Raw genomic sequence first — 55771 nt, 5'->3', positions numbered from 1 at the left:
GCTGATCTCCGGATCAGCCGCGATGCTCTCCGAGGCGGCGCACTCGGTCGCCGACACCACCACCGAGGTGCTGCTCTTCCAGGCGCTGCGCCGCGGCGCCCGCCCGGCCGACCAGCGACGCCCCTTCGGGTACGGCAAGGAAAGCTACGTCTGGGCGTTCTTCGCGGCCATGTTCACGTTCGTCGCCGGCGCCGGTTTCGCCGTCACCCACGGCGTCACCACGATCCTGGTGCACGAACACAGCGGCGACTACCTCATCTCGTACATCGTGCTCGGGGTGTCGTTCGTCATCGAGTCGATCTCACTGGCCCGGGCGGTGCGGCAGGTCCGCCGCGAGTCGCAGCGCTGGCGGACCACGCCGCGGCGGTTCCTGCGGCTGACCGCCGACACCACCGTCAAGGCCGTCTTCCTGGAGGACAGCGCGGCGCTGATCGGTCTGGTGCTGGCCGGGCTCGGCGTCGGCCTGTCGCACGCCACCGGCGACGAGGTGTGGGACGGCGTCGCGTCGATCCTGATCGGGCTCCTGCTGCTGGCGGTCGCCGGGGTCCTCGCCGCCAACAACCTGTCGCTGCTGGTCGGCCGGGCCGTCCCGGAGCGGCTGCGCCACGAGATCGAGCAGGATCTGGCCGGGCTGCCCGAGGTGGAGCGCATCGACACCCTGTTGACAATGCAGCTCGGCCCGCAGGACATCCTGGTCGCCGCGAAGGTCGACTTCCGCGACGAGGCCACCGGCGCGCAGATCGAGGCCACCGCCGACGAGGCCGAGCGGCGGCTCACGAACCGGTACCCGGAGATCAGGTTCGTCTTCCTCGACCCGACCCGTTCGATGCCGGGCGCCACCGGCACCGCCCGGCACACCCAGGCCGGGCCGAGCCCGGACGCCGGCGGCCCCGAGCCGACCTGACCCACACCCGGGCGCGGACCGCCACGCCCGCGCGGCTAGCGTGCCCGTCATGGTGCGATGGCGTACGGGGACGGTGGCGACGCTGCGACGGCAGTGGACCGGGGCGGTGGAGCTGGACGTCGACCTGCCCGACGGCACGCGGATGCGGGCGCTGGCCTACCCGGAGCTGGTCGGCACGCCCGAGCCCGGCGACCGGGTGCTGCTCAACGCCGGCGCGCTGCTGATGGGCCTGGGCACCGGCGGGTACGCCCTGGTGGTCGCCCTGCCGGACCGGCTGCCGCCGGACCCGCCGGACGTCGCCGACACCCGCGACGCCGGGCACCTGGTCAAGGCCCGCTACACGCCGTTGCAGCCGATCCTCCTCGGCGTCGACGAGGATGCCTCTCCGCACCGCGACGTGCTGGCCGACGCGGACGACCTCGGCGGCCTGCCGGTGGTCACCGCCGACCTGCACTCGGCGCTCCCGGCGATCCTGGCCGGCATCCGGGCCGACGCCCCGCAGGCGCGGGTGGCGTACCTGCTCACCGACGGCGGGGCGCTGCCCGCCTGGTTCTCCCGCACCCTCGCCGGGCTGCGGGCCGAGCTGGCCGGCACGATCACCGTCGGGCAGGCGTTCGGTGGCGACCTGGAGGCCACCACCCTGCACGGCGGTCTGCTCGCCGCCCGGTACGTGCTGAACGCGGACGTGGCGATCGTGGCGCAAGGACCGGGCAACCTGGGCACCGGCACCCGGTGGGGCTTCTCCGGCGTCGCCGTGGGCGAGGCGGTCAACGCGATCGCCACGCTGGGCGGAAAGCCGGTCGGCTCGTTGCGCATCTCCGACGCCGACCCCCGCCCCCGACACCGGGGCGTGTCCCACCACAGCCTCACCGCGTACGGTCGGGTGGCGCTCGCCCCGGCGGAGCTGGTGGTGCCCGAGGACCTGGCGCCGTCCCTCGCGGCCGAGGTGCACGCGGCGCTGGCGCCCCTGGAGGAACGGCACCGGATCGTCCGGGTGCTCACCGACGGTCTGGACGCCGCGCTGCGGGCCAGCGCCGTACCCCTGTCCACCATGGGCCGTGGCCTCGACGCCGACCGCGCGTACTTCCTGGCGGCAGCCGCCGCCGGCCGCCACGCCGTAACCCTCCTCCCCTGACCCCCGGGCCCCGGCCCCGCACCCGGTTGATCATGAAGTTATTGCCCGTCGCCCCGGCGTGTCATGGCAATAACGTCATGATCAACGCGAGCTGGGGCGGGGCAGGGGGGAGGGGGAAGGGTGGGGGGTTAGGCCAGGAAGATCAGGGCTAGCCAGCCGCCCACGATGAGCACCAGCGCCAGGGCCAGCACCCAGGTCGGCACCGTGTATTCACCGCGCCGGTTACGGTCGATCTCGGCGCGGATCTTCTCCCGCCGGCGTTCGATCCAGTTCTGCCGCTCGGTGCCGCGCTCGGGGCGGTCGGAAGGTCCAGAAGTCGTCATGGCGCGCTCAGCTTAACCGCTCAGCGCGCCGGGCTGACCGGCCCCGTCGGCGCAGCGCACCGACGGGGCCGGCGACCGGTCACATGCTGGCGATCAGCCGCTCCACCCGCTCGTCGTACGCCCGGAACGGGTCCTTGCAGAGCACGGTGCGCTGCGCCTGGTCGTTGAGCTTCAGGTGCACCCAGTCGACGGTGAAGTCCCGGCGCTTCTCCTGGGCGTGCCGGATGAACTCGCCCCGCAGCCGGGCCCGGGTGGTCTGCGGCGGGGTCTCCTTGGCCTCGAAGATCTCCGGGTCGGTGGCCACCCGGTCGACCTCGCCGCGGCGCTCCAGGAGCCCGTAGAGGCCCCGGCCGCGGCGCACGTCGTGGTAGGCCAGATCCATCTGCGCCACCCGGGGGTGCGACAGCGGCAGGTCGTGCTTGCGCTGGTAGCGCTCGATCAGCCGCAGCTTGCTGACCCAGTCGATCTCCCGGGAGACCGGCTCCAGGTCGCCAGTCTCCACCGCGTTGAGCACCCGGCCCCACAGCTCGACGACCCGCTTGGCGGCCTGGTCGCCACCGCGTCGCTCGACGAACTCGGTGGCCTTGGCGAGGTATTCCTGCTGGATGTCCAGGGCGCTGACCTCCTTGCCGTTGGCCAACCGCACCTTGCGCCGGCCGGTGATGTCGTGCGACACCTCCCGGATGGCCCGGATCGGGTTCTCCAGGGACAGGTCGCGCATCACCACCCCGGCCTCGATCATCCGCAGCACGATGTCGGCGGTGCCGACCTTGAGCAGCGTGGTGACCTCGTTCATGTTTGAGTCACCGACGATCACGTGCAGCCGCCGGTAGCGCTCGGCGTCAGCGTGCGGCTCGTCCCGGGTGTTGATGATCGGGCGGCTGCGGGTGGTCGCCGAGGAGACGCCCTCCCAGATGTGCTCGGCCCGCTGCGAAAGGCAGTAGACCGCGCCGCGTGGGGTTTGCAGGACCTTGCCGGCCCCGCAGATCAACTGCCGGGTGACCAGGAACGGGATGAGCACGTCGGCGAGCCGGCCGAACTCGCCGTGCCGGGAGACCAGGTAGTTCTCGTGGCAGCCGTACGAGTTGCCGGCCGAATCGGTGTTGTTCTTGAACAGGTAGATCTCACCCGCGATGCCCTCGTCGTGCAGCCGCTTCTCCGCGTCGACGAGCAGGCCCTCCAGGATCCGCTCGCCGGCCCGGTCGTGGGCGACGAGATCGGTCACCGAGTCGCACTCCGGTGTCGCGTACTCCGGATGCGACCCGACGTCCAGGTAGAGCCGGGCCCCATTGCGCAGGAAGACATTGCTCGACCGACCCCAGGACACCACGCGACGGAACAGATACCGCGCGACCTCGTCCGGGGACAGCCGCCGCTGCCCGCGATAGGTGCAGGTGACGCCGTACTCGGTCTCGAGGCCGAAGATTCGCCGCTCCATGGTGTGACATTAGCCGCCCGGAGGCCCGGTTCGTCACTGTCAGACCACAGGTCGTGCCCCGAGCGCGGTCACATACCGGTTGAGTGCGACATTCCGTCCGGACCGAGGCTCGCCACGAACCGCCGGCAGCTGTCGTACTCCGGAAGCAGGCCCCGCTCGCGCGCCTGCGCCAGAGTCGGCGCCGCGTCGTCGCGTGCGGACAGCTTTGGAACGTCGGCGGGCCACTCGATGCCCAACTCCTCGTCCAGCGGGTGCACAGCGTGCTCGCCGGTCGGGTTGTAGGTGGCCGAGCAGAGATAGCTCAACGTCGCGTCGTCGGTCAACGCGCAGAACCCGTGCCCCAGCCCCTCGCTGAGGTAGACCGCCCGACGGTCGGTGTCGTCCAGTCGGACGCCCTCCCAACGACCGAAGGTCGGCGAGCCCACCCGCAGGTCCACGATCACGTCGAGGACCGCGCCCCGCACACAGGTGACGTACTTGGCCTGGCCGGGCGGGACGTCGGCGAAGTGGACGCCGCGCACCACGCCACGCGCGGAGACCGACAGGTTGGCCTGGGCCAGCCGCAGCGGATGCCCCACCACCTCGGCGAGCTTGTCGAAGCGGTACCACTCCATGAACATGCCGCGCGGGTCACCGTGCTGCTGGGGGGTGATCTCCCAGGCACCCTCGATGCTCAGCTCCCGGATCTTCACCAGGAACCCCCGTCGTCGCCGGCCTTGTCGCTGAGCAGACCGAGCAGGTAGTTGCCATAACCGCTCTTGGTCAGCGGCTCGGCGAGCGCACGCAGCTGCGCGTCGTCGATCAGGCCGGCCCGCCAGGCAACCTCCTCGACGCAACCGATCTTGAGGCCCTGCCGCTCCTCGACCACCCGGACGAACTCGGCGGCCTGCATCATCGAGGTGAACGTGCCGGTGTCCAGCCAGGCGGTGCCCCGATCCAGCACCGTCACCGCCAGCTCCCCGGTCTCCCGGTACACCTCGTTGACCGCCGTGATCTCCAGCTCGCCGCGGGCGCTCGGGGTGAGCTTGCGGGCGATGTCGACCACCCGGTTGTCGTAGAAGTAGAGGCCGGGCACCGCGTAGCGGGACTTCGGGCGGGCCGGCTTCTCCTCGATCGAGAGCACCCGACCGTCGGCGTCGAAGTCGACCACGCCGTACTCCTGCGGGTTGGCCACCTGATAGGCGAAGACCCGCCCGCCGACCGGGTCACCGTGGTCGGCGAGCTGCCGACCCAGACCCACGCCGTGGAAGATGTTGTCGCCGAGGACCAACGCCACCGACTCGGTGCCGATGAAGTCCGCGCCGAGGATGAACGCCTGCGCGATGCCCTCCGGGCGCTCCTGGCTGACGTACTCCAGCCGCAGCCCGAACTGGCTGCCGTCGCCGAGCAGCCGACGGAACTGGTCCTGGTCGTCCGGAGTCGTGATCACCAGGATCTCCCGGACCCCGGACATCACCAGGGTGGAGAGCGGGTAATAGATCATCGGCTTGTCGAAGACCGGCATCAGCTGCTTCGAGACCGCCCGGGTGATCGGCCAGAGCCGGGACCCGGTGCCGCCGGCAAGTAGGATTCCGCGCATCGGGGAAGCCTAACCGCACCCGGACACGTTGTGCGGGGGTCGCATACCAGGAGCCGCGCCGTCCGTCGCGTATACTTCCGGACCCGTGAGGATCCTCGTCACCGGCGGAGCCGGATTCATCGGGTCGGAGTACGTTCGTCTGCTGCTGGGCAAGCCCCTCGGCAGTGCGGACGGCGTGCCGCCACTCGAGCCGGCCGTCGTGACCGTACTGGACAAGCTGACCTACTCGGGCAACCTGGCCAACCTTGAGCCCGTCCGCGACGACCCGCGACTGCGGTTCGTGCAGGGCGACATCTGCGACCCGGTCGTGGTCGACGAGGTGGTGGCCGAGCACGACGTGATCGTGCACTTCGCCGCCGAGTCACACGTCGACCGCTCGATCGCGGGCGCCGCGCCGTTCGTCACCACCAACGTGCTGGGCACCCAGACGCTGCTCGACGCGGCGCTGCGCCACGGCACCGGCCGGTTCGTGCACGTCTCCACCGACGAGGTCTACGGCTCGATCGACGAGGGCTCCTGGACCGAGACCTGGCCCCTCGCCCCCAACTCGCCGTACTCGGCATCCAAGGCCGGCTCCGACCTGCTCGCGCTGTCGTACCACCGCACCCACGGCATGGACGTGGTCGTCACGCGCTGCTCCAACAACTACGGCCCGTACCAGTTCCCCGAGAAGGTCATCCCGCTGTTCGTCAGCAACCTGCTCGACGGCGGCACCGTCCCCCTCTACGGCGACGGCGGCAACATCCGTGACTGGCTGCACGTGCACGACCACTGCCGGGGCATCGCGCTCGTCCAGCAGAAGGGCCGCGCCGGTGAGGTCTACAACATCGGCGGCGGCACCGAGCTGACCAACAAGGAACTCACCGGCCTGCTCCTGGACGCCTGCGGCGCCGGGTGGGACCGGGTCGTCCCGGTCACCGACCGCAAGGGCCACGACCGCCGGTACTCCCTCGACATCACCAAGATCAGCGAAGAGCTCGGCTACCACCCCAGCATCACCCTGGACCAGGGCCTCGCCGACACCGTCCGCTGGTACCGGGACAACCGCAGCTGGTGGGAACCCCTCAAGTCCGCGCCGACCGCATGACCCGAATCCTCGTCACCGGCGCGGGCGGGATGCTCGGCCGGGACCTGATCACCGTGCTGGGTGCACGGCCCGACCTCAAGGTGACCGCCGCCACCCGCACCGACCTGGACGTCACCGACCGCGCGGCGGTCCACGCCGCCGTCGCCGGGCACGACCTAGTGATCAACGCGGCCGCGTGGACCAACGTCGACGCCGCCGAGGCCGACGAGGCCGCGGCGACCGCCATCAACGGCCACGCCGTGGCCAACCTGGCCGCGGCGTGCGCCACCGACGGAACCCGGCTGATCCAGGTCTCCACCGACTACGTCCTCGCCGGCAACGCGGACACCCCGTACCCGGAGGACGCGCCCACCGCGCCGGTCAACGCCTACGGGCGCGGCAAGCTGGTCGGCGAACAGGCCGTCGCGCGGCTGCTGCCCGACACCGGGTACGTCGTGCGCACCGCCTGGCTCTACGGCGCGCACGGCCCGAACTTCGTGGCCACCATGCTCCGACTCGCCACCCAGCGCGAACACCTCGACGTTGTCGACGACCAACACGGCCAACCCACCTGGTCGTACGCGCTCGCCGAGCGGCTCGTCGCGCTCGCCGACGCCGCGCTGGCCGGTCACGCGACGCCCGGCGTCTACCACGGCACCTGCGCCGGGCAGACGACCTGGTACGGGCTTGCCCGCGCCGCGTTCACGCTGGCCGGACTGGACCCGGACCGGATCCGACCCACCACCAGCGACCGGTATCCGCGTCCCGCCCCCCGGCCTGCGTACAGTGTGCTAGGGCACAGCCGCTGGGCAGCCGTGGGTCTGCCCGCGCTTCCAGACTGGCACCGCGCCCTGGTTGACGCGTTCCACTCCCCCGCTCCACCCGCCCCGTGGAAGGTCGCATGAAGCTCACCCTCGTCACCGGCCTGACCGGCCTGCTGCTCCTCGGCACCATCGTCGAGCTGTTGCGCCGCCGTCAGCTGCGCGAGAAGTACGGCATGCTCTGGCTCGCCGTACTGATCATCGTGATTCCGCTGTCCCTTTTCCCCCGGCTGCTCGACAACGTCGCCGAACTCCTCGGCGTCGCCTCCGGTGTCAGCCTGGTGCTCTTCCTCGGCATCGTCTTCCTGCTGCTGGTGTGCGTACACCTGAGCTGGGAGGTCAGTGCCCTGGAAGAAGAGACCCGCACCCTGGCCGAAGACTTCGCCCTGCTGCGCGCTGAAATCGACGCGGACCGGGCAGCCCGAGACGAACTGGTGTCGACCGATGGTTAACGGCAAGCGCACACTGATCATCATCCCGGCTCTCAACGAGTCGGGCTCGATCGCCGACGTCGTCGGCGAGGTCCGTGGCGAACTGCCCGGCGTCGACGTGCTCGTCGTCGACGACGGCTCCACCGATCGCACCGCCGCCGTCGCCGCCGCCGCCGGAGCCCTGGTCGCCAAACTGCCGTACAACCTCGGCGTTGGTGGGGCCATGCGCCTCGGCTACCGCTACGCCCGGGACCACGACTACGACGTCGCCATCCAGATCGACGCCGACGGCCAGCACGACCCCCGGTACGTGCCGAAGCTCGTCGACCTGCTCGACGACAACGACCTCGTCATCGGCGCCCGCTTCGCCGGTGAGGGCGACTACAACGTCCGCGGCCCCCGCCGCTGGGCGATGGTGATGCTCTCCGCCGTGCTGTCCCGGGTCGCCCGCACCAAGCTCACCGACACCACCTCCGGCTTCCGGGCCGCCAACCGGCGGGTCATCGAGATGTTCGCCGGCTGGTACCCGGCCGAGTACCTCGGCGACACGGTGGAGACCCTTGTGCACACCGCCCGCCGCGGCTACCGCATCCGCCAGGTGCCGGTCGCCATGCGCAAGCGGATGGCTGGCACACCCAGCCACTCCCCCGCCAAGGCGATGGTCTACCTCGGCCGCGCGTTCGCCGTTCTCACGCTGGCGCTCATCCGCCGGTGATCCGACGGCTACTGAGCCTGGTCCCGCCCGGCACCGTCGCTGTCGGTGCCGGGCTGGCCCTTCTCGGGCTCGCCTCCTACGTTCACCTCGCAGTCGCCGGCCACAGCCTCAGCCAGGCCGACTACTCGTCCCTGTCGGTGCTCTGGTCGATCGTGTTCACCCTCGGCATCGGCGTGTTCATGCCGATCGAGCAGGAGGTCGCCCGGGTCGTCGCCGCCCGACACAGCCAGGGCCTGCCCCCCGGGCCGGTACTGGCCCGCGGCGTCACCGTCGCCGCCGTGATGCTCGCGGTGCTGGTGTTGGCCGTCACCATCGGCCGTCAACCGCTCGCCGACAAGCTCTTCGCCGGTGACGGCAACCTGGTCACAGTGCTGATCGGCGCGCTCGCCGCGATGGCCGTCGCCTACGCCACCCGAGGCGTCCTCTCCGGCCTGCAACTGTTCCCCTGGTATGGCGCTCAACTCGGGATCGACGGCGGCCTGCGGATCATCATGGTCGCCCTGCTCGGGCTGGCCGGAGTGACGTCACCCGTCTGGTACGGGCTCGTGCTCGTCGCCGCCCCACTGGTCAGCGTCCTGCTCACCCTGCCGCCGGTGCTGCGCGCCATCGGCGGAGGCCCGCCGGTGGCCTGGGCCACCCTGCTACGCGGCCTCGGCCTGCTCACCGCCTCCAGCCTGCTCTCCCAGGTCGTGGTGAACATCGGCGTGATCAACGTGCAGCTACTCGCCCCCTCCGACGCGGCGGCCGCTGGCGCACTGCTCTCCGCCCTCGTGCTGGTCCGCATCCCCCTGTTCGTCTTCGGCTCCCTACAGGCGTCACTGCTGCCCGGCCTGGCCACCACCGCCACCACCGGCGACCAGGCCGGCTTCCACAGCCTGCTGCGCCGGGCGCTCGGCATCGTCACCGCACTCGGCCTCACCGGCGCCCTCGGCGCCGTGCTGCTCGGCCCATGGCTGGTCGGCACCCTCTTCGACGCACCCGGCGTTCTCGGCCACGGCGACTTTGCCTGGTTGGCGGCCGCCACGCTCGCCTACCTGTGGGCGATGGTGCTCGGTCAGGCCCTACTCGCCCTCGACCGGCACCGCGCCCAGGCCCTCGCCTGGACCGCCGGCGTCGCCGCCCTGATCGCCGTGACGCTGATCCCGGCTCCGGTCACCCTGCGAGTCGAACTGGCGTACACCATCGGCTCCGTCATCGTGGCCGCCACCATGGCGATGCTGCTGCGCGGCGGCGTCCGCCGACCCACCACCCCCACCCGGCCGCTCGCCGAGGCCGTCGCCCCTGCCGCATCCGGAGGCATCCGATGACCCGACCCCGGGTGAGCGCCGTCATGCTCGCCTACGGCCCGGAGCCCTACCTCGTCGACGCCGCCCATGCGGTGCTGGCCAGCACCGACGTCGAGATCGACCTCATCGTCGTCGACAACGGCTGCACCGGGGACGGCATCGACATCGTCAAGGGCCTCCCCGGGGTGCGGGTGATCCGACCGGAGGAGAACACCGGCTACTCCGGCGGCTGCCGGGTCGGCGCGGCCGAGGCCACCGGTGACTGGCTCGCGTTCGTCAACTCCGATGCCGTCGTCGCACCCGACGCCCTGGCCAAGACCACCGCCGTAGCCGCCGAAGCGGGCGTCGGCGCGGCCATGGCGTCCATCCGGTTGGCCGACACCCCCGAGCTGATCAACACCAGCGGCAACCCGCTGCACTTCACCGGCCTCTCCTGGGCCGGCGGCAACGGCGAACCGGCCAGCAACCACGCCGAGCGGCGGGCCGTACCCTCCCTCAGCGGCTGCTGCTTCGTGATCAGCCGGCAGCTCTGGCGCGAGCTCGACGGCTTCGCCGCCGAATACTTCGCGTACCACGAGGACACCGAACTCAGCCTGCGACTGTGGCAGCGTGGACTACGCCTGGAGTACGTGCCGGACGCCGTCGTGCGTCACCACTACGAGTTCTCCCGCAACGCCCTGAAGCTCTACCTGGTCGAGCGCAACCGACTGGTCACCCTGCTCACCGCCTACGAGGCGCGGACACTCGTGGTGCTCGCCCCGGCACTGCTACTCACCGAGGCCGCCATGCTCACCGCCGCGGTCGTCGGCGGCTGGTCCCGGCAGAAGCTGCGGGGTTGGGGCTGGTTGTGGCGCAACCGCGACTGGGTTCGCGGCCGTCGACGGCAGCTACAGGCCGAACGCCGGGTGCCGGACGGGGTCATCGCGGAGCTGATGACCGGTCGGGTCACCCCGTCCGGTGTGCCGACCACGCCCGGCCTGGGCGCGTTCAACGCCGTCGCCGGCGGTTACTGGGCCCTGGCCCGGCCCCTGCTGCGCCGAGGATGACCGCTGGTGCCGGGCCCCGGACACGGGCCCGGCACCAGCGGGCGAAACCCTAGCGCTCGCCGCCCTCCGCGGGCCGGTCCTCCAGGTCCGCGGAACCGGCCGAGCTCGTCGGCTTGTGCCCCTCCGTGGTTGGCACGACCGGCTCGGCGGGGCCGCCCGCCGCATCCGCCGCCTGCCCCTCGGCCGCTGCATCCCCGTCCAACAGAGCGGTCAGCGCGGCCCCGGTGATCCGCCGGAACGTCCGTCCGATCCGCTGACGGTCCAGGACCGCCACCTCGAGCTGGTTCGCGGCGATCGTGCGGGCGGCACCGCCCTCACCACCGACGGTGCTCAACGCCTGCACCGCCACCCTGACCGCCTCGCCCAGGGACATGTCCGCCCGATGCTGCGACTTCAACACGCCGGTGATCGCCTCGGCCTGACCACCCATGGCCATCCGCCCCGGCTCGTCGTTGACCGAACCGTCATAGGTCAGCCGGTACAGCTCGTCCGCCTCCGGGGTGGCACCGACCTCCGCCACGCAGATCTCCACCTCGAACGGCTTCGACTGCTCGGTGAAGATCGCACCCAGGGTCTGCGCGAACGCGTTGGCCAGGGCCCGACCAGTGACGTCACGCCGGTCGTAGCTGAGCCCGTTCAGGTCGGCCATCCGGACACCGGCGCGGCGCAGGTTCTCGAACTCGTTGTACCGGCCGACCGCGGCGAACCCGATCCGGTCGTAAATCTCGCTGACCTTGTGCAGGGCGCTGGAGAGGTTCTCCGCGACGAAGAGGACCCCGCCGGAGTAGCTGAGGACCACAGCGCTGCGACCCCGAGCGATGCCCTTGCGGGCCAACTCGGAGCGGTCGCGCATGATCTGTTCGGGAGAGGCGTAGAACTGCATGGCCACGTCGGCGGTTCTCCTTACGGCGCTGTGCTGACGACTGCTGACTGGTGGGGTGCGGGTCTCAACCGCCCGGGTTCTCCATCCGGCCGGCAACAACACCCTCGGCGATCGCCGCCGTCTCGGTGTCGGTCAACCGGCGGGTGCCCTCGGCGGTCGCGGTCATCACCACGGGGTAGATGCGGCGGGTCAGATCCGGCCCACCGGTCGCGGTGTCGTCGTCGGCGGCGTCGTAGAGCGCCTCGACCGCCAGCCGCGTCGCGTCCTCGACGGACAACCCGGCCCGGAACCGCTTCTTCAACGCGGACTTCGCGAACAGCGACCCGGACCCGATTGCGTCGTAGCCGGTCTCCTCGTACGGGCCACCGGTCACGTCGAAGCTGAAGATCCGACCGGCGCGCGCCGGGTCGGCGGCGGCCAGGTCGAACCCGGCGAAGAGCGGCACCACTGCCAACCCCTGCATGGCCGCCCCCAGATTGCCCCGGATCATCGAGGCCAACCGGTTGGCCTTACCGTCCAACGAGAGCATCGCGCCCTCGATCTTCTCGTAGTGCTCCAGCTCCACCTGGAACAGTCGCATCAGCTCGATGCCGATACCGGCGGTGCCCGCGATGCCGACCAACGAGTACGCGTCGGCGGGGTGCACCTTCTCGATGTCGCGCTGAGCGATCAGATTGCCCATGGTGGCCCGTCGGTCGCCCGCCATCACCACACCCTCGGCGGCCGCGATGGCCACGATGGTGGTCGCGTGCGGCGCCAGGTCGGCGGCCATGCCCGGCGGCAGCGGTCGCCGACCGGGCAACATCTCGGGGGCCACCCGACTCAGAAACGTCGTGAAGGAGGACGTCCCCGCGTTGGTGAACACATCTGGAAGACGCCCGGATGGATCAAAGCCCGCTGCCACGTGGTTCCTCTCAGGTACGTGATCGCCCTGGCCAGCCTCATGGGACTGTCACGGAACTGGCCAAGACCACCGTTGCAGTTGAAGCAGAGTATCCCGCGCACCCATCCGGTGCGATGATCGTGGTCCAGATGTTGAGGGTCGGCACCGCCACAGATCGCGCAGACCCCGCCCTGCTCGGCCAGGAGCTCCTGAAACTCTTTCTCACCCACGCCGTACCGCCGCCGCAGGTGGTACTCGCGAGTCCCGCCGTAGAGTCGCTGCGCTGACTCCTTGCCTCGGGCATTATGGCAGGGTTTGCAGTAGCTGTGCCGGCCGCTGGCCTTGGTAGTGGTGGTGGGAAAGTCGTCCAGAGACTTGATCTGCTCGCAGTCCGGACACCACTTGAGACCCTCACCGACGGGCGTGGGCGACTTTCGCTGTGGGGCGATGCCGCGCTTACGCCGGCTGGCCTCGGACCGGACGGCGGCACAGGCTTTGCAGTAAAGGCGAGACCGTCTACCCGTCGGCGGTCACGGTGGAACTCCGTACCGGCCAGCGTTCTCTTGCACTGCGGACACATCTTGTCCGGGTGGCCCGGCAAATCGGACATATGCCTCTATTGACCCCCTTTCTGGACGTAGCCTCTCACAAATTCCTCTGCGTTCTCTTCCAGGACGGAGTCGATCTCGTCGAGGAGGTCGTCGACGTCCTCGGTGATCTCGGCGTGCCGCTCGGCCACCTCGGGGTTTGCCTCGGTGGTGACGTCCTCGATTTCCTCGCCCTGACGGGACTTGCCGGACTGCGACTGGCCGCCGCTGTCATGAGTGGCCATGGCTGTCTCCTCCACGATCGTCTGGGATGAAATCTACCCCGCGCAGGCGACAGAAAGCCCTCACGTCCGCCGTGTTCGGGTCGGGGGCGTTCGATTGCGCCGAAGCGGTCAGCCCCGAGGAGCCGACACGTCGGCCGGGGCCGGGGCCGAGACCGGCACCGGGACCCGCTCCGGCTCGGGCTGCCCCTCCCCCGAGGCCTCCGCCGGTGGCTCCCCGCGCCGCAGGCGCGGCGTCCAGTCCTTGAACCGCAGCGCCTGCTTCTCCACCAGATGCCAGGACAGGAACGCCAGGACGACTGTGAAGACCATGACCACCGCGAAGTAGCCGACGAACCCCCAGGCAGCCGCCCCCAGCCAGGCCAGCATCTGCTGCACGACGAAGGAGTAGATGTAAATGCCGTACGAGTAGTCGTTCTTCTGGCCCACGCGGTGCAGCAGCCGTGGCAACCGGACCGCGAGGTAGAGGATGGCGTACTCGTAGGTGAGCAACGCCGGGCCGAACAGGTGGCCCTCCAGGGTCTGCCAGCCGGTCACCACGATGGCGAGCACGCCGAGGACGTCGCTGATGGGCAGCTTGTCGCTGTACAGGTCCGCCACGGCGCCCACCAGGAACATGAAGCCGAACCGCAGGAACCAGATCTTGCTGAGCGCGCCGAGCAGCGGCAGCGTGCCGACTGAGCCGCTGGTGAAGTACGTCGACCCGCCGAAGCGCAGCGCCTCGTACTGGTTCCAGAGCAGCAGACCGAAGACGAGAACGGCGGCCGCGAGCACCAGCCAGCGGGCACGGCGCAGCACCGCCACCACGGCCAGCGAAGCCACGATCAGGTAGCAGAAGATCTCGTAACTGAGCGTCCAGAGTGAGCCGTCGAGGACGCTCTTACGCACCAGGTCGCCGTACGGCGTGTCCCGGAAGACGTCGACGATCCCCTGCTGGCGGTAGCCACCCCACCAGTTCGCCTGCAGGAAGTTGACCACGCCGGCCGGGTGCCGCCACAGGCCGTCCAGATTGCCCCGATCGGCGTACCAGACGATCGGGGCAACCACGAAGCCGATGAACAGCAGACACACCCAGAGGCCCGGCCAGATCCGCAGGGCCCGGTGCCACAGGTAGCGGGGCAGGCTGGCCCGCCGGGCGCTGCGGGTGATCAGGAAGCCGGAGATGCCGAAGAAGCCGGCCACCCCCAGACCGGCCACGTCGACAACCTCGGTCAACGGTCGGGCATACCCGATCACCGCGGTGTGCGCGAGGACGACCGCTACGGCAAAGCAGAGCCGCAGGAAGCCGAAACTGTTGGCACGCCCGGCGTACGCGTTCGACAGCGGTACGGCGGTCATCGCACGCAGGCCAACCTGCCGGGCAGAGGGGAGCATCGCATCACCGTGTGGGTCGACGGATCGGGGGACGGCCTAGCATGCCACAGAGCGATCCCCGGTGGAGGCACCGGATCTCAGCCCCCGGTCAACGTCTCCAACAGGTCCTTGGCGCTGGCACAGCGGTCGAACAACGCCCCGACGTGCGCACGGGTGCCCCGCTCCGGCTCCATCATCGGAACCCGGACCAACGACTCCCGGCCCACGTCGAAGATCACCGAGTCCCAGCTCGCGGCAACGACCTCGGAGGCGTACTGGGCGAGGCAGCGACCGCGGAAGTAGGCCCGGGTGTCCTCCGGCGGCTCGGTCATCGCGCTGCGCGTCTCGTCGTCGGTGAGCAGCGTCTTCATCGCCCCCCGGCTGACCAGCCGGTGGTAGAGGCCCTTCTCCGGCCGGACGTCGGAATATTGAAGGTCGACGAGCTGGAGCTTGTGCGAACCCCAGCCGAGCTTCTCCCGCTCCCGGTAGCCCTCCAGCAGCCGCAGCTTTGCCACCCAGTCCAACTCGTCGGCGCAGAGCATCGGATCCCGGCCCAGCCGGTCCAGGACGCTCTCCCAGCGGTCGAGCACGTCGATGGTCTGCTCGTCGGCGTCGGTGCCGTACCGGTCGTCGACAAAGGACCGGACCCGCTCCAGGTACGCCCACTGCAGGTCGAGGGCGGTGAGCCGACGGCCGTCGCGCAGTCGCATGCGGTGCGTCAGAGTCGGGTCATGGCTGACGGCGCGCAGCTCGCTGACCGGGTCGGCGATGCCGAGGTCGGCGCCAAGGGCCTTCTCCTCGATCATGGTGAGGATCAGCGCGGTGGTGCCGACCTTGAGGTAGGTGGAGATCTCGGAGAGGTTGGCGTCGCCGATGATGACGTGCAGCCGGCGGTACTTGTCGGCGTCGGCGTGCGGCTCGTCGCGGGTGTTGATGATCGGCCGCTTGAGGGTGGTCTCCAGGCCCACCTCGACCTCGAAGAAGTCGGCACGCTGGGAGATCTGGAAGCCGCTCTGGCCGCCGTCCTGGCCGATGCCGACCCGGCCGGCGCCGCAGACGATCTGCCGGGTGACGAAGAACGGCGTCAGGTACGCCACGATGTCGGCGAACGGCGTCTGCCGGCGCATCAGGTAGTTCTCGTGGGCGCCGTAGCTGGCGCCCTTGTTGTCGGTGTTGTTCTTGTAGAGGTGGATCGGCTGGGTGCCCGGGATGGTGGCGGCCCGGCGCGACGCCTCGGCCATCACCCGCTCGCCGGCCTTGTCCCAGCGCACGATGTCCCTGGGGGTGGTGACCTCGGGGGTGGAGTATTCGGGGTGGGCGTGGTCCACGTAGAGCCGTGCGCCGTTGGTGAGTATCACGTTGGCCAGGCCGAGGTCTTCGTCCGCGAGGGCCTCGGCGGGGTCGTACGCGGCGCCGGAGTAGGTGAAGCCGCGGGCGTCGCGCAGCGGCGACTCTTCCTCGTAGTCCCACCGGGCGCGGCCGCCCCGGTTGAGTTCGGGGCGTGCCCCATAGGCGTTGACCACCTGCGACGAGGTGACCATCGGGTTGGCTCCGGCCTGCCCGGGCACGGAGATGCCGTATTCGACCTCGGTGCCCATGATCCGTCTTACGCTCATCGACCTACCCGCTTCGCTCGCCCGACCCGGTCCCCCGTCAGGTCGAGCGTAGTCCGCCCTGAGCACCTGCACTCTGCAGGTGAGTGCCGGCGGGGCGGAACAGTTCGGTGGATTCGGTGTCGGAACGCTCAATGGTCGGCGTCGGGTCGTCGCTCGCGGTGGAGCGCGTGGTCCAGACGAGCCACCCGAACAGCACCAGGCCGAGGCTGGCGCTCAGCAGCGGGATCACCGAGCCGACCACCGGGTGCCAGTCGCCGGCGAGGGGGTTGAGACTGCTCAACCCGATGTTCGCGGGCAGGCCGTTCTGCCAGCGAACCATCGTGTACGCCAGGCAGAAGAGCTGGATCGGCAGGAGGAGCAGCACGGCGAGTCGGGTGAACGAGCGGGCCCGGGCGATCTCGAAGCCGCGTTGTTCGGCGATCCACGCGGCGTAGAGCAGGACGCCGACCAGCATGGGCAGCATGTAGCGGCCCTGGGTGACGAAGCCGCTCTCGTTGACCAGGGCGATCTGCATGAGGGAGGGGACGGCCACTCCGCCGCCGAGCAGCACGAGCAGCCGCCACCGGTCGAGTGTGCTGCCCCAGACGACACCGATGAGCAGCAGCGCGCCGGCGACGAGCTGCCAGATCAGGTACGGCGGGGCGGGCATCCGGGTGTCCAGCCAGGAGGTGACCCCGACGATCTGGTCGAGGTATCCCCGCCACCGGTCGGCCTCGCGCAGCGCCGCCTGCCCATAGGTGAGCCGGTCGGCGGAGTAGTTGCCGAGGTCGGAGGTCTGTTGGCGGACGGACCAGGCGACCACGACGAGGGTGGCCAGGACGATGCCGCCCGCCCAGAGCTGCGCGGCCCGGTCCCGTAGCAGGCCGAGGAGGTTGCTGCGGCGCAGTGGGAAGGCGAACGCGATGAAGGCGGTCGCCAGCCAGAGCGGGCCGGTCTGGCGCAGCACCGCCAGGAGCAGCGCGCTGATCCCGACGAGGACGATGAGGCCGCGCCGTGGGCCGGGTGGGCCGAGCAGCAGGGGGATGACCGCGCTGAAGAAGGCGATGCCGGCGGCGATCTCCAGGCCGTTCGGGTTGACCGCGCTGGCCATGTGCACGGCCATCGGGGTGGTGACGACGACCAGGGCGCCCATCATGAGGCCGCGACGGGAGCGGTTGCGGATCACGACGTACGCGCAGGCGAGCAGCGCGGCGCAACACAGGGCGCTGATCATGCGGGCGAGCAGGACGCCGGACCAGCCGGGCCAGAGCACTGTCGGCGCGCCGACGAGGGCGTAGTAGGCGGGGAAGTAACGGCCGGCCCCGGTGCCGGCCCGGGTTGGCGTGTCGTCGCTGCCGGGCGGCTGGGCGCAGGCCGCCGAGACTTCCTTCTTGAACTGCCAGCACTGCTCGCGGACGAGACCACCGGGGACGGTCTGGAAGGCTCCGGTGCCCTTCTTCGCGGCGGCCGGCGGGGGTGCGATCTGCCCGGCGGCGACACCGGCTGCCCGGACGATGTGCTCACGCTCGTCCGGGGTGCCGTCATAGGGGGCGGCCATCGACCAGGCGAAGATGATCAGGAAGAACGCGGCGAAGGCGAGGGCCCAGTGTCGTCGGGCGGTGCTCGTGGTGACTGCCGGGCTTGCGCCGGCGGCCGGCGGCGTCACTCTTCCGGGATCAGGCACGTCAACCTCGCGGCTCGCGCGGGCAGGCCCCGCTGGGTGGATGGACAGACGATAGACTCCCTCGTCGTCCTCACCGCTCCGGGTCCCCCCTTGGAGAACTCTTTGCTGTCACCTGTTGCCGATTCCGTCCGCCACCTGTCCCGACACAGTGCTGTGCGGTTCCTGGTTGTCGGTGGTCTGAGCGTTGCCGTGGACACGGGATCACTCTTCGTGTACCACGGAGTTCTCCGGATTGTCCTGCCCGTTGCGGCCGCCATGTCGTTCCTGACCTCGTTCTGGGTCAACTTCGGGCTGAACCGGGCGTGGTCGTTCGGCTCGTCCGCCCAGATGGTGCCGCAGGTGGGGCGCTACTTCGCGCTGGTCCTCGCCAACCTGACCGCCAACGTGGTGCTGGTGTCCGCGTTGACCTGGGCGGGCATGCCGTACCTGCTGGCGAAGCTGCTGGTGACGGCATCGTTGTCGGCGGCGAACTACGTGGTGTCGAAGCGGTGGATCTTCGCGGCCTGACGACGCACTGACATACCCGCAGCGAGGGTGCCCACCGTCAGGTGGGCACCCTCGCTGTTGGGGTCAGAGGTACTGGCCGGTGTTGCTGGCGGTCTCGATGGACCGGCCGGCCTCGGCGCCCTTGCCGCCGGAGACGAGCGTGCGGATGTAGACGATCCGCTCACCCTTCTTGCCGGAGATGCGCGCCCAGTCGTCGGGGTTGGTGGTGTTGGGGAGATCTTCGTTCTCGCGGAACTCGTCGACGCAGGCGTCGAGCAGGTGCTGCAGGCGCAGCCCCTTGCGACCCGAGGTGAGGAACTCCTTGATGGCCATCTTCTTGCTCCGGTCGACGATGTTCTGGATCATCGCGCCGGAGTTGAAGTCCTTGAAGTAGAGGACTTCCTTGTCACCGTTGGCGTAGGTGACCTCGAGGAATCGGTTCTCCTCGGTTTCCGAGTACATCCGCAGCACCACGGCGTCGATCATCGCCGCGACGGTGGCCTGGGGGTCGGTGCCGTGTTCGGCCAGGTCGTCCGGGTGCAGGGGCAGCCCGGAGAGGATGTACTTGGAGAAGATGTCCTTGGCCGCCTCAGCGTCCGGTCGCTCGATCTTGATCTTCACGTCGAGACGACCGGGGCGAAGGATCGCCGGGTCGATCATGTCTTCCCGGTTGGAGGCGCCGATGACGATGACGTTCTCCAGCCCCTCCACGCCGTCGATCTCGCTGAGCAGCTGCGGAACGATGGTGTTCTCCACGTCGGAGGAGACACCGGAGCCGCGGGTCCGGAAGATCGAGTCCATCTCGTCGAAGAACACGATCACCGGCGTGCCCTCGCCGGCCTTCTCCCGGGCGCGCTGGAAGATCAGCCGGATGTGCCGCTCGGTCTCACCGACGTACTTGTTGAGCAGCTCCGGGCCCTTGATGTTGAGGAAGAAGCTGGTGTGCTTCTCCTTGCCCTGCCGCTCGGCGATCTTCTTGGCCAGCGAGTTGGCCACCGCCTTGGCGATGAGCGTCTTGCCACAGCCGGGTGGGCCGTAGAGCAGGATGCCCTTGGGTGGGCGGAGCTGGTGCTCACGGAACAGGTCCGCGTGCAGGAACGGCAACTCCACCGCGTCGCGGATCTGCTCGATCTGCGACTGGAGGCCACCGATGTCGCCGTAGTCGACGTCGGGCACCTCCTCCAGGACCAGCTCCTCGACCTCGCTCTTCGGGATCCGCTCGTACGCGTACGCCGAGCGGGGCTCGATCATGAGCGAGTCGCCGGCCCGGATCGCCGAGCCGATGAGCGTCTCGGCGAGGTGCACGATGCGCTCCTCGTCGGAGTGGGAGACCACCAGCGCCCGGTCGCCCGGCCCGCCGTTCGGTCCCTCCAGGATCTCCTTGAGCATCACCACTTCGCCAACCCGCTCGTAACCGAACGCGTCGACGATGTTGAGCGCGTCGTTGAGCAGGACCTCCTGGCCGCGCCGCAGGTCACCCACGTCGAGCGAGGGCGAGACCGCGACCCGCAGTTTGCGGCCACCGGTGAAGACGTCCACCGTGCCGTCCTCGTGCTTGGCCAGGAAGACTCCGTAACCGCTCGGCGGTTGCGCGAGCCGGTCGATCTCTTCCTTGAGCGTCACGATCTGCGTGCGAGCTTCCTTGAGGGTGCTCACCAGCCGGTCGTTGTTTTCTGTCAGCCGCGCCAACTGTGCCTGGGTGGCCGCCAGCCGCTCTTCGAGCTGCCGGACGTGTCGGGGGCTTTCGGTCAACTTGCGCCGCACCAGGGCGAGTTCCTCTTGCAGGAACGCGACCTGCGTGGAGAGATCGTGGGCTTCCTTCTCCCACCGTGCGGCGCGCGAGTCCGCGTCGTCGCTACGTGCTGCCACGTCCCACCTCCCCGGGGGGCTTGAACGTTCTGCCCTAACACTAGCCGCTATGAGGCCGATTCGGTCCCACGCAACACCCTCGTCACCGAACCTTGATCGCCAAGGGTGGCCTGACGGGCCGTTACCGGCGTTCGGGTACCGTCGGAGCGTGGCACGGGAGAACATGGGGGGTGCACAGGTGGCCGAGGTCGCGACCGACGAACTGCAGGTCTGGGTCGACCAGGACCTCTGCACGGGCGACGGGCTCTGCGTGCAGTACGCGCCGGAGGTGTTCGAGTTCGACATCGACGGTCTGGCCTACGTCAAGGGCGTCGACGGTGAGCTGCGGATGGCACCGGGCAGCCGGGTCGACGTCCCCGCGCACCTGCGACTCGAGGTGATTGACTCCGCGAAGGAGTGCCCGGGCGACTGCATCCACGTGGTGCGCGGCGACGGCGTCGAGGTCGCCGGCCCGGACGCCGAGGAAGACTGACCCACCGGCCGGGCCGCGAAGGCCCGGCCGGGCCCGGTTCGGGGTACGCCTCAGAGCATCGGACGGCCGACGACCGAGGCGACCAACCGCGCGAACTCCTCCAACCGGGCGATCTGCCCGGCCCCGCCGTCGTCGAGGGTCTTGCCGAAGCGCAACGCGTCGTGCCGGGGTGTGCCGGCCATCTCCTCGCTCGGCGGCGCCTCGTCCAACGAGGTGAGCAGCAGGTAGACGTCGATGCTGTCGACCCGGATCTCGCCGCTCTCGGCACGGTTGAGCCGCCGCCGGCAGCCCACCTCGGTGACGGTGGAGACCGGCACCACCCGCAGCGACGAGGTCATCGAGCCCGGCGGGCCCTCCTCCGGCGGTACGTCCTCGCCGTGCCAGAGGATGAGCCGGCTGCCGTCGCAGACCACGACCTCCTGCCACACCCCGTTGACCTCGTTGACGAAGCGTTCCAGGGTGAAGCCGAGCACCGACGCGCCGCGCAGCACGCCGCCGAGCGCCTCCAGGGCGACGTCCGGGTCACGCAGGTAGGCCCGCGCCGCCGACTCCAGGTCCTGGTAGGGCGACCAGTCGGGAAAGACCGCGGGGAGGTCTCCACCGCCGTAGCCCGGTCGGCTCATGCCAGCGTCTCCCCCTGCTCGGCGCTGCCGACACCCAGCTCGATGGTCACGGCCTGTCCATCTCCCCCGCACCGTTGGGCTGCGCGCCTGCGGCCTGCGCGGCGGCGGCCTGTCGGGCCGCCTCCGCCTCGCGCAGGTCCTGGCGGCGCTGCGCGTACGCCTCGGTGCCCTTGCTGGGCTTGCGCCGGCGCGGCGGCGCGGTGACCCCCGGGGCCAGCTTGCGCGCGGACACCAGGAAGGCGGTGTGCGCGATCATCCGGTGGTCCGGACGGACGGCGAGGCCCTCGGCGTGCCAGTCGCGCACCAGGGACTCCCAGGCCCGCGGCTCGGTCCAGCCGCCGCGCTCGCGCAGCGCCTCCACCAGCTCGGAGAGCTGCGGTGTGGTGGCGACGTAGCCGATGAACACCCCACCGGGCACCAGCGCCCGCTCGACCATGTCGAGGGTCTCCCAGGGGGTCAGCATGTCCAGGATGATCCGGTCGAAGCCGGTCTCCCGGCACTGCGCGACGTCGCCGACGTGCAGGTTCCACGAGGGGTGCGGCCCGTTGAAGAACGCCTCGACGTTGCGCTTGGCGATCTGGGCGAAGTCGTCGCGCAGTTCGAACGAGTGCAGCTCGCCCTCGGTGCCGACGGCTCGCAGCAGGGAGCAGCTCAGCGCGCCGGAGCCGGCGCCGGCCTCGAGGACCTTCGCGCCGGGGAAGATGTCGCCCATCGCCACGATCTGCGCCGAGTCCTTGGGGTAGATCACCTGGGCGCCGCGCGGCATGGACAGCACGTAGTCCGACAGGAGCGGCCGCAGGGCCAGGAACGCGGTGCCGCCGCCGGCGGTGGTCACCACGCTGCCGTCGGGGAGCCCGATCAGCGCGTCGTGCGCCAGGATGCCGCGGTGGGTGTGGAACTCCTTGCCGGGCTCCAGCGTCACGGTGTGCATCCGCCCCTTGGGGTCGGTCAGCTGGACCCGGTCGCCGGGCCGGAACGGCCCGCGGTGCACGGGTGTCAGCGCCGGGTTGGCGGGGTCGGCGGCGACGGTGGAGGGAGTTGCGGTCACGGTGTCATCTTCCGGTTGGGTTCGAGGAGCTGTGCCAGGTCCGCGATGTGCAGAATGCCGACGACATCTTCGCCTGACGTCACCACGTACTGTGCGCCCGGGTGGGTCTGTACGGCCTCCATCACCCGCTCGCCGTCCCACCCGACCGACAACGTGGGAAGGGTGCCCAGCGACCGGGCGACGGCGTCGACCGCCAGCCACGGTCGGCGCTCGACCGGCACCGCGTCGGCCGCCGCCGGGTCGACCAGCGCCACCGGTCGACCGGTGGAGTCGGTGACCAGCAGCGCGGCGTCGGGCTGCCCGCTCTCGGCGCGTCGGCGCTGGGCCTCGGCCAGCGGCGTGCCGGTGGCCACCGGCCACACCGGCCGGGCCAGCCGGGCGAGGTCGATCAGCGGGAACCGGCGGCTGACCCGGGCGGCCCGGATCGACTGCCCGGCGCCACGCCAGAGGGTGACGGCGACCAGCAGCATCAGCGGCAGCGCCAGCGGCGCCAGCCGCCGCTCGACGGTGAGCAGCAGGACCAGGGCCGCGGTGCCGACGGCGACGACCCGGCCGGCCCACCCGGCGACCTCGGTGCCGAGGTGCCGGTCGCGGGTCAGCCCCCACACAGCGGCGCGCAGCGCCCGGCCGCCGTCGAGCGGCAGCCCGGGCAGGCTGTTGAACACCGCCACGATGACGTTGCTGACCGCGAGCTGGAAGGCGAGCTGGTGCGCCACGGTCCCCTCGGGCAGTGCGAGCGTGGCGGTGACCGCCAGGACGCCGAGCACCGCGGAGACCGCCGGGCCGGCCAGCGAGACGAACAGGTCGACGCGGGGCGACGGGGCGTCCCGGTCCATCTCGGTGTAACCGCCGAGCAGCTCCAGGGTGATCCCGCGCACACCGATGCCGTACCGCCGGGCGGTGAGGGCGTGGCCCAGCTCGTGCAGCAGCACCGAGCCGAGCAGCGACACGACGAACCCGAAGCCGATCAGGTAGCCGCTGAGCTGCGGCAGGTCCAGTTGACGGCGGGCGAACTCGCCGTACAGCACCGCGATGAGCACCGCGAGCAGGACCATGGAGCCGTTGAGGTGCAGCGGCACCCCGAACACCTTGCCGACGTTCAGGCCGAGGCGTCGGTCCGGTCGGCGCGGCGGCCTGGTTGTCTGCTCCATCGCCACGATGCTACGGACCGTCGCTGTGTGGGGCGGGCGGCGGTCGGTGTCACACCGGTGCCCTAACCTTTGCCGACATGACGGCGGAATCGGTCACCAGCTCCCAGCCCTCCCCCGCGGCGCAGACGCCGCCGACGGTGCGGGCCTCGCTGTCCCCGTCGCGGGCGGCGGATTTCAAGACCTGCCCGCTGCTCTACCGGTTCCGCAGCATCGACCGGCTGCCCGAGCGCACCACCATCGAGCAGGCCCGGGGCACGTTGGTGCACGCGGTGCTGGAGCGCCTGTTCGACCTGCCAGCCACCGGCCGCACGCCGGAGGCGGCCGGCGACCTGGTGGCTCCCCAGTGGGACCGGCTGGTCACCGAGCAGCCGGAGCTGGCCGGGATCTTCGACGGCGCGGAGCCGGCCGGCCCGGTGGAGTTCCTCCGCTCCGCCGCCGGGCTGTTGCAGGGTTACTTCGCGGTGGAGGATCCGACCCGGCTGGAGCCGGCCGAACGCGAGAGCCTGATCTCCGCGGTCGTCGACGAGGAGCTGCTGATCCGGGGCTACCTCGACCGGCTCGACGTCGCTCCGGACGGCGCGCTGCGGGTGGTCGACTACAAGACCGGCGGTGCTCCGCGGGAGGCGTTCGAGGCGCGGGCGCTGTTCCAGCTGAAGTTCTACGCCCTGGTGCTGTGGCGCACCCGGGGGGTCGTGCCCCGGGTGCTGCGGCTGCTCTACCTGCGTGACGCCGAGGTGTTGGACTACACCCCCGACGCCGACGAGCTGGTCCGTTTCGAGCGCACAGTGGTGGCGCTGTGGCGGGCGATCGAGCAGGCCACCGCCCGACAGGATTTCCGGCCCCGGCCGAGCCGGCTCTGCGACTGGTGCAGCCACCAGGCGCTCTGTCCCAGCTTCGGCGGCACCCCGCCGCCGTTCCCGGTGGCCGCGGCGAGCGCCGACCCGCTGCGCGACTCCCGGTCCACCCCGGTGGCGCCGGGCGCCGACGAGTGACGGCCGCCTGAGCGACGCGTACGCCCGGCGCGGCGATTCAGGCCGCCGGGATCGCCTGCCGCACGCCGACGCCGAAGACCCGACCGCAGCGGTGCCGCCTCGGTCGGGACAGGGCGACCGGCCGGCCTCTACGGTGATCCGCGACGCACCGGCTCCGGTACGCGAGGATGACCGGTGCGCGCCACGACGCCGGCGGGACGGGAGACGAGATGAGCGATCAGGCGCCCTCGGCGCGGCCGGTGCGGATCCTGCTCGCCGACGACCAGCCGCTGCTGCGGACCGGGTTCCGGATGGTGCTGGGCGCCGAGAGCGACCTGGACGTGGTGGCGGAGGCCGGTGACGGCGTGGAGGCGGTGGAGTTGTCCCGCCGGCTGCTGCCCGACGTCGTACTGATGGACATCCGGATGCCCCGGATGGACGGGGTGGCGGCGACCCGGGCCATCGTCGACGCCCGACTGCCGGTACGGGTGCTGGTGCTCACCACCTTCGACCTGGACGAGTACGTGGTGGGCGCGTTGCGGGCCGGCGCGAGCGGGTTCCTGGCAAAGGACGTGCCAGCCGAGGATCTGATCGCGGCGATCCGCACTGTCGCCGGCGGGGACGCGGTGGTGGCACCTCGGATCCTGCGGCGACTGCTGGACCGCTTCGCCGAACTGCTGCCCGACCCGGCGGCGACGCCGTCGGCGGCGCTCAACGCGCTCACCGACCGGGAGCGCGAGGTGCTCGTGCAGGTTGCCCGGGGGCTGTCCAACGCCGAGATCGCGACGGTCCTGTCGGTGAGCGAAACCACAATCAAGACGCACGTCGGGCATGTGCTGACCAAGCTGCGGCTGCGCGACCGGGTGCAGGCGGTGGTGCTCGCGTACGAGTCGGGTCTGGTCCGCCCCCGGGCGTAGTCGGACCGGCCCGGGTACCTCACCCGGCGTACTCGAAGATCCCTCCGTGGGGGGACGGCTGCCGTTGCCGTCGTCACCTACCGTGACCGGAGATGGCCCGGTTCGGTTGACCCTCCTGTGGCGTCAGGTGCAAGTGTCGGTGCGGCTGCCCGCCGCCGTGGGGAAAAACGGTCGACCGGCCGTCGACTCAGGGGCAACCCTGATCCGACATGGGGGTGCACCCGCAGCGGGAAATCCGCGCCGGGTCCCCCCAGGGTCGGACGGGACGGGCGTAACCAGCACCGATGATTGAACAGTCGCGCCGGACCATCGGGGGGCGGCGTGCATTTTCGGACAGACGGAAGAGGTAGATGACGTGACCGCGACGGTAGGCCAGCAGGCGCAGGCCGCGGCCCGGGCGAACGACGTGTGGAAGGTGTACGGCAGCGGCGAGGCTCAGGTCGTCGCGCTGCGGGGGGTCAGCGCGGAATTCGAACGTGGCCGCTTCACCGCGATCATGGGCCCGTCGGGTTCCGGTAAGTCGACGCTGATGCACTGCCTGGCCGGCCTGGACTCGGTGACCCGGGGGACGGTGTCGATCGGTGAGACGACGGTCACGGGGCTGGGCGACGCGGGGCTGACGAAGCTGCGGCGCGACAAGGTGGGCTTCATCTTCCAGCAGTTCAACCTGCTGCCGACGTTGACGGCCAAGGAGAACATCCTGCTGCCGCTGTCGATCGCCGGGCGCAAGCCGGACCCGGCCTGGTACGACACGGTGATCGAGACGGTGGGTCTGAAGGACCGGCTGGACCACCGGCCGGCGCAGCTCTCCGGTGGGCAGCAGCAGCGGGTGGCGTGCGCCCGGGCGCTGGTCTCCCGCCCCGAGGTGATCTTCGCGGACGAGCCGACCGGCAACCTGGACTCGCGCTCCGGCGCGGAGGTGCTCAACTTCCTGCGTAACTCGGTCCGGGAGCACGGCCAGACCATCGTGATGGTCACTCACGACCCGACGGCCGCCGCGTACGCCGACCGGGTGGTCTTCCTCGCCGACGGCGAGATCGTCTCGGAGCTGATCGAGCCGACCGCCGAGACGGTGCTGGACACCATGAAGAAGCTGGACACTGCGGCCGAGGTGGGCAACTGATGTTCCGCGCGACGCTGAAGAGTCTGCTGGCCCGTAAGGTCCGGCTGATCCTGTCCGGCCTGGCGGTGGTGCTCGGGGTGATGTTCGTCTCCGGGGCGTTCGTGCTCACCGACACGCTGGGTCGCTCCTTCGACTCGGTCTTCGCCGACGGTTTCTCCGAGATCGACGTGAACGTCGCGGCGAAGCCGAAGGTGCAGGTCAACGAGATGGAGGGCGAGCAGACCGTCGCCCCGCTGCCGGCCGCCCTGGTGGACCGGGTGAAGCAGGTGCCGGGGGCGGCCTCGGCGACCGGTGTGGTCAACGCCGACGGCGCCCGGGTGATCGGCAGCAACGGCAAGGTCGTCACCTCGTTCGGCCCGCCGCAGTTGGGCGAGAACTGGACCGGCGAGAGCGAGCTGCTGAAGCTGCGTGAGGGGCGCGCGCCGCAGGCCGAGGACGAGATCGTCATCAACAAGGCGTTGGCCACGGCCGCGAAGGTGCAGGTCGGCCAGAAGGTCGGCGTGCTGACCGCGTTCGAGTCGAAGAAGCGGGATTTCACACTGGTCGGCGTCTTCGGTTACAGCGGTGACCGGGACTCGATCGGCGGGGTCAACGAGGTCTTCTTCACCACTCCGGTGGCGCAGCGGCTGATGCTGGGCGAGCCGGACGTGTTCAGCAGCATCACCGTGCAGGCCGCCGACGGGGTCTCGGACGAGAAGCTGCGCGACGACGTGGCGCGCACCCTGGGCGCGGACTTCGAGGTGAAGACCGGCGAGCAGGTGGCCGCGGACGCCTCGGCCAGCCTGAAGGAGGGCCTGTCCTTCTTCAACAAGATCCTGCTCGGCTTCGCCGCGGTGGCGCTGCTGGTGGGCACCTTCCTGATCCTCAACACCTTCTCGATCATCGTGGCGCAGCGGACCCGGGAGTTGGCGCTGATGCGCGCCATCGGGGCCAGCGGCCGGCAGATCATCGGTTCGGTGGTGCTGGAGGCCATCGCGGTGGGGTTGATCGCGTCGGTGCTCGGCCTCGCCGCCGGTATCGGGGTGGGCGCGCTGCTGGCGTACCTGTTCGGCAAGCTCGCCGGTGGGCTCACCCTGGCCGGCATCGGCGTGCCGGCGGCTGCGGTGATCGGTTCGTTCGCCGTCGGTCTGGTGATCACCGTGGTGGCGGCGCTGCTGCCGGCGCTGCGGGCGTCCCGGATCCCGCCGATCGCGGCCATGCAGGACGTGGCCACCCCGGACCGGCCGTTGACCAAGATCACCGTGGCCGGGTCGCTGGTCACCGGCATCGGCGCGGTGCTGCTGTTCCTCGGGCTCAGCGGCAACGCCGGTGGTCAGACGCTGTCGACCATCCTCGGTGGGGTGCTGTTCGCCTTCATCGGGGTGGCGCTGCTGACTCCGCTGATCAGCCGGCCGGTGGTGAGCCTGCTCGGGGCGATCTTCTCCTGGTCGGTGCCGGGCAAGCTGGGCCGGCTCAACTCGGGGCGCAACCCCCGTCGTACGGCGATCACGGCCGCCGCGCTGATGGTCGGCATCGCGCTGGTCACCGGTGTCACGGTCATCCTCGACTCGGCCAAGGGCAGCATCAGCGCGCTCGCCCAGGACACCATCAAGGCCGAGCTGGTGATCGCCGGTCAGCAGGGCGGCCCGCGTCCGCCGACCTTCGACCCGGGTGTGCTGGACCAGGCCAAGGCCCTGCCCGGTGTGCGGTTGGTCGACGGCGAGTACGGCGACATGGCGCGCATCGACGGCGAGGGCACCTGGGTCGCGGCGAGCAGCGACGTCGCGTCGCTGCGGCAGATCTTCGGAGCGAAGCCCACCGCCGGTGACATCGACCGGCTCGGGCCGACGCAGATGCTCGCCAGCTCGGACACGGCCACGTCCCGTGGCTGGTCGGTGGGCTCCACTGTCAACGTGCAGCTGACCCGGGGCGAGGCACGCACCTACACGATCAGCGGCATCTACGAGTCGTCGCAGCTGACCAACCCGGTGACGCTGCCGGTGACCGCGGCGAAGGACTTCGCCATCCCGCAGCCCATCCAGGGCTTCATCCAGCTGGACCCGGGCACCCGGGTGTCCGACGTCCAGCCGCAGGTGGAGGCGTTGCTCGCGGACAGCCCCGAGGTGTCGGTGGCCGACCGGGACGCGTTCATCAAGCAGCAGACCAGTTCGCTCGACGGGCTGCTCACGATGATCCAGATCCTGCTCGCGTTGGCCATCGTGATCGCGGTGCTGGGCATCATCAACACCCTGGCCCTGTCGGTGCTGGAGCGGACCCGCGAGCTGGGTCTGCTGCGGGCGATCGGCCTGCGCCGGTCCCAGACCATGGGCATGATCACCGTGGAGGCGGTGGTGATCTCGGTGTTCGGCGCGCTGCTCGGGGTGGTGGTGGGCACCGGCCTCGGCGCCGCGGTGGTCGAGGCCCTCAAGGACGAGGGCATCACCGACCTGATCCTGCCGTGGGGGCAGATGGGTGTCTTCCTCGGTCTCGCCGCCATCATCGGCGTGGTGGCCGCGGTGCTCCCGGCCGTCCGGGCGGCCCGGATCAACGTCCTGGGCGCCATCGCCCACGACTGATCGGCACTGCCGAGGCCCCCGGTCGCCATCCGCGCGACCGGGGGCCTCGGCCTGTCCCATTCCCCCTCGGCCACCCGTACGCGACTGCCAGGCTGGTGCTGCCGGCAGGGCGCCGGCCCGCCCCGCCAACGGGCGGCCGGAGAGCCGGGACTGGTGACATGACCGATCAGGACCCGTACCAGCGGGCACTCGACAACGCCGAGCGGCTACTCGGCCAGCCGTTGGTCCTACCGCTCGGCGAGGGCGAGCCGCCGGTGGGGCACGACTTCCGTCGACTCGCCACAGAGCAGACCTTCGGCGCGGCCTGGCCCCGCGAGGGCCTGGACCTGCGCAGCCGGTGCCTGGTCTCGGTGGCGATCGCCGCCGCCCTCGGCACCCACGAGCCGCTGCGCGGGCAGCTGCGCATCGCGCTAACCTCGGGCGTGACCAGGGAGGAGATCGTCGAGCTGTTCATCCACCTGGCCGCGTACGCGGGGGCCGCTCGGGCCTTCGACAGCTACCAGGTGGTCGCCGCGGTCTTCGCCGAGCGTCGCTGAACGAGGCCGGTCGCGACAGCCGAGCGCCAGCGACCGGCGCCGGGCGGGTCAGCCGGTCGCCGCGGCCCGATCGGTCAGCAGCGCCGCGAGCAGCGCCAGGTCCACGCCGGTCAGGCTCTCCACCTGGTGTACGCCGACAGTGCTCGGCAACGCCACCTCCGCCGGTACGGCCAGCACCGCCGCGCCCGAGGCGAGCGCGCTGGCCACCCCGGTCGGTGAGTCCTCGATCGCCACACAACGCTCGATCGGCACACCCAGCAGCCGGGCCGCGGTCAGGTACGGCTCGGGGTGCGGCTTGGCCGCCACCACCTCGTCGCCGGCGACCACCGTGTCGAAGTTGTCCCGACCGAGGGTGTCCAGGGCGATCTCGACCAGCGCCCGAGGGCTGGAGGTGACCAGCGCGGTGGGGATGCCCGCAACGCGGACCGCGCGCAACAGGTCGAACGCGCCCGGCCGCCAGCGCAGACCGGTGCGGAACAGATCCAGGATCCGGGCGTTGATCCACGCCGCGCTGATCTCCGGATCCCGTTCGGGCTGCCCCAGGTCGTCGTGCAGGATGCGCATCGACTCGGCCATGGCGGTGCCGATGATCGACTGGCGGGCGTCGACGGAGAGTTCCCCGCCGTACTCCTTCGCGAGTTCCTGCAACGCGACGTCCCACAGCTTCTCGCTGTCGACCAACGTGCCGTCCATGTCGAAGAGCACAGCGGCGGGGTGATGGCTGCTCAGCGGAACCTCCAGGGTCGTGACCGACACCGGCGATCCTGCCAGCACCCCCCGGGGCCGGTGGCGGCAACGGGCGCCAGGGTGATCCGGGCAACCCAGTTCAGCCCAGGTCGCACTCCTTCAGGGAACCCTCGTAACCCCGGAAGAACATGTCGGTGCGCTGCTCGGCGGTGCCGTGCGCCCCTTCCGCGAACCACGGCTGGTCCGGGTCGTCGCCGACCGCCGCCACCCCCTCCCGGAACTCGTCCAGGTCGCCCTCGGCGAGGGTCAGGGCCTCCGAGCGCACCGAGTCGCCGAGGTACGCCCCGGCCATGCAGTCGGCCTGCAACTCCTGCTGGATGGTAAAGCTGTAGTTGATGCCGAGCCGCACCTGGATCGCGTGCGCGTACTCGTGCCCGAGCAGGTAGAACACGAACGCGTCGCCGACCTGGCGGAACGCCGCCACCGACCAGGCGACGTCGTACGCGATGAAGTCGCCCTGCGAGCAGTAGACGGCGTTGTTGCGGGGCAACGCCTGACCGCCGCAGGACACCTCGCCCTCGCGCTGGTACGGGATGATCCGCCGGATCGGTCGGAACCGCTGCCCGGATTCCTTGAACTGGGCCGCCCAGTACCGCTCGGCGACCGCCTGTGCGTCGGCGACGTCCTGCTCGAACTCGGCGACGCTGGTGGTGCTGTCGGCCCGGGTGGTTCTCGGTCCCGGTGACGCTGCCGACTGGTTCGCCCCGGGGCGCTCGGCCTCCGGCTCGGCCAGGCCACCGCCTGCGCAGGCGAGGGAGACCAGGGCGGCGACCAGCAGGCCCGCCAACGGGCCCCGCGCGTCGCGTCCGAACCGTGCCCCCACTGTGCCTCCCCAGACATCGGTGCTCAGGCTGGTAGTACCCCGACGACAGGACCGAAACGCCCGTCACCGGTTTCACGCGCGGCACGGCCGGACGGTTCACGCACTACCTGGTCAACCACCGGCTACGCCGCTCGTACGGCCAGTAGGGTCGCTCAACCGGTCGAATCCCGACCGCGCTGCCACGTGTCACCCTGGTCACCGTGCCGCTCGGCCTCGTACCGCTGCTGCCGCGCCCGAGCGTCCCGCCCGGCCCGAGGTTCGTCGCCCCCAACCTCACCGACCCGCCCCCGCCGCACCACAACGCCAAACGCCACCCCCGCCACGACGACAAAAACCCCCACCAAGACCCACACCACAGTCATCCCGCCAACCTAGGCCCCACCGACCACCCCTGAACCCCAGTGATCATGGAGTTGGCGTCATCCCACTCGGCGTGTCGTGACGCTAACTTCATGATCACCGGTTCGGGTGGAGGCAGACCCGGGGTGGTGGGTGTCCGGGTGGGGGGATGGGGTTCGACGTTTCCTGTGAGGCGCCGGGGTGGTGTCCTCGCAGGAGGAGGGGAAGAACCATGAAGTACATGATTTTGCTCTACGGGTCGCAGCAGGACTACGACGTGCTGTCCGGGCGGGCCTCTGACCGGCCGGCGATGTCGGCCGAGCAGATCGCGGCGATGCACCAGCACATGGAGACCTTCCACCAGACGCTGGCCGAGTCCGGGGAGTTGGTCGACGCCCGGGGCCTGAGCGAGCCGGTGCACGCCCGCCGGGTGCAGGTGCGCGAGGGGGCACCCGTGATCACCGACGGCCCGTACCCGGAGACGCAGGAGGTCCTCGCCGGTTACACCATCGTGGAGTGCGCCAGCTTCGACCGGGCCACCGAGATCGCCGCCGGCCTGGTCGACCCGGACGCCCCCGGTGGGTACGTGGACGTGCGGCCGGTGCTCGACGGTGTCGAGGACCTGGCCGGCTGACCCGGTGCCGGAGACTTCCGCCGAGGATCTGCTGCGCGAGCTGGCGCCGCAGGTCCTCGGCGCGCTGGTCCGTCGCTACGGGCACTTCGACACGGCCGAGGACGCGGTGCAGGAGGCGCTGATCGCCGCCGCGCACGGTTGGCCGCGCGACGGCGTACCGGACAATCCGCGTGGCTGGCTGATCACCGTGGCGTCCCGTCGGCTGACCGACCTGCTGCGTCGCGAGCAGGCCCGGATGCGGCGGGAGGACACGGTGGCCCGGTGGGTGCTGCCGGAGCAGTGGCGCGCCCCCGCCGCCGACCGTCCGCCGGCGGACGCCGACGACACGCTCATCCTGTTGTTCCTGTGCTGCCACCCGGCGCTGTCGGCGGCGTCGCAGATCGCGCTCACCCTGCGGGCGGTGGGCGGGCTGAGCACCGCCGAGGTGGCGCGCGCGTTCCTGGTGCCGGAGGCGACGATGACCCGGCGGATCAGTCGGGGCAAGCAGCGGATCCGTGACAGTGGGCTGCGGTTCGCGCCGCCCACCGGCGCGGAGCGCGCCGACCGGCTCGCCGCCGTGCTGCACGTGCTCTACCTGATCTTCACGGAGGGGTACGCCCGCACCGCCGGGCCCGGGTTGCTGCGCGCCGACCTGACCGCCGAGGCGATCCGGCTGACCCGGCTGGTGCGCCGGCTGGTGCCCGAGGACCCCGAGGTCACCGGACTGCTGGCGTTGATGCTGCTCACCGACGCCCGCGCTCCGGCACGGATCGGCCCGCACGGTGAGCTGGTGCCGATGGCCGAGCAGGACCGCTCCCGGTGGCGCGCCGACCAGATCACCGAGGGCGTCGAGCTGATCACCGGGGCGCTGCCACGCGGGGTGGTCGGGGCGTACCAGCTCCAGGCGGCCATCGCGGCCGTGCACGACGAGGCGCCCAGCGCGGCGGCCACCGACTGGGCGCAGATCACCGCCCTGTACGAGGTGCTCCTCGGGATGTCCGACAACCCGGTGGTGGCGCTCAACCACGCGGTGGCGGTGGCCATGAGCCGAGGCGCGTCGGCCGGGTTGGCGCTGCTCGCCGACCTGGCCGACGACCCACGCCTCGCCGACGACCCGCGACTGCCGGCCGCCCGCGCCCACCTGTGGGAGCTTGAGGGTGAGCGGCTCGCGGCGCGGGAGGCGTACCGGATGGCGGCGGCCCGCTCGACGAACCTGGCGCAGCAGCGCTACCTCAACGCCCGCGCGGAGCGCCTCGCGGGCGACCCGCCGCCCGCCGGCTGAGCCGCACCGTCCGTGCGGGTCACGGGCTGAGCCGGCGCGCCGTGCGGGTCACGGGCTGAGCCGGCGCGCCGTGCGGGTCACGGGCTGGCGGCCAGGAAGACGAAGGCGGCCATCAGCACCAGGTGCACGCCGCCCTGCAACACGTTGGCCCGGCCGGGCACCACGGTGAGGACGGCGGTCACGGCGGTGAGCGCGAGGAGGGCGAGCTGGGTGCCGCCGAGGCCGAGCAGCAGCGGGCCGTCCAGCCAGATCGAGGCGATCGCTATGGCCGGGATGGTCAGGCCGATGCTGGCCATCGCCGAGCCGAGCGCGAGGTTCAGGCTGATCTGCACGCGGTCGCGGCGGGCGGCGCGGGCGGCGGCCAGGGTCTCCGGCAGCAGCACGAGAAGGGCGATGATCACGCCGACGAACGCGTGCGGCAGGTTCGCCGCGGCCACACCGGCCTCGATGGTCGGCGAGACGGTCTTGGCGTCGCCGACCACCGCGACCAGCGCCACCAGCAGCAGCCCCAGGCTCATCAGCGCGGCGCGGGTGGTCGGCGGCTTGGCGTGCTCCTCCGCGTCTATTACCTGACCGCGGCTGTCGACCGGTAGGAAGTAGTCGCGGTGCCGGCCGGTCTGCACGAGCACGAACAGCCCGTAGAGCGCCAGCGAGGCGACGGCGGCGAAGGCAAGCTGGGCCGGGCTGAATTCCGGGCCGGGCCGGGCCGTGGTGAAGGTCGGGATGACCAGACTCAGGGTGGCCAGGGTGATCACGGTGGCCAGGGCCCCGCCGGTGCCCTCAGGGTTGAACACCGCGACGCGGCGGCGCAGCGCTCCCAGCAGTAGGGACAGGCCGAGTATCCCGTTACAGGTGATCATGACGGCGGCGAAGACGGTGTCCCGGGCGAGCGACTGGGTCTTCTCCGGGCCGCTGATCATCAGAGTGACGATGAGGGCGACCTCGATCACGGTGACCGCGACGGCGAGCACCAGCGACCCGTACGGCTCCCCCACCCGGTGGGCCACCACCTCCGCGTGGTGCACGGCCGCGAGCACGGCACCGCCCAGCAGCACCGCGACCACCACGATGACCGGGCCGGGCAGGCTCCGTCCCCAGGTGACGATCAATACCAGAACCGCGAGCACGGGTACGGCGAAGGTCCAGTCGGTCAGGCGGGAGCGAAGCAGGGCGGCCATGCCGTAAAGAGTGCCAGGCCAGGTGATCATGTGCCCACCATCGACGCACGGATCTGTGGTGTCGACGGTCCACAACCGGCAAACCCGTAACCTATAGGTTACGCTTTCGGGGTGGATGAGGTGGCCGTCGCGATTGCCGACCCGGTGCGGCGGCACATCCTGACCATGTTGCGCGCCGAACCCCTCTCCGCCGGCGACATCGCCCAGCGGTTCACGATCAGCCGGCCCGCCATCAGTCGCCACCTGCGGGTGCTGCGCGACAGCGGGCTGGTCCGTGACGATCTGGTCGGACGGCGAAGGATCTACCGGCTCGATCCGGGCCCGCTCGCCCCGCTGCTCGACTGGCTCACCGGGCTCACCACAGTCGACCGGTGGGGCCGGCACCTCGACGCGTTGGAGACCGAGGTCTATCGCACCCGCCGAGAGCGCCGCAGCCGCGGCCCGGCGGAGCACCGAAGGGAGCACACGGCATGATCCGCACACCCGCCGGACGCCTGTTTCAGACCGACACCGGCCACGATCTCGTCCTCACCCGAACCTTCCGCGCCCCGGCGGCGGACGTCTGGGCCAGCCTGACCGAACCGGAGCGTACGGCCCGCTGGTTCGGCCCGTGGGAGGGCGACGCCGGGCCCGGACGGACCATCCGGGTCCAGATGGCGTACGAGGAGCAGCAGCCCTGGTGCGAGATGCGCATCGACGCGTGCGAACCGCAGCAGCGCCTCGCCGTGTCGATGGTCGACGACTACGGCAGCTGGCTGCTGGAGCTGTCGCTGACCGAGACCGACGGCACCACCGAGCTGCGGTTCGTGCAGCACCTGAGCAGCGTGGAGGGCATCGCCGAGGTGGGCGCCGGTTGGGAGTACTACCTGGACCTGCTGGTGGCCTCCCGGGACGGCTCGCCCCGCCCGGAGTTCGACGACTACCACCCGGCCATGCAGCCCTACTACCAGGGGCTGGTCGCCTCGGCCGGCTAGGCGTCGAGCTCCCGCCGCAGCTTGGCGAACTCGGCGGTCAACGCCGGCAGGGGGAAGTGCGCGTTCAGGCCGCTGGGGTTCGGCAGCACCCAGACCCGGGCCGGGCCCAGCCGGTCCGGTCGCGGGCCCAGCCCGGCCTTCGGTCGGGCGAAGGCGATCCGGTACGCGGTCACCCCGAGGATGGCCACCCAGCGCGGCCGGTAGCGCTCGGCCTTCACCGCCAACCCAGTGACACCGGCCACCAGCTCCGCCGACGTCAGCTCGGCGGCGCGGGCGGTGGCCCGGTTGCTCAGGCTGGTGATGCCGAGGCCGTGGCGCAGCAGCTCGTCGTGTTCCCACGGGTGCAGCTGGCGGTCGGTGAAGCCGCCCCCGTGCAGGGCCGGCCAGAATCGGCTGCCCTTGCGGGCGAAGGGCAGCCCCACGGCGGCCGAGTAGAGGCCCGGGTTGTAGCCGCAGAACAGCACCCGCAGCCCGGGACCGATGATGTCCGGCAGACCCCGGCCGGCCGCCGCCGCCACCTCCTGCGGGGTCGGCCGCCGCGCCGGCCCCGCACGCTCCGCGTCCACCGCACCGATCCTGCCGTACGCCGGGGTGTCGGACCCGGCGCACGGCGACGATCACGCCTTGACACCCTCAACGGATGCAGTCAACCGACCACCTCGCCGCCAGCCGTTACGCGCGGATGCGCTGGAACACTCCGCTCTCGCCGGAGCACGCCGCGTTGCTGCTGCAACGACTCGACGTGCGCCCCGGCGCGCGTGTGCTCGACCTCGGCTGTGGCTGGGGTGAGCTGCTGCTGCGGGCGGTCGCCGCCGGCGGTGTCTCCGGCCCGGTCGCGACGCGCGGCGTCGGCGTCGACAGCGACGAGGCCGCGCTCGCCCGAGGGCGACGGCTGGCCGCGGGGCGGTCGCTGAACCGGCACGTCGCCTTCGTGATGGGGGAAGCGGCGGCCTGGCAGGAGCCGGCCGACCGGGTTCTCTGCATCGGCTCGGCACACGCCTTCGGCGGCACCGAGGCCGCCCTCGACGCACTCGCCGCAGTGGTCCGGCCCGGTGGGCGGTTGCTGTTCGGCGACGCGTTCTGGGAGCGGTCCCCCACGGCGGAGATCGCCGAGATCTTCGGCCCGGAGGTCCCGACCCTTCCCGGGCTGGTCGAGGCCGCCCGCCAGCGGGGCTGGCGGTTGCTGCACCTGAGCACCGCCGACCAGCGGGAATGGGACGACTTCGAATCCACCTGGCTCGCCGGCCGGCAGGAGTGGCTGCTGGCGTACCCGGAGGATCCCCGCGCGGCCGAGGTCCGCGCGGAGCTCGATGACCGGTTGCGCCAGTACGTCGGCGGCTACCGGGGTGTCCTCGGCCTGGGCTATCTCGTGCTCGGCCGCTGACCGTCCGCCCTTGACGCCGCTGACTACGCTGCGCGTGGTGAGCGCCGGATCCCGTCTCGCCCTGCCCTGGCGGATCCTCGTGGTGGCCACCGCCGCCGTGCTGGTGTGGCTGTTCCTGGGCGCCCTGCTCGGCCGTGACTACGACCGGCCCACCCATGCGGTCGGGGCGGTCCTCACCACAGCTGTCGTCGTACCCCTGGTGGTCGTCGCCCGTCGCGCCCTGGACCGACGGCCCTGGGCCGGCCTCGGGTTGCCGTCGCTGCGCGCCGGCTGGCGGCGTCTGGTGTTCGGCATGGCCTGCTGGCTCGTGCCCGCCGCGGCGGGTTTCGCGCTCTGCCTCGGTGTCGGCTGGGTCGAGATCAGTGTCCGGACGTCCGTCGGGGACGTGCTGCGGGTGGCGGCGCTGCTGGTCGTGCTGGTCTTCCTGAAGGAGGCGCTGCCGGAGGAGCTGATCTTCCGCGGGTACCTGCAACACAACCTCGCCACCCGGCTGCCCGCCGGGCAGGCCGTCCTCGGGCAAGCGGTGCTGTTCACAGTGTTCGGGTTCCTCGTCGGGGCGGCCAGATCCGTCGACCGACTGGCGCTCTTCTTCGTCTTCGCGCTGCTGCTGGGTGCCTTCCGCGCCGCCACCGGCGACATCTGGGCCGGCATCGGCCTGCACGTCGCGTTTCAGACGGTCGCTCAGCTGTTCGGTGACGTCGGGGCGGTCTTCGACGTGGTCGGCGCGGACGTCCTGGGCGTGGTGGCCATGGGGGCCATTCCGTTCTCGGTCAGCTGGTTGGTCCTGCGGCACCACTACCGGGACCACCTGAGCTGGCGCGCTCTCGCACCGGACCCGGTGCGCAGGAGCGGCTGAAGCTGGGCGTTTGGCCCACCGCACCGACCGGGGTGGGGAAGAGTGGCGGGCGAGAGCTGTCGTCGAGAAACGAGCGACGGCACGGCGTCGTGCGGAGGTTTTCGGATGAGCGACACGTCTTCGGCCCAGCCCGCCCGCAACGTGGTCCTGGTCCACGGCGCGTACGCCGACGGCTCGTCCTGGTCCGATGTCATTCCGCTGCTACAGCGGGCCGGGCTGACGGTCACCGCGGTCCAGAACCCGCTGACCTCCCTGGCCGACGACGTCGCAGCCACCAACCGCGCCCTCGACCGCCAGGACGGCCCGACGGTGCTGGTGAGCCACTCCTGGGCCGGCACGATCATCAGCGAGGCCGGTAACCACCCGAGGGTCACCGCCCTGGTGTACGTCGCTGCCCGCGCGCCGGACGCCGGCGAGGACTACGCCGCGCTCGCGGCGAAATACCCCACGCCGCCGGCGAATGCCGGCCTCGTGCACCACGACGGGTACGCGCAGCTCAGCGAGAGTGCCTTCCTGGCCGACTTCGCCGGTGGAATCGAGGAGACCCGCGCCCGCGCCCTGTACGCGGTGCAGGGCCCGATCGCCAAGGACCTCTTCCAGGGCCGCACGACAACGGCCGCCTGGCGGGACCGGCAGTGCTATTACTCGATCTCCACCCAGGACCGCACGACCGCGCCGGAGCTGGAGCGGTTCCTGGCCGATCGGATGAACGCGACGACCATCGAGGTCGAATCATCGCATCTGGCCATGGTCACCCACCCGGAGACGATCGCCGACCTCATTCTGATGGCGACCCGGGGCACCCGCAGCCCTGCGTAGGGCGGCAGAGGCTGGCCGCGCGACGGCCGGCCGACGTGGTGCTCAGGTCAGGCCGCACGCGGATCCGCAGTACGGGCAGAACGCGCGCTTGGCATTCGAGACGACCTCGATGTCGCACCGTGCGCAGTGGCCGTTCTCCCACAGGCCCTGGTTCATCCCGAGGTCCCCGTCGTAGTAGTCGCGGTCGGGCCAGGCGACCAGTTCGACGTTGAGGCCCGGTTCGACCTCGTCCTCGTAGTAGGTGACGCTGGCCAGAGTCAGCGCAGTTCGCATGCCGTACGCCTCCTCGGTGAAGTGCGGCAGGGCACGGCGCAGGACGTCGACCAGCTCGCGGACCGGCAGCGCCACGAGTTGCCCGGCGAGCCGTTCTCGATCTTCGTCGGTGGCCATGCCACCGACCATACGTCGCACCTCCACGCCGACGCCGGCCGTGCGCGGGCGTACTCGGGACCGAGCACGTGGGCTTGACGGGGCCTAGACATCGGAGGTTTACTGCGTCAACGATGCCAGTCGATGAATTCTGACCGTCCACTGTGGGTGTTTGAGTCGTCGACTGGTTTCACCGCCCCACCCCTGCACCCCCACCACCCCGCACCACCTCAGCCGAGCATCGGCGGCCCGGCTTCCGCACCACCGCCATCGCGGCCTCCGGCCTGCCCGTGTGCACAGCCTGAGGTCGACGCTCAGCAGAGGAGCAAGACAATGCGTTCCCGTCCCCGCCTGTTGGCACTCGTCACCGGCCTGGCCGTCATGCTGGCCAGCCTGGTCGCCCTGCCGACCCCCGCCTCAGCGGCACCCCTGACCAAGGTCCTGGTGTTCAGCAAGACCGCCGGCTTCCGGCACTCGTCCATCCCCAACGGCATCGCCGCGATCCAGCAGCTCGGCTCGGCCAACGGATTCACAGTGACCTCGACCGAGGACGCCGCACAGTTCACCACCTCCAACCTGGCCCAGTACCAGGCGGTGGTCTTCATGTCGACCACCGGTGACGTCCTCAACGCCAGCCAGCAGAGCGCGTTCGAGTCGTACATCGCCGCCGGTGGTGGCTACGTCGGCGTGCACGCCGCGGCCGACACCGAGTACAGCTGGCCGTGGTACGGCTCGCTGGTCGGAGCGTGGTTCGACTCGCACCCGGCGATCCAGAACGCCACCGTGAAGATCGAGGACCAGACCAACCCGTCGACCGCCCACCTCGGCACCACCTGGGTCCGCTCCGACGAGTGGTACAACTACCGCACCAACCCCCGGTCCAGCGCACGGGTTCTGGCCAGCCTCGACGAGTCGTCCTACAGCGGCGGCAACATGGGCGGCGACCACCCGATCACCTGGTGCAAGGCGTACGGCGGCGGGCGTGCCTGGTACACGGGCCTCGGGCACACCGAGGCGTCGTACACCGACCCGAACTTCACCCGCATGCTGCTCGGTGGTCTCCAGGTCGCCGCGGGCTCCGTGACCGCCGACTGCTCGCCGCGCACGACGACCCCGCCGCCCACCGCCAGCGGTTCCACCCTGCGGGCCCGCGCCAACAACCAGTATGTGAGCGCGCCCAACGCCACCACCTCGCTGATCGCCAACAAGACCTCCGTCGGCACCACCGAGCGGTTCGACCTGGTCAACCTCGCCAACGGCAACGTGGCGCTGCGCGCCAAGGGCAACGGGCAGTTCGTCGCGGCCGAGAACGCCGGGGCCGCCGCGCTGATCGCCAACCGGGCCACCGCCGGCGCCTGGGAGACGTTCCAGCTGGTCCGCAACTCCGACGGCACTGTGAGCCTGCGGGCCACTGTGAACAACCGTTACGTCGCCGCCGACAACGCGGGCGCGTCCCCGCTGATCGCCAACCGGACCTCCATCGGTCAGTGGGAGAAGTTCGACCTGGTCACCACCAACTGACCTGGTCCCCCCGCACGTTCTCCACCACCCCACCTGGTCGTGGTGCGCCCCCGCGCGCCCGTCCCCCGGTCGTCGAGAAAGGACGATCATGCTCTCGTACCCCCGGCGCTGGCCCCGGGCGCTCTTCGCGGCGGTCCTCACCGTCGCGAGCGCGGCCCTCGCTGTGGCTGCACCGTCCACCGCCCAGGCGGCGGTCATCCCCGCCTCCGACTATCAGCAGGTCAAGCTCGCCACCGGTTCGGGCGAGCTGGGTGAGGCCATGTCCCTGGCCGTCCTGCCCAACCGCTCGGTGCTGCACACCGCCCGCAACGGCGTCCTGCGGGTGACCGACGTGGCCGGCAACACCAAGGTCTCCGGAACCCTGTCCGTCTACACCCACGACGAGGAGGGGTTGCAGGGCGTCGCCGTCGACCCCAACTTCGCCACCAACCGGTGGATCTACCTGTACTACTCCCCCACGCTGAGCACCCCGTCCGGGGACGCCCCGACCACCGGCTCGCAGTCTGACTGGGACCGGTGGAAGGGGCACCTGCGGCTGTCCCGGTTCAGCCTCAACAGCGACGACACGCTCAACCTGGGCAGCGAGAAGATCGTGCTCCAGGTCGCCAACGACCGCGGGCAGTGCTGCCACGTCGGCGGTGACCTGGACTTCGACGCCGCCGGCAACCTGTACCTGACCACCGGCGACGACACCAACCCGTTCGAGTCGTCCGGCTACGCGCCACTCGACGAACGGACCAACCGCAACCCGCAGTTCGACGCCCAGCGCTCGGCGGGCAACACCAACGACCTGCGGGGCAAGGTGCTGCGGATCAAGCCGCAGGCGGACGGCACGTACACGATCCCGTCGGGCAACCTGTTCGCCCCCGGCACGTCGGGCACCCGCCCGGAGATCTACGCCATGGGCCTGCGCAACCCGTTCCGGATGAGCGTCGACAAGGCGACCGGCGTGGTCTACCTCGGTGACTACGGCCCCGATGCAGGCAGCACGAACTCCAGCCGGGGCCCCCAGGGTCAGGTCGAGTTCAACCGCATCGCGGCGCCCGGCAACTACGGCTGGCCGTACTGCACCGGCAGCAACACCAGCACGGAAACATACAATGAATACACCTTCCCGTCCGGGCCGTCGCAGTCCAAGTACAACTGCACGGGCGGGCCGACCAACAACTCGTTCCGCAACACCGGGCTCGGCACGTTGCCCGCGGCGAAGCCGGCCTGGATCAAGTACGCGGGCGACTCCGGTTCTCCGTCGGAGTTCGGCAGCGGCTCGGAGTCACCGATGGGTGGGCCGGTCTACCGGTACGACGCCTCGCTCAACTCCAGCATCAAGTTCCCGGCCTCGCTGAACGGTCAGTTCTTCGCCGGCGAGTACGGCCGCCGCTGGATCAAGGCCATCGCTGTCAACTCCGACGGCTCGCGCGGGGAGATCTCCAACTTCCCGTGGACCGGCACCCAGGTCATGGACATGGCCTTCGGCCCGGACGGCGCTCTGTACGTGCTGGACTACGGCACCGGCTCGAACAACCAGGCGCTCTTCCGGATCGAGTACATCGGTGGCGGCAACCGCAGCCCGATCGCGGTCGCCTCGGCGAACCCCACGTCGGGCGCCAACCCGCTGACTGTCAACTTCTCATCGGCCGGCAGCTCCGACCCCGAGGGCGGCGCGCTCAGCTACCTGTGGACCTTCGGTGACGGCACCACGTCGACGGCGGCCAACCCCACCAAGACGTACACCACCAACGGCTCGTACAGCCCCACCCTGAAGGTCACTGACCCGACCGGCCTGTCCGGCACGGCGAGCCTGATCGTCACGGTGGGCAACACCGCACCGACGGTGTCACTCACCGCGCCCACCGACGGGCAACTGTTCAGCTTCGGTGACACGGTGCCGTACCAGATCTCGGTGAGCGACCCGCAGGACGGCACGATCGACTGCACCAAGGTGAGCCTGACCTACGCGCTGGGCCACGACAGCCACGCCCACCAGATCACCTCGAAGACCGGGTGCAGCGGCACGATCACCGTCCCGACCGACGGCGAGCACGACGCGGCGGCCAACATCTACGGGGTCTTCGACGCCGCGTACACCGACAACGGTGGGCTCACCACGCACAGCATCAAGACGCTGCAACCCAAGCACCGCCAGGGTGAGCACTTCAGCGCCCAGTCCGGTGTCCAGGCCACCGACCACACCAACGCCGAGGGTGGCCGCACGGCCGGGTTCATCGAGAACAACGACTGGATCTCCTACCAGCCGTACAACCTGTCCAATGCGAACCGGTTCACCGCTCGGGTCTCCTCGGCCGGTGCCGGCGGCACCATCGAGGTTCGCGCCGGGTCGGCCACCGGCACCCTGCTGGGCACCGCCACGGTGCCGGTGACCGGTAGCTGGGAGACCTTCGTCGACGTCTCCACCGCCATCAGCAACCCGCCCGCCTCGACGACCACGCTGTACCTGGTGTTCAAGGGCGGCTCGGGCAACCTGTTCGACGTGGACGCGTTCACCTTCGCCACCGGCACCACCACCCCCAGCGGAGGGATCACGCTGCGGGCGCAGGTAAACAACCAGTACGTGTCGGCCGTCGGCACCAACCCGCTGATCGCCAACAAGGCCAGCGTCTCGACGACCGAGCAGTTCGACCGGGTGGACGCCGGCAACGGCAACATCGCCCTGCGGTCCCGCGCCAACGGGCTGTACGTCTGCGCCGACAATGCCGGCGCCAATCCGTTGATCGCGAACCGCACGACGATCGGGCCGTGGGAGACGTTCCAGATCATCAACAACTCCGACGGGACGATCGGTCTGCGGGCTCTGGCGAACAACCAGATCGTGGCCGCCGAGAACGCCGGAGCCGGATCACTGATCGCCAACCGGACGTCGGTCGGGTCCTGGGAGAGGTTCGTCCTGACCACCAGTTGACCAGCACGTCGTAGGGCCCGGCCTGGGCGGTGACCAGGCCGGGCCCTACTGCGTGAAGTAGGCGGCGCTCTGCGGGTCCGCCGGGTAGTAGGACTCCACAGCGATCTCCTCGATGGTGATGTCCATCGGGGTGCCGAACGTGGTGATGGTCGAGAACAGCCGCAGCTCGCGTCCACCGACCCGCAGGATCATCGGGATCACCACGTCGGCGTCGACCCGTTGGTCCGGCGGGTCGTCGGGCAGCGGGTTCAGCAGTTCGTCGTAGAGCGCCGCGAGTTCCGCGTCGGGAGCGGCGGCGAGCTGGCGCGAGATCCGGCTGCGGAACACCGCCCGCACGTCCGCCAGGTTGACGACCAGGGGGGCGAGCCCGCGCGGGTGCAGGCCCAGCCGAACCAGGTTCACCGGCGGCCGCAACAGGTCGGGCGCCGCGTACGCGAAGAACGGGTCGACCGCGCGGTTGGTCAGCACGATGTTCCACCGGCGGTCGAAGACCAGCGCCGGATACGGCTCGTGCGCCTGGAGCACCCTGCGGACCGCGTCGAGGGCACCCGACAGGGCGGCGTCGTCGAGCGGGCGCTGGGTGTACCGGGGCGCGAAGCCGGCGGCGAGCAACAGCTGGTTGCGATCACGCAGCGGCACGTGAAGCTGGTCGGCGAGCCGGAGGATCATGTCGGCGCTCGGCGTGGACTTGCCGGTCTCGACCAGGCTGACGTGCCGAGCCGAGACATCTGCGGCGATCGCCAGGTCGAGTTGGCTGAGCCCCCGGCGTTTGCGCCACTGCCGCAGGAGTTCCCCGACCGCGTACACGATCATGAGCCTACTCATCGTCGCCCGCAACGCCATGAAGTGCGATGTCATCGACAAGCGCACGAGGCCGGGGAAACACTTGCGGCCATGACCACCGAGAACAAGAGCATCGTCGGACGTGCGTTGGCGGGACTGGTCGACACCGGCGACGTCGACACGCTCGCCTCGTACCTGAGCGAGGACTTCACCCATCACCGGTCGGATTCGACGACCTCGACCAGGGCGCAGTGGCTCGCAGCGGTCCGCGCCGCGCTGGGCCCGACCGCCGGCATGCGGGTCAACATCCTGCACCTGCTGGCCGACGGTGCCCACGTCGTGGTGCACTCGCGACGCCGACTCCCCGATGGGGGGCCGGAGATCGTGGTGGTCGACGTCCTGCGGATCGCCGACGGATTGATCGCGGAGGTGTGGGAGGTCATCGAACCGGCAGCCCAGGCGGCCGCCAACGGCGCGTGGTGGGACGCGGGTGCCTAGATCGGGAAGCGGCCGTGGCGCCAGTGCCAGTGACCGCCGGCCCGCAGGTGGTCGATGATCGCGCGCTGGAGCGCGGTGCGTCGCGGCAACTCGTCGAGCGGCGTGGTCAGGGTGCGGAACCCGAAGCGCAGCACCTCGATGTCGGCGTCCGGCCCCGCCGACTCGTCATAGGGCTCCAGCTCGAACCGGCGCTGGAACCGCACGATGTTGGAGTTCTCGGGAAGGTACTCCCGCAGCTGTGGGTCGAGCAGCCACGAGGCGCAGGAGAACGCGGTGTAGCGCTCGTCGGGGAAATGCCGGGGGAAGAACGCGCGGGCCTCGCCGAGGGACGCCTCGACCGCCTCCGTGGTCAACGGCCCCGAATCGGGGACGTGCAGGCCGATGGCGCCGTCGCCACGCTGGTGCTGTAGCCGGCCCAGCTCGTAGACGCTGCCGCGCGAGTGGAGCGTCAGCCAGCTCTGCATGACCGGCCACCCCTCGCCGCGCATCCGTCGGTCGATGGCGAGGTTGCGGCCCAGGTCAGCCACTGTCACCCAGGTCACGGCATCGGGGATGCCGTGGTCGCTGTGGTACCCGCGCACCACGTCGACCAGGGCCAGGTACGCGTACACGTAGAGATGGCGCCAGGCAGGCCCGCGCTCTCGCGGCAGCTCCGGGCCGGGCGACAGCCAGTCGTAGCCCGCGAGGTCGGCGCGGACCAGGGCGATCGAGCGGTCGAGCAGCCAGCGCAGCTCCGGCGTCCACAGCGGAGAGTCGGGGTCAGGCCAGCCCGCGATGATCTCGGCGGCGTCGTCCGGCCGCACGGCGAGCCGGTCGAGGAGCGCGGGCGCGTCGGCCTTGGCTGGCAACGGAGCTGACGGCCCGTCACCGGCGAGCCGGTGCACGCGGTCGACCTCCTCGACGGGCACCCCGAGTCGGGCCGCGATGGTGTCCAGATCCACGCCGACGACAGTACCGGCCGGTGGGCTTCTCAGGAGTCCGCCGGCACCCCGGCGTCGAGTTGCCCGATCATCGGCGCGAGAAGGTCGTTGAGCTCCCGGGCCAGCACCGCCACGGCGCGGCGCGCCGCCACGGCGACCTCGTCGTCCGGACCGTCGGGCGTCGGCGGCAGGTCGTCGAGCGGGACCGGCGCCTCCACCTGAAGCAGCGCGCGCAGATGCGGACGTCGCGTCTGGTCCTGCTCGGTGGGTGTGGTGAACTGGCCGAACAGTTGGGGCCAGTCCTGCCAACCACGGTCGCGCTGCCACTGCTTCGTCCAGGTCAACTCGGCCGGCCAGCGGGAGGCCATAGTCACCGCGCAGACCAGGCTGCCGTCCCACGGGCTGCGCGCGCAGGTCGCCGAGATGATCCGCCGGTGCCAGCGCACGAAGCCCGGCGACAGCTCGGTGGCAAGCCGCCAGGCGGTCACCGCGAACGCCACGGGCGCGAAGTCACCCCAGGTGTCGGCGAACTCGTCGATCCGACGAAACACCTCGGCCTCGTACCGGCCGCGCCCGTCGGTGCCGTGTTCACGGTCGAACTGCTCGTCCAGCCAGAAGGCGCGCGGTTCCGGCATCCTCAACCCCGTTTCACAGCGATGGTGTTGCGTACCTCGAACCTATGCGAATGTCGGGGTCGCGGACGCCATCCTCGCCCGTTGCCAACCTGCGCGCCGCCGAGGTGGCGGCAACCCGCTCAGCCCGCTCAGCCGACGAATACGCAGAAGGGGTGCCCAGCCAGGTCGGCGTACACGCGCAGAGGCTCGTCCGGGTCGTCGATGCGGTCGTACAACAGCCGGCCGCCGAGGCGCAGCACGCGCTCATGCTGGACCAGCAACTCCTCGACGGACTCCACGGTCAGGTCCAGGTGCAGCTGCTGGGGCACGGTGTTCGCCGGCCACGTCGCCTCCGGCAGATGCTCCACCTGCTGAAACGCGATCTGGGGTCCGCCGCCGGGCGACCGCAGCACCAGCCAGTCACGGCCGCGTTCGTCGGCCTCGCCGGCCGCTGGCGGTTCGTCACCGGGCCGGTAGACGAAGCCCAGTAGCTGTCGATAGAACTCCGCCAGCGCCCGCGCGTCGGTGCAGTCGAGCACCACCGAACACAGCTTGGGCACGCTCTCCTGGTCGACCATGGTTGATCACCTCCGGGTGCCATTCTGGTCGAATCGCGGCGCAGCCGCTTGACAAAGGCCTGCCTCCAGAGTGGACGATGCACCGTGCGAATTCTTGTGGTGGGTGGCAGCGGCCTGATCGGCGCTCACGTCGTGGACGTGCTCCGGGAACGTGGCCACGCCGCGACCACTGTGGCGCGTACCGCCCAGCCGGGCGTCGACCATCTGCTCGATGTCGGGTCCGCCTCGATCGAGGAGCTGCGGCCGTTGCTCGCCGGTCACGACGGCGTCGTGTACGCCACCCGCACCGAGGAGCAACGGCCGCTACCCAAGCCGATCTATCCCGAGTTCCGCCGCGACAACGTCGACCCGGTGGTACGCCTGTTCACCGCCGCCGGCCTCGAAAGCCTCACCCGGGGCGTCGTGATGGGCTCCTACTACACCTACTTCGACCGGCTCCACCCACAGTGGCGCCTCGCCGAGCGGCACACGTACATCCGGTGCCGCCTGGAGCAGGCCCGCGAGGGTCGGGCGGCTGCCGGCGAGGGTCTGCCGGTCGCCGTACTCGAACTGCCCTTCGTCTTCGGTCGCGCCGGCGACCGACTGCCCAACTGGGCCGGTCCGCTGGACCGGTGGGCCCGCTCGCGTACGCCGCTGGTCGCCCCGACCGGCGGCAGCGCCGCGGCGTCCGCCCGCAGCGTGGCCGAAGTCGCGGTCGACGCCCTCGAGCAGGCCAGCGGCGCGGACATCCCGGTCGCCGACGAGAACCTCACCTGGCACGACATGATCGGGCGCATCGCCGAGGCGGTGGGCCGACCCCGCCGGGTAAGCCGCCTACCGGCCGGCGCGGCGCGGGCCGCGCTGCGACTCGGCGGCGCGGCGCAGGCCCTCGGCCGCAAGGAGTCGGGGGTGAACCCCAGCTACCTCGCCGACCTCCTGCTCGCCGATCTGTTCATCGAACCGACGAGCGGTCGACCGCTGGACCCGGCCCTACGCGAAACCTTCCCGAGCCGCGCCGCCTGACCCCCCTTGGCGTCGATCGTCAGGTTGTGGAGTCTGCCGGGCGGCGATCTCGACGAACTCGTGCACCAGAGGTGACCGGTTGTCCTCGGCCCAGGCCAGGCACACCTGGTTGTGGCCGAGGTCGGTGACGGGTACGTGGCTGACGTCGGGTCTCGTGTAGAACGTCGCCGTCGACAGCGGCAGGATCACCATCCCGGCGTACGCAGCGACATGCTCCAGCTTCTCCTCCACGGAGTTCAGCTCGGGCCGAGGGCGGAGGCCGGGCTCCGTCCGGCGGTTCGGTAGGTCCCGCCACTCCGGCACCGCGTCCGGGTCCTGCAAGAGCCGTTCCTCGACCAACTCGGCGAGGTCGATCGACTCCTTGCCGGCCAGGCGGTGATCGGTGGGCAGGACGACGACGCGGGGTTCGGTGAACAGCGGGCGCAGGCGCAGCCCACGCTGGTCCACCGGGAGCCGCACGTAGCTGACGTCCGCGCGCCCCTCGCGGACGATCTCGGCCTGGTCGTCCCAGGACGTACGGACCACGTTGACGGCCAGGTCGGGGTGCCGCTGGCCGATGGCACGGGCCTCGGCGGTGACGAGAACGCCGGGCATGAACGCGATGGTGAACGTCGGCCTGCCGTGGGCGGCCCGTTGCACCCGCCGTCGCAGGGCCTCGGCCGAGGCGAGCAGCGGACGGGCGTCGGTCAGCAGCTGGCGGCCGGCGTCGGTGAGCACGGTGGAGCGGCGGTCCCGGACGAAGAGCTCGGCGCGCAGTTCGTGCTCGAAGGCCCGGATCTGGCGCGACAGGACCGGCTGGGCGATGTGCAGCCGCGCGGCGGCCCGGCCGAAGTGCAACTCCTCCGCGACCGCCACGAAGTAGCGGAGCTTGCGCAGATCGACGTCCACCCTGCTCCCATCCGTTTCCGCTCCGGGCGGTTCCACGATACCCGTCAGGTATGACTGGGGTGATGCTCAATGGGCATCACAGGAGGTGAAAGAGGTCTTGGACGCGGGCCTCCAGGGCGGAGCACGGTGGTAACCGTTCCCACCACTCGATCCGGAAGGACACGATCATGACCCTCATCGACCAGCGCGTCGTCGTACTCGGCGGAACCTCGGGGATAGGCCTCGCCACCGCCGCCCGTGCCGCCCGCGAGGGCGCCCAGGTCGTGGTCGCCTCCAGCAGTCAGCGCAGCGTGGACCGCGCCCTGACGACCCTGCCGACCACCACCCAGGGGTACGTCGCCAACCTCACCAACCCCGACGCCGTGTCCCGTCTGTTCCAGGATGTCGGGTCGTTTGACCACCTCGTCTACACCGCCGGCGAACCCCTCGCCCTGATGTCCGTCGACGCCCTCGACCTCGCCGCCGCCCGCACCGCCTTCGACCTGCGGTACTTCGGCTCCCTGTCGGCGGTCAACGCGGCATTGCCGTACCTGCGCCCCGGTGGGTCGATCACCCTCACCACCGGCACCGCCAACCACCGGCCCAGCGCCGGCTGGTCCGTCGCGGCCAGCATCACAGGGGCGATCGACGCGCTGGTCCGCGCGCTCGCCGTCGAACTCGCCCCGATCCGGGTCAACGCCGTCTCGGCCGGCGTGATCCGCTCACCGCTCTGGGACTCACTGCCGACCGAAACCCGAGAGCAGATGTACGCGCAGCTCAGCGAGTCGCTTCCGCTCGGACGGGTGGGCGAGCCCGAGGAGGTCGCCGAGGCGTTCGTCTACCTCCTGCGGGCGACCTACGCCACCGGCACCGTGGTGACCGTGGACGGCGGCACCCTGATCTCCTGAGCCCGTCTGCTCCTGTGCGCTGCGCGCTGGGTCTGCGCACTCCAAGATCCGCGCTACTTCAGGGATGTGGTGGTCTCCGCCGCCCGCGAGGCCCCTATATCCCTGAAGTTGCGGGTGGACCTAACTACGGCGGCCGTCAGCGGAGCTGTTCGGCCAGGCCGACGATGATGCCCTCGGGGCCGCGGACGTAGCAGAGCCGGTAGACGTCCTCGTACCGCTCCACCTCCCCGACGAGCTCGGCGCCGTGGCCGCGCAACCGGGTGATCACGTCCTCGATGTCGTCGACGGCGAACATGATCCGCCGAATGCCCAGCGTGTTCGCCGGCGCGTTCTTCGGTTCCGCGCCGATCGCCGTCGGTCGGTGGAACATCGCCAGCTCGACCTTGCCGTGGCCGTCCGGGGTCCGCAGCATCGCGACCTCCTGCCGGACGTCGTCGATCCCGATGACACGCTCCACCCACCGCCCCTCGACCGGCCCCCGCCCCTCCAACTCCATGCCGAGTTCGACGAAGAACGCGATGACCGCGTCGAGGTCCTCGACAACGATGAGGACGTTGTCCATCCGCTGGATCGCCATGCTGGATCTCCCTGCTCTGGTGCGCTCACAGTGACCGCATCCTCCCCGAGGACGGAGCCACTGGGCCGTTCTCGACATCCAACGCGGGCTGCCCTTTGCGCGTGGCGGGCCGCTGACCGTCGACGAGCGTCCGCACATTGGCGGGTACGGTCACCGCGGCGCGGGCGTTGGTCGTCGCTGGTCGCTGTTAGCTAGCCCTCGACGGCCCGGCGATGGTCAGCGACGTGCAGGGAGGCCGGATGTTCGAGGTAACGGGACCCGTCATGACTGATGCTGGCATGCAGGTGCTCTGGAACCCGGAGGGCTTCGCCTCGGTCGTCGACTACGACTCATGGGAAGGCTCGTTGCTCAAGGACGATGACATCCTCCAGCACGTCCTGGTCGGCGTGCTCGTGCCGATCAACCTCGGGGACTCCGCGTTCCAGTTCGTGGTCCGTGTCGGCGACTCCCAGCAGGCTGCGGACCTGACAACGCGCGAGCGGACGCGCCTCGTCGTCGCATCGGAGCCCTACCTCATCACCTCAGCCGGGTCGCTCTACCTGAGCGGACTGGAGGACGTGTCAGCAATCCCGGACGAGAAAGCCCTACACGTGGTGGCGCCCGCCGGCCGTTACGCGGTGACCGTCAACCTCATCGACTGGGAGAGCGAGCCGGACTCGCGGGCACCGACTGGGGATCCCTCACCATGCGCTTTGCCGGACTTCGTCGTTCTGTTGACCGCGCCCACGTGGCCGGAACCGGCCTTCCGGCAAAGCTTGCAGACGCTTCCTCCACCGCCGTAGCTTCGGCCACACGGCGGCTGGGAGGCTGAGCAGGTGGGGCTGAAGAACGAGTCGGCGGCAGGGCTCGCCGAGGCGCGCCTGGCTGAATGGCGACGCGTCAACTACGACGGCTGGCGCGCGATGCTCGATGACAAGGATGCCCGCCACGCCATCGGCGATGACGGCAAGCGGTACCGCGTGGTCAGCTACGCCCTTGATGACGGCGATGGGCGCATCCGCATGTCGGTCGCCGTGGATGGCGGGACCTGGTCGGCCTTCGTACCGCTGGTGCGAGACGAGATCATGAATGCGGATGGCACGTTCGTCGAGTGACTGCGCTTCGACAGTCATTGAGCTGGCCGCTCGACGGCCAGTCGTGCACGGTGCGACAGAGGAAGGTCAGCTGTCCGGTGTTCCAAGCATCAGGGTGAGCCCTTCCTCAGCCGCCAGCACCGCACCACCGAACTCCACCCGCGCGGCGGACACCGCGGCCGCCCGGTCGTTGCCGGGCCAGAAGTGGGTGAGCATCAGGCGGCGGGCACCCGCGCGGCGAGCCCACAGACCGGCCTCGGTGGACGTCATCAGGTTACGGGTGGGACGGCTGCCCTCGCCCTCGTAGTCCGTCGCCTCGACGATGAACAGGTCGGCGCCACGGCCCAGCTCGGCCAACGCGGCAGTCGGCCCCGTGTCCCCGGAGTAGGCCACGACGATTCCGTCGGCCTGAATCCGGATGCCGGCGTTGGGCACGAAGTGCGGCAGAGACAGCCCGGTGAGGTCGAACGGCCCGACCCGGTAGCTGCCGGGCAGTGGGTGCAGATCGAATACCGAGTGCAGGTCGACATCGGGCTCCAGGCCTTTGAGCCGATCGAGCACGCCGGGCGGGCAGAACAACGGCAGCCGTGGTCCCCCGAGCTGACCGTAGAACCGCATCCTGAACAGACCGTGCAGGTCGATGCAGTGATCCGGGTGCTCATGGGTGATGACGACGGCGTCCAGCGCACCATCAGGCCAGTGCCTGAGCATCCGCGGCAGCGTGGCGTAGCCCAGGTCAAGCACCAAGCGGTAGCCGTCCCAGTCCACGGCGAAGCCGCTACAGGCACGGCCTGGCTCGGGAAAGGCACCAGAACTGCCAAGCACTGTGACCTGTCGCATCCGCACAGCGTGCCAGAGTCGCCAAGTCTCGGTTCAGCATGATGGCTCGCGTCGATCGAGACCCAGACGCACGGACGGCCGCCAGCGCCGGGTTGCGGCAAAATGCGCGCATGCCCAACGGACCCACCATGGATGACCTGTACCCCGAGGTGGTAGCCGCAGGCCGCCTTGCCACCTCCCTCGACGCCGTCGCCGCTGATCATGGTCTCTCACTCGGATCGGCTCGAACGTCGGAATGGTCCTCGCCCCTGACGTGGGCGAGCGTCCCGAGTGGATCTCCGGTTCGTGACGATCTCACGGTTAGTGCTAGCACCGATGAGCGCCGCTTCAGCATCGAAGGATGGGGGCAGGGGATCCAGTTGGTCGCTGGCACCACCGACGACCTGGTCGAGGTCGTCCGAGCGGCGCACAACTGGCGTTCCGGCATGCCATTGCACGGCATCAGGCGCTCGGTGCCATTTGTCATGCTGACTCGTCGAGGCGAGGTCGTCGAGCTGGGCCCGGCGCGAGTGGTGGCGGCGGAATGGCAGTGGCTACGACAGAGGGCCGATGAGACCGATCGGCCGAGCCACCGGGCGCTGATCGAGGCAGCTTACGACGAGCCGAGGCTACGGCAGCTGTACCCGTACATGAGTCACTCCGTCCTGAACTTCTCCACCACCACGGGATATCCGTTCTCACCCAGCCCGGTCAGCCTCGGTGCGCTTGGTTCGCACTCGAACTTCCGGGTCTGGGGACGTAGTGAGGTACTCGGCGAGACCGCCACCGCCGCGGAGGCCGTGGCGGTGGCGGTCTCGCATTTTCCCGCCGACCTCGGCCCGGCTGTCGCTGGCAGAAACGAGGCGTAGCCCCACGCGGCCATGCGACCTCGCCGTTGTCTGCCAACCAGAGTGACGGTCGACCGACGCTCCCCAATTGTGTGAACCGACAGGCGCCCCTCGGCGTTGCATTGGTGCCCCTGCCAGGCATATGCATCCGAACTGGACGAGACACGCCTTGACCTAGACCGGGGTTAGTAATGGTTGGTCATCGGTTACCACTGCCGGCCTACGTTAGACGGCCTACGGACGGCATGATCTTGGTGCTGAATCTGGCCGTTCGGCAGCCGATCCCTGGGTGTGAAGGACCGACCATTGCATGCTTGAGCTGCACCTCGTCATGCCGTGCTGCACGAGAAGTCCACAAACGTCCACGGCCGTCCGTCGTTGTCGCGTCCGGTCGTCACCCAATTAGTCACCCAACCCGCACCCAAGGTGTCTTAGTCGTCGAGCGAGGGGCTGCACATCGCGGACCCAGAGTTGCCAGCCGCTGTCCGTCTTGCGGCGTTAGCTCGCAGACACCATCCGGATGGTCGATCTTTGCGGTTTGGCGGCTTGTTGCCATAGCCTACGCTCTGTGCATGGAAGCTGCACTCATCGCTATCGCTGTAGCGGCGCTCGGCTACGCAGGGACCTACATTACGAATCTCAACCTTTCCCGACGTAATGAAACACTTGCACGCATTACTCGCCAGTTGAGTGAACTCTACGGGCCACTTCTGGCCTACACCGAATCAAACAGCCGACTCTTCGACGCATGGGAGAGCAGCCTTCGCGCCGACAAGTTATCACCTTACGGCCAAAACCGTAATCCATCAGACGAAGAGTTGGCCGAACTGCGGCTTTGGATGCAATCCGCATTTATCCCAAACGTACGCAGGGCCCGCGATGCAGTAATTCAAAAGGCTGACTTGTTAATTGAATCAGAGATGCCTGAGGTTCTGCTCGAATTCTGCGCCCACGTGGGAGCGTATGACATGATCATGAAGCAATGGGAAGCTGGCGATCATTCGAACCATTGGCCGGTTATCCGCTATCCGCACGAATTGAACAAGTATGCTAGGTCTTCCTTCCGCACTTTAAAAGAGCGACAGGTTGCCCTCCTCGGTTACCAGTCGCGGAGGTTGATCCCAGGCGCATCATTCCGCCGTTCAGCTCGCGTCAAAACGCTGGAGCCAGCGGCAGCAAGCGCTACGACCTTGCAAGCTTCGGCTCCGCCGCGAGTCCCGAACCAAGGCGCGCCGGATAATTGGGGCTGACTCCTTGACCCCCAGGCAACCAACACGATCTCGTGAGCTGGCATGGGACGAGCGCTGAGCAGTGAATACCGTCCGACATCACCCCCGCACGTCCGTGTGTGTCCGTCGCGATCGTCACTCAGTTAGTCAATCAGCCCGCGGTCCCCGATGGGCAAAGCCAGGTCCCGATGTAGCACCATGAACGTCATGGATCAGGAGACTGCGCGCCAGCGGTGGCACCAGGAGCACGTGGGATCCTGGCTCCAGCTCATCGCCACCCTCCAAAGTGAGGGCTGGGAGGCGCATCTGACCTGTGCGGCAGCTCCAGTGCAGGTGGAAGGCTCTCTGCCGAACGGTGAACTCTTCTACTTCCGCGCCCGCCACAGCGAAGTGTCGCTGGGCATCGGAGGCCACGACCCCGCCGACATCCCCGAGTGGGAAGAGACCGAATCGCACACGGAAGCCAGCTGGCTACCAGCAGCCGAGGGCGAGACCACCATCAGACGGCTTGCTTTCCGCTACGCACAGCAGAGCAATCCGACTCAGTGAGCACCGTTAGTTTGGAAGGTGCCTTGATTGTTGCTCAAGGTCACCAGTAGGCGGTCACGAGCGGAATTACAATGACCCTACGTGACGTTTTCGATGTCTTGTGCGAGGCTGGCACCGTTCTTGACCCTTTGCGTCGGGCACGGACCGGGCACGGCCACAAACCGCGCGCTGTTGCCATCCCGTCTGCCGCCGACCCGCCCTCCTGGGGAGCGGGCCGCCGCCCGATCCGCCACGTCAAGGCGGCCTTGACGCACGTTCAGACGCTGGCGGGTCGGGTGGTGCTCTGCTCGGCTTACGCTGGTCGACGGCTGGCGGGATGGCCCTACGCAACCACCCACGGACCGCGACGCGCCGACGGTCCCCCGACCATCTCGGAGTCGTTGCGCCCCCGCCGGAGGCGCGGTAACCGCGACCAGCTCGCCGCCGCGACCCGCCGCGCGGACCCGGCGTGCCCTTCCCTGCGCCGCGCCGATCGGGCGCGGCCCGGCCGGCTGCCGGCCCACGAACCTCAACCACTTTCGCCGCTACCGTCTACGGCGGCCCCCGGGCTCCCCGCTCTCCGCGCCAGCCGCCGGGCGTTCTGCGTGGCCGACGTGAAGCGACAGCGGAGCGTCGGAGGCGCGCCCAGGCGGCGGGTGCGGCCCGTCTCGGGCCGCCTTGAAGACGTACAGAAACTTTGGACGGGGATTCTGTGAGGGTGCTCCCGCCGGCCGGGCCTGACCCGACTTTGAACTGGCTCCGTGCCCTCATGTGGACCCGTCGACCCGGTCGGCGGGGGCACCTCTCTCGGCACCTGCACGGGCCGGCGTGGTGACCTGATTAGGAGCTCGGGTTCGTCCCTCATCCCCGTTCTGTCCAGCGTTCTCCTCGTGCTCGGTGGTCGAGCCATGCCGTCAACGCAGCAGGTAGGAGGCAGCGTGAGCGAGATCGGAAGTGCGTCGGTTAGGGAAAGAGGGTAT

At 70.2% G+C, this 55771-nt stretch carries 59 protein-coding genes (1 of these 59 cut by a window edge); 32 read left to right on the top strand and 27 right to left on the bottom strand.

The window, feature by feature from the left end:
- Both MED15_RS27785 and MED15_RS27780 read left to right on the top strand, forming a co-directional pair.
- Positions 1-904: the 3' portion of a cation diffusion facilitator family transporter gene (locus MED15_RS27785; RefSeq protein WP_112587300.1), read on the top strand. 101 nt of this gene lie to the left of the window's left edge; the window shows 904 of its 1005 coding nt (coding positions 102-1005); its start codon lies off the left edge, out of view; it ends in the stop codon at positions 902-904.
- 49 nt (positions 905-953) lie between these two features.
- Positions 954-2039 carry a DUF3866 family protein gene (locus MED15_RS27780; RefSeq protein ID WP_112587302.1) on the top strand — a complete coding sequence of 362 codons (1086 nt, stop codon included), beginning with the start codon at positions 954-956 and terminating at the stop codon, positions 2037-2039.
- Positions 2040-2167: 128 nt separating this feature from the next.
- Here MED15_RS27780 and MED15_RS27775 read toward each other — a convergent pair whose 3' ends face one another.
- From MED15_RS27775 to rfbA, 4 genes are all read right to left on the bottom strand, one after another.
- Positions 2168-2362 (bottom strand): hypothetical protein, encoded by a 195-nt coding sequence (locus MED15_RS27775; protein ID WP_091408694.1) that lies wholly within the window; start codon positions 2360-2362, stop codon positions 2168-2170.
- A 79-nt stretch (positions 2363-2441) separates the two neighbouring features.
- Positions 2442-3800, bottom strand: coding sequence for a Pup--protein ligase (gene pafA / locus MED15_RS27770; protein WP_088989658.1), 1359 nt, complete (start codon positions 3798-3800; stop codon positions 2442-2444).
- Positions 3801-3868: 68 nt separating this feature from the next.
- Entirely contained in the window at positions 3869-4492 is a 624-nt protein-coding gene (gene rfbC / locus MED15_RS27765; RefSeq protein WP_112699261.1) for a dTDP-4-dehydrorhamnose 3,5-epimerase, read from the bottom strand.
- On the bottom strand, positions 4489-5379 hold the full coding sequence (rfbA, locus tag MED15_RS27760; RefSeq protein WP_112587307.1) for a glucose-1-phosphate thymidylyltransferase RfbA: 891 nt from the start codon (positions 5377-5379) through the stop codon (positions 4489-4491). Before rfbA ends, rfbC begins: the two co-directional genes overlap by 4 nt.
- An 85-nt stretch (positions 5380-5464) precedes the next feature.
- Here rfbA and rfbB point away from each other — a divergent pair, with 85 nt between their 5' ends.
- From rfbB to MED15_RS27730, 6 genes are read left to right on the top strand one after another with little or no spacing between them, the layout of a single operon-like run.
- The gene (gene rfbB / locus MED15_RS27755; protein ID WP_112587309.1) at positions 5465-6466 is read left to right on the top strand and encodes a dTDP-glucose 4,6-dehydratase; all 1002 of its coding nucleotides are present in this window, start codon (positions 5465-5467) and stop codon (positions 6464-6466) included.
- Positions 6463-7350, top strand: coding sequence for a dTDP-4-dehydrorhamnose reductase (rfbD, locus tag MED15_RS27750; RefSeq protein ID WP_112587311.1), 888 nt, complete (start codon positions 6463-6465; stop codon positions 7348-7350). The genes rfbB and rfbD overlap by 4 nt, the downstream gene beginning before the upstream one ends.
- Positions 7347-7718 (top strand): DUF2304 domain-containing protein, encoded by a 372-nt coding sequence (locus tag MED15_RS27745; RefSeq protein WP_112587313.1) that lies wholly within the window; start codon positions 7347-7349, stop codon positions 7716-7718. The genes rfbD and MED15_RS27745 overlap by 4 nt, the downstream gene beginning before the upstream one ends.
- Positions 7711-8412 (top strand): glycosyltransferase family 2 protein, encoded by a 702-nt coding sequence (locus tag MED15_RS27740; protein ID WP_112587315.1) that lies wholly within the window; start codon positions 7711-7713, stop codon positions 8410-8412. The genes MED15_RS27745 and MED15_RS27740 overlap by 8 nt, the downstream gene beginning before the upstream one ends.
- Complete coding sequence (locus tag MED15_RS27735; RefSeq protein ID WP_112587318.1) at positions 8409-9719, top strand: lipopolysaccharide biosynthesis protein; 1311 nt, start codon at positions 8409-8411, stop codon at positions 9717-9719. Before MED15_RS27740 ends, MED15_RS27735 begins: the two co-directional genes overlap by 4 nt.
- Positions 9716-10744 carry a glycosyltransferase family 2 protein gene (locus MED15_RS27730; protein WP_112587320.1) on the top strand — a complete coding sequence of 343 codons (1029 nt, stop codon included), beginning with the start codon at positions 9716-9718 and terminating at the stop codon, positions 10742-10744. The genes MED15_RS27735 and MED15_RS27730 overlap by 4 nt, the downstream gene beginning before the upstream one ends.
- Before the next feature lie 49 nt (positions 10745-10793).
- Here MED15_RS27730 and prcA read toward each other — a convergent pair whose 3' ends face one another.
- The 7 genes from prcA to MED15_RS27695 all read right to left on the bottom strand — a co-directional run bounded on the left by prcA (position 10794) and on the right by MED15_RS27695 (position 17971).
- On the bottom strand, positions 10794-11633 hold the full coding sequence (gene prcA, locus MED15_RS27725; RefSeq protein WP_112587322.1) for a proteasome subunit alpha: 840 nt from the start codon (positions 11631-11633) through the stop codon (positions 10794-10796).
- Between the two features lie 58 nt (positions 11634-11691).
- Complete coding sequence (prcB, locus tag MED15_RS27720) at positions 11692-12531, bottom strand: proteasome subunit beta (RefSeq protein ID WP_181518379.1); 840 nt, start codon at positions 12529-12531, stop codon at positions 11692-11694.
- On the bottom strand, positions 12450-12740 hold the full coding sequence (locus tag MED15_RS34380; RefSeq protein ID WP_244220615.1) for an endonuclease VII domain-containing protein: 291 nt from the start codon (positions 12738-12740) through the stop codon (positions 12450-12452). The genes prcB and MED15_RS34380 overlap by 82 nt, the downstream gene beginning before the upstream one ends.
- Positions 12741-13126: 386 nt before the next feature.
- A complete protein-coding gene (locus tag MED15_RS27710) occupies positions 13127-13342 on the bottom strand; it encodes a ubiquitin-like protein Pup (protein ID WP_030332902.1) in 216 nt (71 codons plus the stop codon).
- Positions 13343-13450: 108 nt separating this feature from the next.
- The gene (locus tag MED15_RS27705; protein ID WP_112737351.1) at positions 13451-14713 is read right to left on the bottom strand and encodes an acyltransferase family protein; all 1263 of its coding nucleotides are present in this window, start codon (positions 14711-14713) and stop codon (positions 13451-13453) included.
- A gap of 77 nt (positions 14714-14790) precedes the next feature.
- Entirely contained in the window at positions 14791-16308 is a 1518-nt protein-coding gene (gene dop / locus MED15_RS27700; protein WP_112587330.1) for a depupylase/deamidase Dop, read from the bottom strand.
- A 37-nt stretch (positions 16309-16345) separates the two neighbouring features.
- Entirely contained in the window at positions 16346-17971 is a 1626-nt protein-coding gene (locus MED15_RS27695) for a DUF2142 domain-containing protein (protein ID WP_146758858.1), read from the bottom strand.
- Between MED15_RS27695 and MED15_RS34720 the strand changes: the two genes are divergently transcribed.
- Positions 17894-18478, top strand: a complete 585-nt coding sequence (locus MED15_RS34720; RefSeq protein WP_309251438.1) for a GtrA family protein — start codon at positions 17894-17896, stop codon at positions 18476-18478. The two genes, MED15_RS27695 and MED15_RS34720, sit on opposite strands and share 78 nt — an antisense overlap.
- 63 nt (positions 18479-18541) lie before the next feature.
- Here MED15_RS34720 and arc read toward each other — a convergent pair whose 3' ends face one another.
- Complete coding sequence (arc, locus tag MED15_RS27685; protein WP_030332887.1) at positions 18542-20326, bottom strand: proteasome ATPase; 1785 nt, start codon at positions 20324-20326, stop codon at positions 18542-18544.
- A gap of 178 nt (positions 20327-20504) precedes the next feature.
- On the opposite strand from arc, the gene MED15_RS27680 reads away from it, so the two are divergent.
- Positions 20505-20798 (top strand): ferredoxin, encoded by a 294-nt coding sequence (locus MED15_RS27680; protein ID WP_091408893.1) that lies wholly within the window; start codon positions 20505-20507, stop codon positions 20796-20798.
- A 50-nt stretch (positions 20799-20848) separates the two neighbouring features.
- On the opposite strand, the gene MED15_RS27675 is transcribed toward MED15_RS27680, so the two are convergent.
- From MED15_RS27675 to MED15_RS27665, 3 genes are read right to left on the bottom strand one after another with little or no spacing between them, the layout of a single operon-like run.
- On the bottom strand, positions 20849-21421 hold the full coding sequence (locus MED15_RS27675) for a hypothetical protein (RefSeq protein WP_091408625.1): 573 nt from the start codon (positions 21419-21421) through the stop codon (positions 20849-20851).
- A 46-nt stretch (positions 21422-21467) separates the two neighbouring features.
- Entirely contained in the window at positions 21468-22469 is a 1002-nt protein-coding gene (locus tag MED15_RS27670; protein WP_373861095.1) for a tRNA (adenine-N1)-methyltransferase, read from the bottom strand.
- Positions 22466-23557, bottom strand: a complete 1092-nt coding sequence (locus MED15_RS27665; protein WP_425271093.1) for a site-2 protease family protein — start codon at positions 23555-23557, stop codon at positions 22466-22468. Before MED15_RS27665 ends, MED15_RS27670 begins: the two co-directional genes overlap by 4 nt.
- Positions 23558-23697: 140 nt before the next feature.
- Here MED15_RS27665 and MED15_RS27660 point away from each other — a divergent pair, with 140 nt between their 5' ends.
- From MED15_RS27660 to MED15_RS27640, 5 genes are all read left to right on the top strand, one after another.
- A complete protein-coding gene (locus MED15_RS27660; protein WP_112700575.1) occupies positions 23698-24612 on the top strand; it encodes a RecB family exonuclease in 915 nt (304 codons plus the stop codon).
- Between the two features lie 209 nt (positions 24613-24821).
- The gene (locus MED15_RS27655; RefSeq protein WP_112700581.1) at positions 24822-25508 is read left to right on the top strand and encodes a response regulator; all 687 of its coding nucleotides are present in this window, start codon (positions 24822-24824) and stop codon (positions 25506-25508) included.
- 355 nt (positions 25509-25863) lie between these two features.
- Positions 25864-26631, top strand: a complete 768-nt coding sequence (locus MED15_RS27650) for an ABC transporter ATP-binding protein (protein WP_091408615.1) — start codon at positions 25864-25866, stop codon at positions 26629-26631.
- Complete coding sequence (locus tag MED15_RS27645; RefSeq protein WP_112700573.1) at positions 26631-29186, top strand: ABC transporter permease; 2556 nt, start codon at positions 26631-26633, stop codon at positions 29184-29186. Before MED15_RS27650 ends, MED15_RS27645 begins: the two co-directional genes overlap by 1 nt.
- 158 nt (positions 29187-29344) lie before the next feature.
- Entirely contained in the window at positions 29345-29722 is a 378-nt protein-coding gene (locus tag MED15_RS27640) for a carboxymuconolactone decarboxylase family protein (RefSeq protein WP_112587341.1), read from the top strand.
- 48 nt (positions 29723-29770) lie between these two features.
- Here the strand turns inward: MED15_RS27640 and MED15_RS27635 are convergent, their stop codons facing one another.
- Complete coding sequence (locus MED15_RS27635) at positions 29771-30427, bottom strand: HAD family hydrolase (protein WP_112700579.1); 657 nt, start codon at positions 30425-30427, stop codon at positions 29771-29773.
- A gap of 121 nt (positions 30428-30548) precedes the next feature.
- Positions 30549-31292 (bottom strand): neutral zinc metallopeptidase, encoded by a 744-nt coding sequence (locus MED15_RS27630; RefSeq protein ID WP_112726387.1) that lies wholly within the window; start codon positions 31290-31292, stop codon positions 30549-30551.
- 571 nt (positions 31293-31863) lie between these two features.
- Here MED15_RS27630 and MED15_RS27620 point away from each other — a divergent pair.
- Positions 31864-32265 (top strand): YciI family protein, encoded by a 402-nt coding sequence (locus MED15_RS27620; protein ID WP_112587347.1) that lies wholly within the window; start codon positions 31864-31866, stop codon positions 32263-32265.
- A gap of 4 nt (positions 32266-32269) precedes the next feature.
- On the top strand, positions 32270-33526 hold the full coding sequence (locus MED15_RS27615; protein WP_112737347.1) for an RNA polymerase sigma factor: 1257 nt from the start codon (positions 32270-32272) through the stop codon (positions 33524-33526).
- 77 nt (positions 33527-33603) lie between these two features.
- On the opposite strand, the gene MED15_RS27610 is transcribed toward MED15_RS27615, so the two are convergent.
- Positions 33604-34704 (bottom strand): calcium:cation antiporter, encoded by a 1101-nt coding sequence (locus MED15_RS27610; protein WP_112587351.1) that lies wholly within the window; start codon positions 34702-34704, stop codon positions 33604-33606.
- 111 nt (positions 34705-34815) lie between these two features.
- Here MED15_RS27610 and MED15_RS27605 point away from each other — a divergent pair, with 111 nt between their 5' ends.
- Both MED15_RS27605 and MED15_RS27600 read left to right on the top strand, forming a co-directional pair.
- Positions 34816-35178, top strand: coding sequence for an ArsR/SmtB family transcription factor (locus MED15_RS27605; protein WP_112587353.1), 363 nt, complete (start codon positions 34816-34818; stop codon positions 35176-35178).
- Positions 35175-35678 carry an SRPBCC family protein gene (locus tag MED15_RS27600; protein WP_112700198.1) on the top strand — a complete coding sequence of 168 codons (504 nt, stop codon included), beginning with the start codon at positions 35175-35177 and terminating at the stop codon, positions 35676-35678. The genes MED15_RS27605 and MED15_RS27600 overlap by 4 nt, the downstream gene beginning before the upstream one ends.
- On the opposite strand, the gene mug is transcribed toward MED15_RS27600, so the two are convergent.
- Positions 35675-36244, bottom strand: a complete 570-nt coding sequence (gene mug / locus MED15_RS27595; RefSeq protein WP_181518393.1) for a G/U mismatch-specific DNA glycosylase — start codon at positions 36242-36244, stop codon at positions 35675-35677. The two genes, MED15_RS27600 and mug, sit on opposite strands and share 4 nt — an antisense overlap.
- 74 nt (positions 36245-36318) lie before the next feature.
- On the opposite strand from mug, the gene MED15_RS27590 reads away from it, so the two are divergent.
- From MED15_RS27590 to MED15_RS27580, 3 genes are all read left to right on the top strand, one after another.
- On the top strand, positions 36319-37062 hold the full coding sequence (locus MED15_RS27590; RefSeq protein WP_112737345.1) for an SAM-dependent methyltransferase: 744 nt from the start codon (positions 36319-36321) through the stop codon (positions 37060-37062).
- Between the two features lie 37 nt (positions 37063-37099).
- A complete protein-coding gene (locus MED15_RS27585; RefSeq protein ID WP_167457747.1) occupies positions 37100-37918 on the top strand; it encodes a CPBP family intramembrane glutamic endopeptidase in 819 nt (272 codons plus the stop codon).
- Positions 37919-38023: 105 nt separating this feature from the next.
- On the top strand, positions 38024-38737 hold the full coding sequence (locus tag MED15_RS27580) for an alpha/beta fold hydrolase (protein WP_112737341.1): 714 nt from the start codon (positions 38024-38026) through the stop codon (positions 38735-38737).
- A 42-nt stretch (positions 38738-38779) separates the two neighbouring features.
- On the opposite strand, the gene MED15_RS27575 is transcribed toward MED15_RS27580, so the two are convergent.
- Entirely contained in the window at positions 38780-39127 is a 348-nt protein-coding gene (locus tag MED15_RS27575) for a hypothetical protein (protein WP_146758859.1), read from the bottom strand.
- A 360-nt stretch (positions 39128-39487) separates the two neighbouring features.
- On the opposite strand from MED15_RS27575, the gene MED15_RS27570 reads away from it, so the two are divergent.
- Positions 39488-40627, top strand: a complete 1140-nt coding sequence (locus MED15_RS27570) for a ThuA domain-containing protein (protein WP_225855254.1) — start codon at positions 39488-39490, stop codon at positions 40625-40627.
- 88 nt (positions 40628-40715) lie between these two features.
- On the top strand, positions 40716-43547 hold the full coding sequence (locus tag MED15_RS27565) for a PQQ-dependent sugar dehydrogenase (protein ID WP_112737339.1): 2832 nt from the start codon (positions 40716-40718) through the stop codon (positions 43545-43547).
- 45 nt (positions 43548-43592) lie between these two features.
- Here the strand turns inward: MED15_RS27565 and MED15_RS27560 are convergent, their stop codons facing one another.
- Positions 43593-44360, bottom strand: a complete 768-nt coding sequence (locus tag MED15_RS27560) for a helix-turn-helix domain-containing protein (protein ID WP_192581113.1) — start codon at positions 44358-44360, stop codon at positions 43593-43595.
- Between the two features lie 81 nt (positions 44361-44441).
- Between MED15_RS27560 and MED15_RS27555 the strand changes: the two genes are divergently transcribed.
- On the top strand, positions 44442-44828 hold the full coding sequence (locus tag MED15_RS27555; protein WP_112737337.1) for a nuclear transport factor 2 family protein: 387 nt from the start codon (positions 44442-44444) through the stop codon (positions 44826-44828).
- Here MED15_RS27555 and MED15_RS27550 read toward each other — a convergent pair.
- The 3 genes from MED15_RS27550 to MED15_RS27540 form a co-directional block, all read right to left on the bottom strand.
- Positions 44825-45769, bottom strand: a complete 945-nt coding sequence (locus tag MED15_RS27550) for an acyltransferase domain-containing protein (RefSeq protein ID WP_112726381.1) — start codon at positions 45767-45769, stop codon at positions 44825-44827. The genes MED15_RS27555 and MED15_RS27550 overlap by 4 nt on opposite strands.
- A 29-nt stretch (positions 45770-45798) precedes the next feature.
- Positions 45799-46383, bottom strand: coding sequence for a hypothetical protein (locus MED15_RS27545; protein WP_244220613.1), 585 nt, complete (start codon positions 46381-46383; stop codon positions 45799-45801).
- 128 nt (positions 46384-46511) lie between these two features.
- A complete protein-coding gene (locus tag MED15_RS27540; RefSeq protein ID WP_112700187.1) occupies positions 46512-46940 on the bottom strand; it encodes a VOC family protein in 429 nt (142 codons plus the stop codon).
- 84 nt (positions 46941-47024) lie between these two features.
- Between MED15_RS27540 and MED15_RS27535 the strand changes: the two genes are divergently transcribed.
- Complete coding sequence (locus MED15_RS27535; protein WP_112726380.1) at positions 47025-47942, top strand: NAD-dependent epimerase/dehydratase family protein; 918 nt, start codon at positions 47025-47027, stop codon at positions 47940-47942.
- Here the strand turns inward: MED15_RS27535 and MED15_RS27530 are convergent.
- Positions 47910-48830, bottom strand: a complete 921-nt coding sequence (locus MED15_RS27530) for a LysR family transcriptional regulator (RefSeq protein ID WP_112734484.1) — start codon at positions 48828-48830, stop codon at positions 47910-47912. The two genes, MED15_RS27535 and MED15_RS27530, sit on opposite strands and share 33 nt — an antisense overlap.
- A gap of 167 nt (positions 48831-48997) precedes the next feature.
- Here MED15_RS27530 and MED15_RS27525 point away from each other — a divergent pair, with 167 nt between their 5' ends.
- Positions 48998-49717, top strand: coding sequence for an SDR family oxidoreductase (locus tag MED15_RS27525; RefSeq protein WP_112587383.1), 720 nt, complete (start codon positions 48998-49000; stop codon positions 49715-49717).
- A 136-nt stretch (positions 49718-49853) separates the two neighbouring features.
- Here the strand turns inward: MED15_RS27525 and MED15_RS27520 are convergent, their stop codons facing one another.
- Positions 49854-50294 carry a VOC family protein gene (locus MED15_RS27520; RefSeq protein ID WP_112737335.1) on the bottom strand — a complete coding sequence of 147 codons (441 nt, stop codon included), beginning with the start codon at positions 50292-50294 and terminating at the stop codon, positions 49854-49856.
- Between the two features lie 239 nt (positions 50295-50533).
- On the opposite strand from MED15_RS27520, the gene MED15_RS27515 reads away from it, so the two are divergent.
- Both MED15_RS27515 and MED15_RS27510 read left to right on the top strand, forming a co-directional pair.
- Entirely contained in the window at positions 50534-51076 is a 543-nt protein-coding gene (locus MED15_RS27515) for a hypothetical protein (protein WP_146766750.1), read from the top strand.
- A 33-nt stretch (positions 51077-51109) separates the two neighbouring features.
- Positions 51110-51388, top strand: coding sequence for a hypothetical protein (locus MED15_RS27510; RefSeq protein WP_112587389.1), 279 nt, complete (start codon positions 51110-51112; stop codon positions 51386-51388).
- Between the two features lie 66 nt (positions 51389-51454).
- Here the strand turns inward: MED15_RS27510 and MED15_RS27505 are convergent, their stop codons facing one another.
- Positions 51455-52207 carry an MBL fold metallo-hydrolase gene (locus MED15_RS27505; protein WP_112726376.1) on the bottom strand — a complete coding sequence of 251 codons (753 nt, stop codon included), beginning with the start codon at positions 52205-52207 and terminating at the stop codon, positions 51455-51457.
- Positions 52208-52317: 110 nt separating this feature from the next.
- Between MED15_RS27505 and MED15_RS27500 the strand changes: the two genes are divergently transcribed.
- From MED15_RS27500 to MED15_RS27495, 3 genes are all read left to right on the top strand, one after another.
- Positions 52318-53055 carry a DUF6193 family natural product biosynthesis protein gene (locus MED15_RS27500; protein WP_208646737.1) on the top strand — a complete coding sequence of 246 codons (738 nt, stop codon included), beginning with the start codon at positions 52318-52320 and terminating at the stop codon, positions 53053-53055.
- Positions 53056-53606: 551 nt separating this feature from the next.
- Positions 53607-54284 carry a hypothetical protein gene (locus tag MED15_RS33285; RefSeq protein WP_146758861.1) on the top strand — a complete coding sequence of 226 codons (678 nt, stop codon included), beginning with the start codon at positions 53607-53609 and terminating at the stop codon, positions 54282-54284.
- A gap of 186 nt (positions 54285-54470) precedes the next feature.
- Positions 54471-54812, top strand: coding sequence for a hypothetical protein (locus MED15_RS27495; protein WP_244220612.1), 342 nt, complete (start codon positions 54471-54473; stop codon positions 54810-54812).
- Positions 54813-55771 lie beyond the last annotated feature (959 nt).

Source organism: Micromonospora noduli (assembly GCF_003264475.1).
GTDB lineage: Bacteria > Actinomycetota > Actinomycetes > Mycobacteriales > Micromonosporaceae > Micromonospora > Micromonospora noduli.
This window is presented reverse-complemented; position numbering and strand designations above follow the sequence as displayed.

Coding starts and splice junctions, on each gene's coding strand:
- MED15_RS27780 (WP_112587302.1), top strand. CDS start 954: ATGGTGCGATGGCGTACGGGGACGGTGGCGACGCTGCGACGGCAGTGG.
- MED15_RS27775 (WP_091408694.1), bottom strand. CDS start 2,362: ATGACGACTTCTGGACCTTCCGACCGCCCCGAGCGCGGCACCGAGCGG.
- pafA (WP_088989658.1), bottom strand. CDS start 3,800: ATGGAGCGGCGAATCTTCGGCCTCGAGACCGAGTACGGCGTCACCTGC.
- rfbA (WP_112587307.1), bottom strand. CDS start 5,379: ATGCGCGGAATCCTACTTGCCGGCGGCACCGGGTCCCGGCTCTGGCCG.
- rfbD (WP_112587311.1), top strand. CDS start 6,463: ATGACCCGAATCCTCGTCACCGGCGCGGGCGGGATGCTCGGCCGGGAC.
- MED15_RS27745 (WP_112587313.1), top strand. CDS start 7,347: ATGAAGCTCACCCTCGTCACCGGCCTGACCGGCCTGCTGCTCCTCGGC.
- MED15_RS27740 (WP_112587315.1), top strand. CDS start 7,711: ATGGTTAACGGCAAGCGCACACTGATCATCATCCCGGCTCTCAACGAG.
- MED15_RS27730 (WP_112587320.1), top strand. CDS start 9,716: ATGACCCGACCCCGGGTGAGCGCCGTCATGCTCGCCTACGGCCCGGAG.
- MED15_RS27710 (WP_030332902.1), bottom strand. CDS start 13,342: ATGGCCACTCATGACAGCGGCGGCCAGTCGCAGTCCGGCAAGTCCCGT.
- MED15_RS27705 (WP_112737351.1), bottom strand. CDS start 14,713: ATGCTCCCCTCTGCCCGGCAGGTTGGCCTGCGTGCGATGACCGCCGTA.
- dop (WP_112587330.1), bottom strand. CDS start 16,308: ATGAGCGTAAGACGGATCATGGGCACCGAGGTCGAATACGGCATCTCC.
- MED15_RS27675 (WP_091408625.1), bottom strand. CDS start 21,421: ATGAGCCGACCGGGCTACGGCGGTGGAGACCTCCCCGCGGTCTTTCCC.
- MED15_RS27660 (WP_112700575.1), top strand. CDS start 23,698: ATGACGGCGGAATCGGTCACCAGCTCCCAGCCCTCCCCCGCGGCGCAG.
- MED15_RS27655 (WP_112700581.1), top strand. CDS start 24,822: ATGAGCGATCAGGCGCCCTCGGCGCGGCCGGTGCGGATCCTGCTCGCC.
- MED15_RS27645 (WP_112700573.1), top strand. CDS start 26,631: ATGTTCCGCGCGACGCTGAAGAGTCTGCTGGCCCGTAAGGTCCGGCTG.
- MED15_RS27640 (WP_112587341.1), top strand. CDS start 29,345: ATGACCGATCAGGACCCGTACCAGCGGGCACTCGACAACGCCGAGCGG.
- MED15_RS27620 (WP_112587347.1), top strand. CDS start 31,864: ATGAAGTACATGATTTTGCTCTACGGGTCGCAGCAGGACTACGACGTG.
- MED15_RS27610 (WP_112587351.1), bottom strand. CDS start 34,704: ATGGCCGCCCTGCTTCGCTCCCGCCTGACCGACTGGACCTTCGCCGTA.
- MED15_RS27600 (WP_112700198.1), top strand. CDS start 35,175: ATGATCCGCACACCCGCCGGACGCCTGTTTCAGACCGACACCGGCCAC.
- MED15_RS27590 (WP_112737345.1), top strand. CDS start 36,319: ATGCAGTCAACCGACCACCTCGCCGCCAGCCGTTACGCGCGGATGCGC.
- MED15_RS27580 (WP_112737341.1), top strand. CDS start 38,024: ATGAGCGACACGTCTTCGGCCCAGCCCGCCCGCAACGTGGTCCTGGTC.
- MED15_RS27575 (WP_146758859.1), bottom strand. CDS start 39,127: ATGGCCACCGACGAAGATCGAGAACGGCTCGCCGGGCAACTCGTGGCG.
- MED15_RS27570 (WP_225855254.1), top strand. CDS start 39,488: ATGCTGGCCAGCCTGGTCGCCCTGCCGACCCCCGCCTCAGCGGCACCC.
- MED15_RS27565 (WP_112737339.1), top strand. CDS start 40,716: ATGCTCTCGTACCCCCGGCGCTGGCCCCGGGCGCTCTTCGCGGCGGTC.
- MED15_RS27560 (WP_192581113.1), bottom strand. CDS start 44,360: ATGATCGTGTACGCGGTCGGGGAACTCCTGCGGCAGTGGCGCAAACGC.
- MED15_RS27555 (WP_112737337.1), top strand. CDS start 44,442: ATGACCACCGAGAACAAGAGCATCGTCGGACGTGCGTTGGCGGGACTG.
- MED15_RS27545 (WP_244220613.1), bottom strand. CDS start 46,383: ATGCCGGAACCGCGCGCCTTCTGGCTGGACGAGCAGTTCGACCGTGAA.
- MED15_RS27540 (WP_112700187.1), bottom strand. CDS start 46,940: ATGGTCGACCAGGAGAGCGTGCCCAAGCTGTGTTCGGTGGTGCTCGAC.
- MED15_RS27525 (WP_112587383.1), top strand. CDS start 48,998: ATGACCCTCATCGACCAGCGCGTCGTCGTACTCGGCGGAACCTCGGGG.
- MED15_RS27520 (WP_112737335.1), bottom strand. CDS start 50,294: ATGGCGATCCAGCGGATGGACAACGTCCTCATCGTTGTCGAGGACCTC.
- MED15_RS27515 (WP_146766750.1), top strand. CDS start 50,534: ATGTTCGAGGTAACGGGACCCGTCATGACTGATGCTGGCATGCAGGTG.
- MED15_RS27505 (WP_112726376.1), bottom strand. CDS start 52,207: ATGCGACAGGTCACAGTGCTTGGCAGTTCTGGTGCCTTTCCCGAGCCA.
- MED15_RS27500 (WP_208646737.1), top strand. CDS start 52,318: ATGCCCAACGGACCCACCATGGATGACCTGTACCCCGAGGTGGTAGCC.
- MED15_RS33285 (WP_146758861.1), top strand. CDS start 53,607: ATGGAAGCTGCACTCATCGCTATCGCTGTAGCGGCGCTCGGCTACGCA.
- MED15_RS27495 (WP_244220612.1), top strand. CDS start 54,471: ATGGATCAGGAGACTGCGCGCCAGCGGTGGCACCAGGAGCACGTGGGA.